The 56472-nt window shown below is 60.9% G+C and carries 53 protein-coding genes and 2 pseudogenes (1 of these 55 only partly in view); 20 read left to right on the top strand and 35 right to left on the bottom strand.

Annotated elements, in window-relative coordinates; genetic code table 11:
• The 5 genes from rodA to AC07WS_RS25515 all read right to left on the bottom strand — a co-directional run.
• Window positions 1-876: the 5' portion of a rod shape-determining protein RodA gene (rodA, locus tag AC07WS_RS25535; protein WP_494731763.1), read on the bottom strand. It extends 237 nt beyond the left edge of the window; only the first 876 of its 1113 coding nucleotides appear in the window; its start codon is at window positions 874-876; its stop codon lies beyond the left edge, outside the window.
• A 9-nt stretch (window positions 877-885) separates the two neighbouring features.
• Window positions 886-2868, bottom strand: coding sequence for a penicillin-binding protein 2 (gene mrdA / locus AC07WS_RS25530; RefSeq protein WP_494731762.1), 1983 nt, complete (start codon window positions 2866-2868; stop codon window positions 886-888).
• Between the two features lie 28 nt (window positions 2869-2896).
• Window positions 2897-3409 carry a rod shape-determining protein MreD gene (mreD, locus tag AC07WS_RS25525; protein WP_008445012.1) on the bottom strand — a complete coding sequence of 171 codons (513 nt, stop codon included), beginning with the start codon at window positions 3407-3409 and terminating at the stop codon, window positions 2897-2899.
• Window positions 3406-4530, bottom strand: coding sequence for a rod shape-determining protein MreC (mreC, locus tag AC07WS_RS25520; RefSeq protein ID WP_494731761.1), 1125 nt, complete (start codon window positions 4528-4530; stop codon window positions 3406-3408). Before mreC ends, mreD begins: the two co-directional genes overlap by 4 nt.
• Window positions 4531-4622: 92 nt before the next feature.
• Window positions 4623-5666 carry a rod shape-determining protein gene (locus AC07WS_RS25515; protein WP_008445008.1) on the bottom strand — a complete coding sequence of 348 codons (1044 nt, stop codon included), beginning with the start codon at window positions 5664-5666 and terminating at the stop codon, window positions 4623-4625.
• A gap of 274 nt (window positions 5667-5940) precedes the next feature.
• On the opposite strand from AC07WS_RS25515, the gene gatC reads away from it, so the two are divergent.
• The 7 genes from gatC (at window position 5941) to AC07WS_RS25480 (ending at window position 11989) form a co-directional block, all read left to right on the top strand.
• The gene (gene gatC / locus AC07WS_RS25510) at window positions 5941-6243 is read left to right on the top strand and encodes an Asp-tRNA(Asn)/Glu-tRNA(Gln) amidotransferase subunit GatC (RefSeq protein ID WP_117013317.1); all 303 of its coding nucleotides are present in this window, start codon (window positions 5941-5943) and stop codon (window positions 6241-6243) included.
• Between the two features lie 55 nt (window positions 6244-6298).
• On the top strand, window positions 6299-7771 hold the full coding sequence (gene gatA / locus AC07WS_RS25505) for an Asp-tRNA(Asn)/Glu-tRNA(Gln) amidotransferase subunit GatA (protein ID WP_117012827.1): 1473 nt from the start codon (window positions 6299-6301) through the stop codon (window positions 7769-7771).
• A gap of 24 nt (window positions 7772-7795) precedes the next feature.
• Window positions 7796-9256, top strand: a complete 1461-nt coding sequence (gene gatB, locus AC07WS_RS25500; protein WP_117012826.1) for an Asp-tRNA(Asn)/Glu-tRNA(Gln) amidotransferase subunit GatB — start codon at window positions 7796-7798, stop codon at window positions 9254-9256.
• A gap of 157 nt (window positions 9257-9413) precedes the next feature.
• Window positions 9414-9899, top strand: a complete 486-nt coding sequence (locus tag AC07WS_RS25495) for a GNAT family N-acetyltransferase (RefSeq protein WP_494731760.1) — start codon at window positions 9414-9416, stop codon at window positions 9897-9899.
• Entirely contained in the window at window positions 9896-10696 is an 801-nt protein-coding gene (locus AC07WS_RS25490; RefSeq protein ID WP_494731759.1) for a lysozyme inhibitor LprI family protein, read from the top strand. Before AC07WS_RS25495 ends, AC07WS_RS25490 begins: the two co-directional genes overlap by 4 nt.
• 364 nt (window positions 10697-11060) lie before the next feature.
• On the top strand, window positions 11061-11360 hold the full coding sequence (locus AC07WS_RS25485) for a sensor histidine kinase (protein ID WP_494731758.1): 300 nt from the start codon (window positions 11061-11063) through the stop codon (window positions 11358-11360).
• 44 nt (window positions 11361-11404) lie between these two features.
• On the top strand, window positions 11405-11989 hold the full coding sequence (locus tag AC07WS_RS25480; RefSeq protein ID WP_494731757.1) for a nucleotidyltransferase family protein: 585 nt from the start codon (window positions 11405-11407) through the stop codon (window positions 11987-11989).
• Here AC07WS_RS25480 and AC07WS_RS25475 read toward each other — a convergent pair.
• The 3 genes from AC07WS_RS25475 to AC07WS_RS25465 are packed head-to-tail and all read right to left on the bottom strand — an operon-like array spanning window position 11978 to window position 14014.
• Window positions 11978-12658, bottom strand: a complete 681-nt coding sequence (locus AC07WS_RS25475; protein WP_494731756.1) for a hypothetical protein — start codon at window positions 12656-12658, stop codon at window positions 11978-11980. The genes AC07WS_RS25480 and AC07WS_RS25475 overlap by 12 nt on opposite strands.
• A 5-nt stretch (window positions 12659-12663) precedes the next feature.
• A complete protein-coding gene (locus AC07WS_RS25470) occupies window positions 12664-13428 on the bottom strand; it encodes a MipA/OmpV family protein (protein ID WP_494731755.1) in 765 nt (254 codons plus the stop codon).
• Window positions 13429-13435: 7 nt separating this feature from the next.
• Window positions 13436-14014: a porin family protein gene (locus AC07WS_RS25465; RefSeq protein ID WP_494731754.1), complete on the bottom strand. Its 579-nt coding sequence runs from the start codon at window positions 14012-14014 to the stop codon at window positions 13436-13438.
• A gap of 194 nt (window positions 14015-14208) precedes the next feature.
• Here AC07WS_RS25465 and AC07WS_RS25460 point away from each other — a divergent pair, with 194 nt between their 5' ends.
• The 4 genes from AC07WS_RS25460 (at window position 14209) to AC07WS_RS25445 (ending at window position 17932) form a co-directional block, all read left to right on the top strand.
• On the top strand, window positions 14209-14886 hold the full coding sequence (locus tag AC07WS_RS25460; protein WP_494731753.1) for a response regulator: 678 nt from the start codon (window positions 14209-14211) through the stop codon (window positions 14884-14886).
• Entirely contained in the window at window positions 14883-16181 is a 1299-nt protein-coding gene (locus AC07WS_RS25455; RefSeq protein ID WP_494731752.1) for an ATP-binding protein, read from the top strand. Before AC07WS_RS25460 ends, AC07WS_RS25455 begins: the two co-directional genes overlap by 4 nt.
• Before the next feature lie 114 nt (window positions 16182-16295).
• Window positions 16296-16667: a BlaI/MecI/CopY family transcriptional regulator gene (locus tag AC07WS_RS25450; RefSeq protein WP_494731751.1), complete on the top strand. Its 372-nt coding sequence runs from the start codon at window positions 16296-16298 to the stop codon at window positions 16665-16667.
• Window positions 16664-17932 carry a TonB family protein gene (locus tag AC07WS_RS25445; protein WP_494731750.1) on the top strand — a complete coding sequence of 423 codons (1269 nt, stop codon included), beginning with the start codon at window positions 16664-16666 and terminating at the stop codon, window positions 17930-17932. The genes AC07WS_RS25450 and AC07WS_RS25445 overlap by 4 nt, the downstream gene beginning before the upstream one ends.
• Window positions 17933-17934: 2 nt before the next feature.
• On the opposite strand, the gene AC07WS_RS25440 is transcribed toward AC07WS_RS25445, so the two are convergent.
• The 3 genes from AC07WS_RS25440 to pyrE all read right to left on the bottom strand — a co-directional run bounded on the left by AC07WS_RS25440 (window position 17935) and on the right by pyrE (window position 19911).
• Window positions 17935-18798: an alpha/beta fold hydrolase gene (locus AC07WS_RS25440; protein WP_494731749.1), complete on the bottom strand. Its 864-nt coding sequence runs from the start codon at window positions 18796-18798 to the stop codon at window positions 17935-17937.
• Window positions 18798-19169, bottom strand: coding sequence for a hypothetical protein (locus AC07WS_RS25435; RefSeq protein ID WP_494731748.1), 372 nt, complete (start codon window positions 19167-19169; stop codon window positions 18798-18800). The genes AC07WS_RS25440 and AC07WS_RS25435 overlap by 1 nt, the downstream gene beginning before the upstream one ends.
• A 76-nt stretch (window positions 19170-19245) precedes the next feature.
• The gene (gene pyrE / locus AC07WS_RS25430; RefSeq protein ID WP_494731747.1) at window positions 19246-19911 is read right to left on the bottom strand and encodes an orotate phosphoribosyltransferase; all 666 of its coding nucleotides are present in this window, start codon (window positions 19909-19911) and stop codon (window positions 19246-19248) included.
• A gap of 76 nt (window positions 19912-19987) precedes the next feature.
• Between pyrE and AC07WS_RS25425 the strand changes: the two genes are divergently transcribed.
• A complete protein-coding gene (locus AC07WS_RS25425; RefSeq protein ID WP_117012813.1) occupies window positions 19988-20755 on the top strand; it encodes an exodeoxyribonuclease III in 768 nt (255 codons plus the stop codon).
• Between the two features lie 109 nt (window positions 20756-20864).
• On the opposite strand, the gene AC07WS_RS25420 is transcribed toward AC07WS_RS25425, so the two are convergent.
• From AC07WS_RS25420 to AC07WS_RS25360, 13 genes are all read right to left on the bottom strand, one after another.
• The gene (locus tag AC07WS_RS25420) at window positions 20865-21752 is read right to left on the bottom strand and encodes a pseudouridine synthase (RefSeq protein WP_494731746.1); all 888 of its coding nucleotides are present in this window, start codon (window positions 21750-21752) and stop codon (window positions 20865-20867) included.
• A complete protein-coding gene (locus AC07WS_RS25415) occupies window positions 21752-22642 on the bottom strand; it encodes a M48 family metallopeptidase (RefSeq protein WP_494731745.1) in 891 nt (296 codons plus the stop codon). The genes AC07WS_RS25420 and AC07WS_RS25415 overlap by 1 nt, the downstream gene beginning before the upstream one ends.
• Window positions 22629-23885: an AmpG family muropeptide MFS transporter gene (locus tag AC07WS_RS25410; RefSeq protein ID WP_494731744.1), complete on the bottom strand. Its 1257-nt coding sequence runs from the start codon at window positions 23883-23885 to the stop codon at window positions 22629-22631. The genes AC07WS_RS25415 and AC07WS_RS25410 overlap by 14 nt, the downstream gene beginning before the upstream one ends.
• Window positions 23885-24496, bottom strand: a complete 612-nt coding sequence (gene metW, locus AC07WS_RS25405; protein ID WP_494731743.1) for a methionine biosynthesis protein MetW — start codon at window positions 24494-24496, stop codon at window positions 23885-23887. The genes AC07WS_RS25410 and metW overlap by 1 nt, the downstream gene beginning before the upstream one ends.
• Window positions 24493-25647, bottom strand: a complete 1155-nt coding sequence (gene metX / locus AC07WS_RS25400; protein ID WP_494731742.1) for a homoserine O-succinyltransferase MetX — start codon at window positions 25645-25647, stop codon at window positions 24493-24495. Before metX ends, metW begins: the two co-directional genes overlap by 4 nt.
• 77 nt (window positions 25648-25724) lie before the next feature.
• The gene (ptsP, locus tag AC07WS_RS25395; protein ID WP_494731741.1) at window positions 25725-27467 is read right to left on the bottom strand and encodes a phosphoenolpyruvate--protein phosphotransferase; all 1743 of its coding nucleotides are present in this window, start codon (window positions 27465-27467) and stop codon (window positions 25725-25727) included.
• 44 nt (window positions 27468-27511) lie between these two features.
• Window positions 27512-27781, bottom strand: coding sequence for an HPr family phosphocarrier protein (locus tag AC07WS_RS25390; protein WP_117012806.1), 270 nt, complete (start codon window positions 27779-27781; stop codon window positions 27512-27514).
• An 81-nt stretch (window positions 27782-27862) separates the two neighbouring features.
• Window positions 27863-28270 carry a PTS sugar transporter subunit IIA gene (locus tag AC07WS_RS25385; protein WP_444844981.1) on the bottom strand — a complete coding sequence of 136 codons (408 nt, stop codon included), beginning with the start codon at window positions 28268-28270 and terminating at the stop codon, window positions 27863-27865.
• Between the two features lie 54 nt (window positions 28271-28324).
• Window positions 28325-29287: a glutathione synthase gene (gshB, locus tag AC07WS_RS25380; protein WP_494731740.1), complete on the bottom strand. Its 963-nt coding sequence runs from the start codon at window positions 29285-29287 to the stop codon at window positions 28325-28327.
• Between the two features lie 85 nt (window positions 29288-29372).
• Window positions 29373-30674, bottom strand: coding sequence for a glutamate--cysteine ligase (gene gshA, locus AC07WS_RS25375; protein ID WP_494731739.1), 1302 nt, complete (start codon window positions 30672-30674; stop codon window positions 29373-29375).
• A gap of 192 nt (window positions 30675-30866) precedes the next feature.
• Window positions 30867-32420, bottom strand: a complete 1554-nt coding sequence (locus AC07WS_RS25370) for an ammonium transporter (protein ID WP_494731738.1) — start codon at window positions 32418-32420, stop codon at window positions 30867-30869.
• 11 nt (window positions 32421-32431) lie between these two features.
• Complete coding sequence (locus AC07WS_RS25365) at window positions 32432-32770, bottom strand: P-II family nitrogen regulator (protein ID WP_173594552.1); 339 nt, start codon at window positions 32768-32770, stop codon at window positions 32432-32434.
• 11 nt (window positions 32771-32781) lie between these two features.
• Window positions 32782-33546, bottom strand: coding sequence for a TorF family putative porin (locus AC07WS_RS25360; protein ID WP_494731737.1), 765 nt, complete (start codon window positions 33544-33546; stop codon window positions 32782-32784).
• Between the two features lie 277 nt (window positions 33547-33823).
• On the opposite strand from AC07WS_RS25360, the gene AC07WS_RS25355 reads away from it, so the two are divergent.
• The 3 genes and pseudogenes from AC07WS_RS25355 (at window position 33824) to AC07WS_RS25345 (ending at window position 36871) form a co-directional block, all read left to right on the top strand.
• Window positions 33824-34063, top strand: a complete 240-nt coding sequence (locus AC07WS_RS25355) for an accessory factor UbiK family protein (RefSeq protein ID WP_494731736.1) — start codon at window positions 33824-33826, stop codon at window positions 34061-34063.
• 97 nt (window positions 34064-34160) lie between these two features.
• Window positions 34161-35081: pseudogene (locus AC07WS_RS25350) on the top strand (YifB family Mg chelatase-like AAA ATPase); the annotation flags it as partial.
• Window positions 35082-35569: 488 nt separating this feature from the next.
• The gene (locus AC07WS_RS25345; protein ID WP_494731735.1) at window positions 35570-36871 is read left to right on the top strand and encodes an SAM-dependent methyltransferase; all 1302 of its coding nucleotides are present in this window, start codon (window positions 35570-35572) and stop codon (window positions 36869-36871) included.
• On the opposite strand, the gene AC07WS_RS25340 is transcribed toward AC07WS_RS25345, so the two are convergent.
• The 5 genes from AC07WS_RS25340 to AC07WS_RS25320 form a co-directional block, all read right to left on the bottom strand.
• On the bottom strand, window positions 36855-37976 hold the full coding sequence (locus AC07WS_RS25340; RefSeq protein ID WP_494731734.1) for a hypothetical protein: 1122 nt from the start codon (window positions 37974-37976) through the stop codon (window positions 36855-36857). The genes AC07WS_RS25345 and AC07WS_RS25340 overlap by 17 nt on opposite strands.
• A gap of 2 nt (window positions 37977-37978) precedes the next feature.
• Window positions 37979-38746: a hypothetical protein gene (locus AC07WS_RS25335; RefSeq protein WP_494731733.1), complete on the bottom strand. Its 768-nt coding sequence runs from the start codon at window positions 38744-38746 to the stop codon at window positions 37979-37981.
• The gene (locus tag AC07WS_RS25330) at window positions 38743-40818 is read right to left on the bottom strand and encodes a hypothetical protein (protein ID WP_494731732.1); all 2076 of its coding nucleotides are present in this window, start codon (window positions 40816-40818) and stop codon (window positions 38743-38745) included. The genes AC07WS_RS25335 and AC07WS_RS25330 overlap by 4 nt, the downstream gene beginning before the upstream one ends.
• 136 nt (window positions 40819-40954) lie before the next feature.
• Entirely contained in the window at window positions 40955-41425 is a 471-nt protein-coding gene (locus AC07WS_RS25325) for a hypothetical protein (protein WP_494731731.1), read from the bottom strand.
• A 30-nt stretch (window positions 41426-41455) separates the two neighbouring features.
• Window positions 41456-41860, bottom strand: coding sequence for a hypothetical protein (locus AC07WS_RS25320; RefSeq protein ID WP_494731876.1), 405 nt, complete (start codon window positions 41858-41860; stop codon window positions 41456-41458).
• Here AC07WS_RS25320 and AC07WS_RS25315 point away from each other — a divergent pair.
• Window positions 41753-41995 (top strand): helix-turn-helix domain-containing protein, encoded by a 243-nt coding sequence (locus tag AC07WS_RS25315; RefSeq protein ID WP_494731873.1) that lies wholly within the window; start codon window positions 41753-41755, stop codon window positions 41993-41995. The two genes, AC07WS_RS25320 and AC07WS_RS25315, sit on opposite strands and share 108 nt — an antisense overlap.
• 26 nt (window positions 41996-42021) lie before the next feature.
• On the opposite strand, the gene AC07WS_RS25310 is transcribed toward AC07WS_RS25315, so the two are convergent.
• The 5 genes from AC07WS_RS25310 to AC07WS_RS25290 form a co-directional block, all read right to left on the bottom strand.
• Entirely contained in the window at window positions 42022-43746 is a 1725-nt protein-coding gene (locus AC07WS_RS25310) for a hypothetical protein (RefSeq protein WP_494731730.1), read from the bottom strand.
• A 196-nt stretch (window positions 43747-43942) separates the two neighbouring features.
• Window positions 43943-44302 carry a hypothetical protein gene (locus AC07WS_RS25305; protein ID WP_494731729.1) on the bottom strand — a complete coding sequence of 120 codons (360 nt, stop codon included), beginning with the start codon at window positions 44300-44302 and terminating at the stop codon, window positions 43943-43945.
• Window positions 44303-46093, bottom strand: a complete 1791-nt coding sequence (locus tag AC07WS_RS25300; protein ID WP_494731728.1) for a tyrosine-type recombinase/integrase — start codon at window positions 46091-46093, stop codon at window positions 44303-44305.
• Between the two features lie 3 nt (window positions 46094-46096).
• Complete coding sequence (locus tag AC07WS_RS25295) at window positions 46097-47692, bottom strand: site-specific integrase (RefSeq protein WP_494731727.1); 1596 nt, start codon at window positions 47690-47692, stop codon at window positions 46097-46099.
• Complete coding sequence (locus AC07WS_RS25290) at window positions 47692-48279, bottom strand: tyrosine-type recombinase/integrase (RefSeq protein ID WP_494731872.1); 588 nt, start codon at window positions 48277-48279, stop codon at window positions 47692-47694. Before AC07WS_RS25290 ends, AC07WS_RS25295 begins: the two co-directional genes overlap by 1 nt.
• A gap of 669 nt (window positions 48280-48948) precedes the next feature.
• Here AC07WS_RS25290 and AC07WS_RS25285 point away from each other — a divergent pair.
• The 4 genes and pseudogenes from AC07WS_RS25285 to AC07WS_RS25270 form a co-directional block, all read left to right on the top strand.
• Window positions 48949-49542: pseudogene (locus AC07WS_RS25285) on the top strand (ATP-binding protein); the annotation flags it as partial.
• Between the two features lie 111 nt (window positions 49543-49653).
• The gene (locus tag AC07WS_RS25280) at window positions 49654-51360 is read left to right on the top strand and encodes a M1 family metallopeptidase (protein WP_494731726.1); all 1707 of its coding nucleotides are present in this window, start codon (window positions 49654-49656) and stop codon (window positions 51358-51360) included.
• Window positions 51360-51866, top strand: a complete 507-nt coding sequence (locus tag AC07WS_RS25275) for a hypothetical protein (protein WP_494731725.1) — start codon at window positions 51360-51362, stop codon at window positions 51864-51866. Before AC07WS_RS25280 ends, AC07WS_RS25275 begins: the two co-directional genes overlap by 1 nt.
• 171 nt (window positions 51867-52037) lie before the next feature.
• Window positions 52038-52379: a DUF1840 domain-containing protein gene (locus AC07WS_RS25270; RefSeq protein WP_494731724.1), complete on the top strand. Its 342-nt coding sequence runs from the start codon at window positions 52038-52040 to the stop codon at window positions 52377-52379.
• 9 nt (window positions 52380-52388) lie between these two features.
• Here AC07WS_RS25270 and AC07WS_RS25265 read toward each other — a convergent pair whose 3' ends face one another.
• Entirely contained in the window at window positions 52389-56243 is a 3855-nt protein-coding gene (locus AC07WS_RS25265; RefSeq protein WP_494731723.1) for a sensor histidine kinase, read from the bottom strand.
• Between the last annotated feature and the right edge of the window lie 229 nt (window positions 56244-56472).

Raw genomic sequence — 56472 nt, 5'->3', positions numbered from 1 at the left:
GCGGCCGATCAGCAGCAGGTACAGGAACATCAGCACCAGGTTGCCGGTCAGGCCGAACTCCTCGGAGAACACGGCGAAGATAAAGTCGGTGGTGCGTTCGGGGATGAACTCCAGGTGCGCCTGTGTGCCATGGGTCCAGCCCTTGCCGGTCATGCCGCCCGAGCCCACCGCGATGGTGGACTGGATGATGTGGAAGCCCTTGCCCAGCGGGTCGGAGGTGGGATCGATCAGCGTCATCACGCGCTCGCGCTGGTAGTCGTGCAGCACCGACCAGATCACCGGCAGGCTGGCGGCGCCCGCCACGAACAGCGCGATCAGCGCCTTCCACGCCAGGCCGGCCAGGAAGATCACGCAGAAGCCGGCGGCCACCACCAGCAAGGCGGTACCCAGGTCCGGCTGCTTGACGATCAGCCCGACCGGGATCGCCAGCAGCACGGCGGCGATGCCGTAGTCCTGCCAGCGCAAATGGCCGGCGCGCTGCTGGAAGAACCAGGCCAGCATCAGCGGCATGGCGATCTTCATGAATTCGGACGGCTGGATGTCGACGCCCACGTGCAGCCAGCGCCGCGCGCCCAGCTTGATGGTGCCGAACAGCGCCACGCCGATCAGCAGCGCCACCGCGATCACATAGGCCGGCACGGCGATGCGCATCATCATCTGCGGCGTGACGTTGGCCACGAACCACATCACCACGAAGGCCAAGAAGATGTTGCGCAGCTGGTCCTCCACCTTGCCGGGAATGCCAATGCCGGCCGAGTACAGCGTCACCAGGCCCACCGACAGCAGCGCGCAGATGATCAGCATCAGCGGCAGGTCGAACACGGTGAAGTAAGGGCGAAGGCGGCGCCCCAGGGAACGCCTTTCGTTGATGCGCATGCGGATCCTTTATTCCTTGTTGCCGGGAGTTTCGGCGCCCGGCTTTTTGTCGTCGCTGACGCCCTGTTCGGCCTGGACGTCCTGCACGGAGCGCAGCTCGGCATCCTCCTTCGGCACGCGGGTGGTTTCCTTTTCGTTCGGGCGTTTGCCCAGCAGGTAGTAGTCCAGCGCCTTGCGCACGATGGGCGCGGCCACGCCGGCGCCGAAGCCGCCGTTCTCCACCACCACGGCGATGGCGATGCGCGGCTTGTCGGCCGGGGCGAAGGCGGTGTAGAGCGCGTTGTCGCGCAGGCGTTCGGCGATCAGGTTGGCGTTGTACTTCTCGTTCTTCTTGATCGCCACCAGCTGCGCGGTGCCGGTCTTGCCGCCCGAGGTGTAGCCGGCGCCGGCGAAGGCGCGCGCCGCCGTGCCGCCGGTGGTCACGCCCACCATGGCGTTCTTGACGATGTCGATGTGCTCCTGCTTGAGCGCGATGCGGTAGCTTTCCTTGGGCACCGTCAGCTTGCGCGCGCGGGTGACGCTGTCCTCGATGATCTTGACCAGGTGCGGCTTCATCACGATGCCGTTATTGGCCAGGTTCGATACCGCGTGCGCCATCTGCAAGGGCGTGTAGCTGTTAAAGCCGTTGCCGATGGCGATGGAGATGGTGTCGCCGCCCACCCACTTCTGCGCCGCCGGATTCTTCTTGAAACGGTTGCGCTTCCATTCCCTGGACGGCAGCACGCCCTGCTTCTCGTGTTCCAGGTCGATGCCGGTGATCTGGCCGAAGCCGAACGGTTTCATGAAGTCGGTGATGGCGTCGATGCCCATGTCGTTACCGAGCATGTAGTAGTAGGTGTCGCAGGATTCCACGATGGATTTGTACATGTCCACCGTGCCGTGGCCGCCCGGTTTATCGTCGCGGAACTTGTGGCCGCCCAGCGTGAACGAACCCGGATCGAAGATGGTCTGGCCCGGCGTGCGCTTGCCCAGCTCCAGCGCGGCCAGCGCCATGAAGGGCTTGAAGGTGGAACCCGGCGGATAGGTGCCCGACAGCGGCCGGTTCACCATCGGCTTGTCCAGCGAGGTATTGAGGTCGTTCCAGCTTTGCGAGTCGATGCCGTCAACGAACAGGTTGGGGTCGTAGCCGGGGCGCGAGACGTAGGCCAGGATGTCGCCCGTCTCAGGCTCGATGGCGACCAGCGCGCCGCGCCATTCGCCGAAGGCTTCCTCGATCACCTTCTGCAGCTCGATGTCGATCGACAGTATCAGGTTGCTGCCCGGCGTGGCGGCCGTGCGCGACAAGGTGCGGATGGCGCGGCCGCCGGCCGACTTCTCCACCTCCTCGTAGCCGGTGATGCCGTGCAGCTGCTTCTCGTAGCTTTTCTCCAGGCCTTCCTTGCCGATATGGTCGGTGCCGTTGTAGTTGGCGGCGTCCTCGGTGTCGGCGATGGCCTTGGCCTCGGTGGTGTTGATGCGGCCGATGTAGCCGATCACGTGCGAGGCGATCTCGCCCAGCGGGTACTGGCGGAACAGGCGGGCCTGCACCTCCACGCCGGGGAAGCGGAAGCGCTGCGCCGAGAAGCGCGCCACTTCCTCATCGGTCAGGCGGGTGCGCAGCGGCACGCTCTCGAAACCCTTGGATTCCTCCAGCAGCTTCTTGAAGCGCTTGCGGTCCTTGGTCTCCACCGTGATCAATTTGGACAGCTCGTCGATCGTCTCGTCCAGCGTGGCGCTCAGTTTGGACGGCGTGATCTCCAGCGTGAAGGCCGAGTAGTTGCGCGCCAGGACCACGCCGTTGCGGTCCAAAATCAGGCCGCGATTCGGCTCGATCGGGACGATGGCGATGCGGTTCTCTTCGGCCTGGGCGACGTAGTCGCTATGCTTGTATATCTGCAGCCAGATGAAGCGCGCCAGCAGCGCGGCGAAGCAGAAGAACACCATCGCGCCCAGCACCGTCAGGCGCAGGCGGAACTGGTGCAGCTCGCGTTGGTTGTCCTTGAGTTCAGTCATGGTGCTCAGTCACTGCCCGACCGGGGCATCAGATCGGGCGGGTGTGGTCGCGGTCGACCGCGCGGCGCTGGGGCGCCAGCAGCAGCCAGGTCGCCAGCGGCCACAGGGCCACGGCGATCACGCTTTCGACAAAGTAGAACCAGCCGGGGAATTTGCCGGACACGAAGAAGCGCACGATCAGCTGCACCGATTGCGCCATCAGCAGCAGCGGGAACACGTGCATGGCCTGCGTCAGCAGCGGGAACCACAGCACCCGGCGGTGCAGCATGATCGCGAAGTAGGACAGCAGCGTGTAGGCCAGCGCGTTCTCGCCCAGCAGCGTGGAGTCATGCACGTCCATCAGCAGGCCAAGGAAGAAGGCGGTGCCGATGCCGACCTTGCGCGGCTGGTGCACGCCCCAGAACACCAGCACCAGCGCCACGAAGTCCGGCACGCCGATGAAGTTCCCCCAGGGGAGCAGGTTCAGTAGAAACGCGCAGAACAGGCTGAAGGCGATGAACAGTGGGCTGACCGGCAGCAGAATATAGTGGGGACGGTTCATCGTGCCGGTTCCTTCGGTGTGGTGGCTGCCGGCGCAGGCTGGGCGGCTGCGGCGGCCGGTGCTGCATTGGGCGCGGCGCCCGGCGTGGCGGCGGCGGCCGGCGCAGGCTTGGGCGCGGGCGGCGGCATCACCGGCATCAGGCCGGGCGGGCCGGCCGGTGCAGGCGCGGGCGCGGCGCCGGCGGGCGCCGGATCGACGCCCTCTTTCGGCGCCTCCTTGATCGGCGCCATCTTGTTGTTGTGCTTCTTGGGCGTGCGCGCCTCTTCATCCGGCGGACGCGGAGGCATCTCCGGCGTCGACATCAGGATCAGCAGCTGCGTGTTGTTGGAGATGCCGCCCAGCGGCTGGCACACCACGCCGCCGAACGATCCGGCCGCGCTGTTTTCCACCTGGCTCACGCGCGCCACCGCCAGGCCGGCCGGGTAGACGCCGTCCAGGCCCGAGGTGACGACGATGTCGCCCACCTGGATGTCCGCGTTCGGCGCCGTGAAGCGCAGCTCCAGCGCGCCGGACTTGCCGCGGCCGTAGGCCACGCTGCGCAAGCCGTTGCGCAGCAGCTGCACGGGAATGGCCTGCTCCTTGTCGGTCAGCAGCGTCACTTCGGAGGTAAAGGGGAACACGCGCGTGACCTGGCCGACCACGCCCTGGTTGTCGATCACCGGCAGGCCGAGGGCCACGCCCTGCTGGGTGCCTCGGTCGAGGATCACCTTGCGGCTGTTGACGTCGCGCGCGTCGTACAGTATCTCGGCCAGCATGGATTTGACCGGCAGATGCTCGCGCGCGTCCATCAGGCGGCGCAGCTGGTTGTTCTCGGCAGTCTGGAGCTGGGCCTGTTGCAGCACCAGCGCGCCGGCGATCTGCTGGCGTTTGAGCTCGCGCACCTGCTTTTCCAGCGACGACAAGGTGGAGAAATAATCGCCGACACCGTAGATGGCGTCGCGCGGCAGCAGGGCCGCCATTTGCAGCGGATACAGCACGGTGCCCGCTACCTTGCGCACCGTGGCCAGCGTGTGCATGCGTGAATCGACCAGCAGCAGTGCAATCGAAATGCACGCGAACACCGTCATCTTGACGCGGGCGGAGGCGCCTTGCTTGAAAAGTGGCGGAGGACTATATTCCATGACTTCCAATAATCCGGCGCTCGCGCGCCAACGAGACTGTCAACTCATCCCAATGCATCGGGGCCGCTGTTTCGCGGCCCCGTCTTGTCAGATCATTCGTAGGAGAAGATCGAGCCCAGTTGGTCCATCCGCTCCAGCGCCATGCCGGAGCCGCGCACCACGCAGGTCAGCGGGTCTTCCGCCACCAGCACCGGCAGGCCGGTTTCCTCCATCAGCAGGCGATCCAGGTCGCGCAGCAGCGCGCCGCCGCCGGTCAGCATCATGCCTTTTTCCGCGATGTCGGCGCCCAGTTCCGGCGGCGTCTGTTCCAGCGCGTTCTTCACGGCCGAGACGATGTTGTTCAGCGGGTCGGTCAGCGCTTCCAGGATCTCGTTGGACGAAATCGTGAACGAGCGCGGGATGCCTTCGGACAGGTTGCGGCCCTTGACTTCCATCTCCTTCACTTCCGAACCAGGGAAGGCCGAACCGATGGCCTTCTTGATCGCTTCCGCGGTCTGTTCGCCGATCAGCATGCCGTAGTTACGGCGGATGTAGTTGACGATGGCTTCGTCGAACTTGTCGCCGCCCACGCGCACCGAACCCTTGTACACCATGCCGCCCAGCGAGATGATGCCCACCTCGGTGGTGCCGCCGCCGATGTCGACCACCATCGAACCGGTGGCGTCCGACACCGGCAGGCCGGCGCCGATTGCCGCCGCCATCGGCTCTTCGATCAGGTAGACCTGCGAGGCGCCGGCGCCCAGCGCCGATTCGCGGATCGCGCGGCGCTCGACCTGGGTCGAGCCGCACGGCACGCAGATGATGATGCGCGGCGAGGGACGGAAGAATTTGGAGTCGTGCACCATGCGGATGAACTGCTTGAGCATCTGCTCGGTGACGGTGAAGTCGGCGATCACGCCGTCTTTCATCGGGCGGATCGCCTCGATGTTGCCCGGGACCTTGCCCAGCATCTGTTTTGCTTCTTTACCGACCGCCTGGATCGTCTTCTTGCCGTTGGGGCCGCCTTCCTGGCGGATCGCGACTACCGAAGGTTCATCCAGGACGATGCCCTGGCCGCGAACGTAGATCAGAGTGTTGGCCGTGCCCAAGTCGATGGCCAGATCGGTGGAAATATACCTGCGTAAAAAACCAAACATGTGTGTCCTGTGGCGCTACTGGTGTGCGCGTAAGCCGTTAGAAAGAAATCCTGTGGTGAGGCGGCGGCTGCAATGATTCGGCGCCGGCAACGCATCAACCCGCCATTCTACCTTATAATTTGAATGCGATTTGCCGAAAATCCCGCCAAAAGTGTATCGGTTGAGTCCGCGAATTAAGCGGTAATCCTTTGCTTTTGCCAGCGAAAAGGCAGAATTTCCAGTTTTTTATCAATATTACAATTAAACCTCGCGCGGCCCGTCCGCGCCATTCGCCATGTCCCTGACCCTATCCGACGTAACCCGCATTGCCAAACTGGCACAACTTGAGATGAGCGAGCAGCAGACCGCCACGGCGCTGGATCAATTGAATGGCATTTTCGCGCTGGCCGAGCAGATGCAGGCGGTCGATACCGAAGGCGTCGCTCCGCTGAGCCATCCGCTGGCGGCGCACATGAACAACATCGCCCTGCGCCTGCGCGAAGACGTGGCCACCGAGGCCAATCGCCGCGAGGACTACCAGGCCGTCGCGCCCAAGACCCAGGACGGCCTGTACCTGGTGCCGAAAGTGATCGAATAAGAACGCCGCCGACCTCCCGACGCCTTCCCGATCACCGAATCTGAATTGAAACGCCATGCACACCAAAACCATTAAAGAGCTGTCCGCTCTGCTGCAAAGCAAAGCCATCACCGCCACCGAACTGGCCACGCACTTCCTCGACCGCATCGAAAAGAGCGACCTGAACGCCTTCCTGCACGTGGACCGCGCGCTGACCCTGGCGCAGGCCGCCGAGGCGGACGCCCGCATCGCCGCCGGCACCGCCACGCCGCTGACCGGCGTGCCGATCGCTCACAAGGACATCTTCGTCACCCGCGACTGGCGCTCGACCGCCGGCTCGAAAATGCTGGCCAACTACGTCAGCCCGTTCGACGCCACCGTGGTGGAGAAGTTCCGCGCGGCCGGCATGGTCACGCTGGGCAAATTGAACTGCGACGAATTCGCCATGGGCTCGGCCAACGAGAACTCGGCCTTCGGCGCGGTGAAGAACCCGTGGGACAAGAACGCCGTGCCAGGCGGCTCGTCGGGCGGTTCCGCCGCCGCCGTGGCCGCGCGCCTGGCGCCTGCCGTCACCGGCACCGACACCGGCGGCTCGATCCGCCAGCCGGCCGCCTTCTGCGGCATCACCGGCATCAAGCCGACCTACGGCCGCGTGTCGCGCTTCGGCATGATCGCCTTCGCCTCGTCGCTGGACCAGGGCGGCCCGATGGCGCAAACCGCCGAGGACTGCGCGCTGCTGCTCAACGCCATGGCCGGCTTCGACGAACGCGACTCGACCTCGCTCACGCCTGAAATGGGCGGCATCGACGAGGACTACACCCGCGAACTGGGCCAGCCGCTGGCGGGCCTGCGCATCGGCGTGCCGAAGGAGTACTTCGGCGAAGGCCTGGCCAAGGACGTGGAGGACGCCGTGCGCGCCGCGCTGGCCAAGTACGTCGAAATGGGCGCGACCCTGGTCGACATCTCGCTGCCGAACACCGCGCTGTCGATCCCGGCCTACTACATGATCGCGCCGGCCGAAGCCTCGTCCAACCTGTCGCGCTTCGACGGCGTGCGCTACGGCCACCGCGCCGCCGAGTACAAGGACCTGTCGGACATGTACCGCAAGACCCGCGCCGAAGGCTTCGGCGCGGAGGTCAAGCGCCGCATCATGGTCGGCACCTATGTGCTGTGCCACGGCTACTACGACGCCTACTACCTCAAGGCGCAGAAGATCCGCCGCCTGATCGCGCAGGATTTCGAAGCGGTGCTCAACGGCCCGAACGCCGTCTGCGACGTCATCATGGGACCGGTCGCGCCGACCGTGGCCTGGGACCTGGGCGACAAGTCCGACGACCCGGTGGCCGCCTACCTGGCCGACATCTACACGCTGTCCACCAGCCTGGCCGGCCTGCCCGGCATGTCGATCCCGGTCGGCTTCGGCGCCAAGAACCGTCCCGTGGGCCTGCAGATCATCGGCAAGCATTTCGGCGAAGCGAAGCTGCTGAACGTCGCCCACCAGTACCAGCTGGCGACCGACTGGCACACCCGCGCACCTGCCGGCATCTAACACACCAAATACAGCGAGAACAATATGGAATGGGAAGTCGTCATCGGTCTTGAGAACCACGTGCAGCTCACGACCGAATCTAAAATTTTCAGCGGATCGCCGATCAAGTTCGGCGCTGAACCCAACACGCAGGCCAGCCCCGTGGACCTGGCGCTGCCAGGCGTGCTGCCGGTGATGAACAAGCAGGCGGTGGACCGCGCGATCCGCTTCGGCCTGGCCGTGGGCGCGAAGATCGCGCCGGCGTCCATCTTCGCCCGCAAGAACTACTTCTATCCCGACCTGCCGAAGGGCTACCAGATCAGCCAATTCGAAGACCCGGTGGTCATCGGCGGCGCGCTGACCTTCGGCTACGAGAAGGACGGCGAATTCGTCACCAAGACCGTCAACCTGACGCGCGCCCACCTGGAAGAAGACGCCGGCAAATCGCTGCACGAAGACTACGCAGGCATGAGCGGCATCGACTTGAACCGCGCCGGCACGCCGCTGCTGGAAATCGTCTCCGAGCCTGAGATCCGCAGCGCGGCGGAAGCCGTGGCCTACGCCAAGGCGCTGCACTCGCTGGTGATGTGGCTGGGCGTCTGCGACGGCAATATGCAGGAAGGCTCGTTCCGCTGCGACGTCAACGTCTCCGTGCGTCCGAAGGGCCAGAAGGAATTCGGCACCCGCTGCGAAATCAAGAACCTGAACTCGTTCCGCTTCATCGAGGAAGCGGTGCACGTCGAAGTGCGCCGCCAGATCGAATTGATCGAAGACGGCGGCAAGGTGGTGCAAGCGACGCGCCTGTACGACCCGGATCGCAAAGAGACGCGCGAAATGCGCAGCAAAGAAGACGCGCAGGACTACCGCTACTTCCCGGACCCGGACCTGCCGCCGCTGGTCATCTCCGACGAGTGGATCGCCAAGGTGAAAGCCTCGATGCCGGAGCTGCCGGGCGCTATGCGCGAACGCTTCGTCAGCGAATACGCCCTGCCGGAATATGACTCGCTGGTGCTGACCGCCTCGAAAGCGATGGCGACCTACTTCGTCGCCGTGGTGGAAAAAGCCGGCAAGGAAAACGCCAAGGCCGCCGCCAACTGGCTGATGGGCGACGTGTCGTCGACCTTGAACCGCGAAGGCGTGGACATCGCCGACGCGCCGGTCTCGCCGGCGCAGCTGGCGCTGATGTTGAAGCGCATCGCCGACGGCACCATCAACAACAAGACCGCGAAAGAACTGTTCGGCGACATGTGGGCGGCCAAGTCGTCCGACGACAACCTGGTCGACGTGCTGATCGACACCAAGGGCCTGAAGCAGATCTCCGACACCGGCGCGCTGGAAGCGATCGTCAACGACGTCATCGCGGCCAACGAGAAATCGGTGGAGCAGTACCGCGCCGGCAAGGAAGCGGCGATCAACTCGCTGATCGGCCAGGCGATGAAAGCCTCGCGCGGCAAAGCCAACCCGGCGCAGCTGACCGAGCTGCTGAAGGCCAAACTGGCCGGCTGACAGCCATATCCCTGAAAAGCCGTCTGCCCGAACGCGCTCAAGACCGCGTTCGGTGCAGACGGTTTTTTTTCGTCCCTTGCCCGTCCGTGAGAATGCGCGAGTATTCACGGATCGCAAACTGCTATCCTGTTCAACCTTACGACTGAAAACAAATTCAATGACCGATACGAGAATACGCCTGGCGGTTCCTGAAGACGCAGCAGCCATCGCCGCGATGGCCGTGGCGCTGACCGAAGAAATATCCCAGCGTCTGGGCGTGAAGACGTTCAACCTGGAGCTGCAAAAGACGGCCAGTTTGTGCCACGCACTGCTGCGCGAGGAAAAATACCTCGCACTGATCGCCATCGCGGAAGGCGAAGCGATAGGTTTCGTCGGCATCTCCGAAGGCCGCGCGCTGTACGCGGAAGGCGCCCTGGCGACCATGCAGGAATTCTTCGTCTCCCCGCCCTTCCGCGCCAACGGCGTCGGCGGCCAGCTGCTGAACGCCGCCGCCGAACTGGCGCGCAAGCGGCGCTGGAACCGCCTGGAAGTGTGCACGCCGCCGTTGCCGGAATTCGACCGCAGCCTGGCCTTCTACGAACGCCATGGCTTCGAAGTCACCGGCGGCCGCAAGATGAAACGCCTTTTCACCGAAGCCCAATGAGAAGACAGATTACCCTGCTGGCGTTGATGGTGTCCGCGCTGGCCCACGCCGACACCATCGATTGGCCGCTGAGTTACGAAGGCCAGTCCACCAATGCCTTCATCTGGGACAAGCGCGCCAAGCCGCTGATCCAGACGCGCGTGCCGTCCAAGTTGTCCAGGGACGTCATGGACGGATTGGGTGGACCGCCGGACCCGGTGTTCGTGGTGGATAAGCGCTACGTCAGCGCATCGGCATGCGTGGCACACGCCTGCCCGGAAAAGGGCTTCTTCTGGATCGACACCCAGACCGGCCAGGGATTGGGCGCGGACATCTACGACGGCGCGCTGCGGCTGGGTTCCAACAGCCTGTCCGCGGCACAGATTCCGACTGCGGCCCGGCGCGCGCTGATCGACTGGACGAGCGCCAACAACATCACCGTGACCAGTGTCGAATTCATCGACCGCAGCGGCGCCAGCACCAGCATCGACGCCGCGCAATTCAAGGCTGCGCCGCATTTCGAGCCGGTGGCCGGAGGACCATCCTACGACTGCAAAGCCGCCGCCACGCGGGTGGAGAAAGCCATCTGCGCCGACGGCGAACTGGCCAAGCAGGACCTGGCGCTGGCCAAGCTGCTCAAGGAAATCCGCCAGGGGAACGACACCATCGCCGCCCGCAACGAGCTGCGCGACTTCCAGCGCAAATGGCTGAAAGAACGCGATGCCACCTGCGGCGCAGCCACCGACATCAACACGTGCCTGGGCAAGCAATACCAGTCCCAGAACGAGCGTCTGATGAACTGGAAACCAACGCATTAAGCATTGCCAACATCGGGGTCAAGTCTGACATTCGGACACGAGCTCTGCCGTTCTCCCCGACCAGTTGCGGCGCGGCGGGCGCCGTTTCCGCCGGCGCCAGCACCAGGCCCTTGTTTCCTGACGCAGCGGATGCAGGAGCGCCTGGCGGAGCTCACCCGCGTCGCGTGCGCCCTGCACGACACTCTACTGCAAAGCACACAGGCGCCGCTCATGTCATTCGATATGCACAGCCGCCACCTGAAGGAAGGCACGCAGGAACGCGCTGGAGCTAACGCTGGAGCACTTCGGCAAGGGACTGGCCGAACATCGCTCGCACGCCTTCGATATGAAGATCAACGGCACACCGAGGCAATTACGCCCCCATGTGCACGAAGATATCTACGCCATCGGCCGCGAGGCGCTGTTCAACGCCTCGCGCTACGCGGGCGCCGGCCGGATCGAACTTGAGCTGGAATACGGCGCCGGTGCCTTCGTCACCCGCATCCGCGACAACGACTGCGGCTTGGACGAATCGGTCGCCGCAACCGGCCACCGGCCCGGCCACCGGGGCCTGACGGGCATGCGCGAGCGCGCCCACGGCATCGGCGCCAACCTGAAAATCGACAGCAAACCAGGTGCCGGCACGCAAATTACAGTGACGGTTCCCGGCAAGACGGCTCACTGAGCAGCCGCCACCCATGCCGGGCGGCTGGCTAGTATGATGTGGACATGAGCACTCCTCCCTCCCCGCCGACGCAGCGCCTGATCGACATGGTTCGCACCTCCGCGGAGCTGATGGTCGCGCTGTCGGCCGCCCGCAGCCTGGGCCTGGGCAGCTGGTGCATCGGCGCTGGCGCGGTGCGCACGCTGGTGTGGGATGCGCTGCACGGCCACGAAAGCCCCACGCCGCTGGCCGACGTCGACCTGGTCTACTTCGCCCCGGAGGCGCCGCCGCAGCGCGACGCCGAACTGGAAGCGCAGCTGCGCCTGGCCATGCCGGGGCTGGAATGGGAGGTGACCAACCAGGCCCACGTCCACACATGGTTCAAGCGCGAATTCGGACGTGAGGTCGCGCCGCTGTTGTCGCTGGAAGAAGGCGTGGCGACGTGGCCGGAGTATGCGACCTGCGTCGGCGTTTCGCTGAACGCGGACGACACCATCCTCGTAGTGGCGCCGCATGGGCTGGAAGATCTGTTCGGGCTGCGCGTGCGCCACAATCCCGCGCGCGCCGACGCCGACACCTACCGGCGCCGCATCGCCTCCAAGCGCTTTGCGCAACGCTGGCCGCTGCTGGCTATCGAGTCACTCCAGTAGCGCGGCGATCGCCAGCGGCGTGCTGCCGGTGACGATCTGCCCCGCTTCGGGCAACGCGGCGAAGCGATAGACGAACACCCTGAAGCCGGCGGCCACGTCGCCCGTGAAGGCTGGCCCCTCTTTCGCGGCCAGCGCAGTGACTGCGCCGCCGGCCGGATGGAACTGCACCTGCGACGTGTCGCTCTTCGGATACGAGAACTGCACGCCGGCGCAGCTCTTCCCTGCGGCCTCGCCCGAGTAGCGCAGATAGGCCAGCAGCTGGTCGCAGGCGGTGCGCAGGTCGGCGGCCGCGTAGACGCCATCCGGCCGCGTCACGATGGAGACCCAGGCGCCGGACTTGAGCTGCCCCGCCTTGCGGTTCACGGTCAGCTCAGCGTTGTCGTCATACGCCGCCTTGGAGAACGGGAACACGGCGCGCCCCAGCGCATCGAGCGGCAGCGCCACATGCGTCGTCTTGCTGTTGAGCGTCAGCCGCAGGCCGTCCATCGACACGCTCTTGTCGCGCGGACGTATCCGGAAGTGATTCTGCAAAAACTGTTTGGGCTTGCCGTACTTCTCAAACCAGATCATCTGGCGGTAGGCGTCGCGATACTCGATCCAGTCGGTGTCCTCCTGCGCGCAGGCGAACGCCGGCAGCAGGGCAAGACAGAGTAGGAGGAGTTTGAACATGCCGCTTAAAACCGGTAAGCCAGTCCGCTGGACCACGTGATGAAATTACGGCGTTCGACAAAGGGCGCTTCGGCCGGCCCGCTGCCCAGCCGCGACACCGTCACCGAGCTGTTGATGAGCCACTTGCTGCTCAAAGCCCAGTTCCAGTTGACGCCAGCGCTCACCGACATCACGCCGGCGGAGGGACGGTAGTCGCGCACGCCGCCGGTGGCGGTGCGCACTTCATACAACTCGCGCATCACGGGATCGCTGGCCAGCGATACGCCGGCCGACAGCGTCACCGTATGATGCGGCGCCGGCGAAGGCAGCGTTTTCTGCAGGCCGACCTGGCCACGGAAGCCACGCGCGCTGGTGTCGTACATCAGGTTCGACGTCACGCGCGCCTCTTCGCCAAGGTAGTAGTTGAAGAATCCGCCCGCATCCAGCGAGCCCCTGACCGGATGCGTGCCGCGCAGGCGCCTGCTGTCGCCAGGGTTGCGTGTATCGCTGCCGAAGATCAGCGGCCCATATTCCACGCCAGCCGTTTCGGACAAGTGCATGCCGGCCACGCCGTTGGCCGACACAAAAATACCGTTGCTCCACTGGACCTGGAACAGCGGCCGCAGGATCACCGGGCGCGTCTCGCCCTCCGCCGCCGCCGTCCTGGTGGTGAAGGCCAGCCCCGCGTACATATCCTTGCTCCCATCGGGCATCATCAACTCGGTGGTGTTTTCGGCCAGCGCCGGAGCGCACGCGGCCAGCAGCAAAAGTAGCGGGGATAGCTTATTCATGTATTCCTTAAAAATCGAAACGCACGCCCAGGGCGCAACGATCCGTTTTGGCGGTGAAGCCGTCGTGTTCAAGTTTATTGGTGTGCTCCAGTTCCAGCTGCAGCGCCACGTCCTTGGTGATCAGGTAGGACGCGCCCACGCTCAAGTACAAGCCGGTCTTGTTCACCGATTCGCCGGCCGGAGCATCCTTGCCGCTGACATCCAGCTTCAGGCGGCCCTGCCCGATTCCCGCCTTGCCGAACAAGGACCAGTCCTCGCTCAGCTTCCACGTGCCACGCGCCGCCAGATAGGCGGTGCTGACGCGTGCCTTGAGCTGGTAGCCGGGACTCAGATCGAAGGCAGTCGAGCCGCCGTCGGCGCGGTAGCCGGCTTCCAGCGCCCACACCGGCGACAGATCATATCCCGCAAATAGACCGAATGGCGTCGCCTTCCTGGCCGCACTGCGCTCGGTCGTCACGCCCTTCTCGCTGAATCTGATATTGCCGTTGGTCTGGGGGCTGACATTGGCGCCGACATACAGCCCTTCGGCATGGGCCATCGAGCTTGCAGCAAGAGCGACAAAAACAGTACAAATAATTTTATTCATATTCGGATTCCAGGTTGAAGTAGGAGCCTCCAATGTTAGGCACCCACGGCCGCGGAATCCGCCTCGATCTGTCGTTCAATTGTCCTCAATTTGTAGGCGCCATTTGTATAGAAAGTGTACGAATGTGTACCTGATTGTCGAAAATGCCACTTCGGCGCCGCGCTCCACTACAATACCCACGAAATGGAGGTGCGATGCAGCGTGTAATGCTGGTGGAGGACGATGCGCGGCTTGCCGCGCTGGTCAAGGAATACCTGGACGAATACGATTACGCGGTCGACGTAGTGACACGCGGAGATCGCGCGCTTGAGCATTTCCGCGATACCCGGCCGGACCTGGTGATACTCGACCTGACGCTGCCCGGCGTCGACGGCCTGGTGGTGTGCCGTCAGTTGCGCCAGCTCAGCGCCGTGCCTATCCTGATCCTGACCGCGCGCGAGGACAGCTTCGACGAAGTCTCCGGCCTCGAACAGGGCGCCGACGACTACGTCAACAAGCCGGTGCAACCGCGTGTGCTGCTGGCCCGCCTGCGCGCATTGCAGCGGCGCGGCAACGGCGCCGCCAGCAGCGACATCGTCATCGGCCAACTGCGCATCTCGCGCGAGAACCGCGCGGTCCACTGGCGCGGAAATGAAGTGGCGATGAACAGCGCCGAGTTCAAACTGTTCGTCATCCTGGCCGGCGCCTCCGGCAAGGTCATGTCGCGCAACGACATCCTGGTCAAGATGCGCGGCATCGAATTCGACGGCCTCGATCGCAGCATCGACAACTGCATCTCCCGCCTGCGCCGCAAGTTCGGCGACGGCGGCGCGGAGCGCATCAAGACTGTCTGGGGCGAAGGCTATCTGCTCAGCCCCTCGGCCTGGGAATGAACCGGCTCTTCTGGCGCTTCGCGTTGCTGATCGTGCTGGCCGTCACGCTGGCCACCTGCGCGATCTATTTCACCTTCGGCCGCCTGTTCGGCGATCCGCTGGAGGAGATCGCACGCCGCCAGGCGGCCGGCCAGATATTCCTGCTGGAGCAGTACATCGACAAGGCGCCCGCCGACGAATGGCTGCCGCGCCTGAACAAGGTGCGCGAGGTATCCGAGGCCACGCTGGAACTGCAGCCGCTGAAAACTGCGCTGGCGACGCTGCCCTCCTCCAAACGCGACCAGCTCCTGCAAGGCGCGGTGGTGATCGACGTCGGCGGCAAGGCCTTCTACCGCCGCGTCGACACGGCCGGCGCGCGCTACATCGGCAGCGACGACGACGTGATCCACGCCCAGCGCCTTCCCATCGACATCGGCCAGGCGCTGGGCATGGAGGCCATCCGCTTCGGCGTGATCGCGCTGTTCCTGCTGGTGCCGATAGGCTGGTGGTCGCGCCGGCACTGGCGCGGTTTGCTGGAGCTGTCGAAGGTGGCCGACGATTTCGGCCGGGGCGACCTGGCGGCGCGGGCCGAGGTGCGGCCGGCGTCCAGCATCGCGCCGCTGGCCGGCCGCATCAACGACATGGCCGGGCGTATCGGCTCGCTGATGGAGGCGCGCAAGAACCTGCTGCATTCGGTGTCGCATGAACTGCGCACGCCGATCGCGCGGCTGGAGTTCGGCCTGGAGCTGCTGCGCGATCGCCACGCGGCCGACGATCCAGCGCTGCAAAAGCGCATCGCGGCGATGGAGACCGATGTCGAGGAATTGAAAACGCTGGTCAACGAGCTGCTTAGCCTGACGCAGCTCGACCAGGCGCAGTCCATGCCGCGCCAGTCGTTCGCGCTGGCGCCTCTGCTGCTGGAGTGCGCGCCGCCCGCCCCCTTGCGCCAGCAGTTCAGCGCCGGCATCCCCATCGACCTGGGAGAACTGCAAGGCGACGCCCGCCTGCTGGCGCGCGCGGTCAACAACCTGCTGGGGAACGCGGCCAAGTACGCGGCCGAGCAAATCGTGCTGTCCGCCGCGCGCGACGGCGGTGCGGTGCGCATCACTGTGGAGGACGACGGCCCCGGCATCCCGCCCGAGGCGCGCGAGCGCGTGTTCGAACCGTTCTACCGGCTGCAACGCGAACACGATTACGCCGCCAGCGGCTACGGCCTGGGTCTGGCCATCACCGCCAAAGCCGTCCAACTGCACGGCGGCGCCATCGCCATCGACGATTCCCCACTGGGCGGTGCGCGCTTCATCATCACTTTATAGACAGCTCTGTCTACGCAATGCAACACGCTGCGGCGGCCTTGAAATTTAAAGTATACATTTTTGTCTAGACAAACTAATCTACAAACACTTTAGCAAGCCGACAAGAGACGCACCATGAGCATACCCAAACCAACCGCCGCCGAACTCGATCTGCTGCAGGCACTGTGGCCACTCGGCTCGGCCACCGCCAAACAGGTGCACGAGGCCATGCTGGCAGAGAAGCCGGAGCTGGCCTACGGCACCGTGCTGCGCCTGATGCAGATCATGCACACCAAGGGCATCCTGATCCGCGACGAGAGCCAGCGTTCGCACGTCTACGCGCCGGCGCAGGCGCAGGACGCGCTGCAAACCAATCTGCTGAAGGACTTGATGCAGAAAGCCTTCGCCGGCTCGGCCAAGGCGCTGGTGCTGGCGGCGCTGCGCTCCGGCATCTCGAAGAAGGAGCGCGAAGAGATCGAGAAAATCCTCAAGGATGAAAAGAAATGAGCGCCTTCATTTTCGCCCTCGGCCTGACGCTGATGCACTTCCTGTGGCAAGGCCTGCTGCTCGGTTGCGCCACCGCCGTCGCCCTCACGCTGCTGCGCAACAGCCGCGCCGAATACCGCTACCTGGTGGCCTGCTCCGCGCTGATGGCCTGCCTGTGCTGGCCGGCGGTCGAGCTGTTCCAGCGCCTGACCGGCCATGCCGACAGCGCCGCCATCATCGGCGCCGGCATGCTGCACAACGCCGCGCAGAGCATGGTCGGCGGCGGCGAACCGTTCGACCTGCGCGGCTCGATGCGCGGCATCGTCAGCCTGTGGGCCTTGTGCGCCGTGCTGCTCTCGCTGCGGATGATCCTCGGCCTGCTGTGGATAGACCGCGCCGCCAAGCAATGCGACTGCGCCCACCGCCGGGACCAGCTGCGCTGGGAAGCGCAATTGCGGCACCTCGCGGCGCGCTTCGGCGTGACGCGCGCGGTGCGGCTGCGCATCGTCGACACGATCGCCAGCCCGATCACCGCCGGCTGGTGGCGCCCGGTGGTGCTGCTGCCGGCCGCGCTGGTGGCCGGCATGCCGCCCGATTTGCTGGAGGCGCTGCTGGCGCACGAAATGGCGCACATCCAGCGCCACGATTACCTGGTCAACCTGCTGCAGAACGTGATCGAAACGCTGCTGTTCTACCACCCTGCCGTCTGGTGGATCTCGAACCGCATCCGCGTAGAGCGCGAGCTGATCGCGGATGATTGCGCAGCAAGGCAGCTCGGCGAACCGCGGCGTTTGGCCCTTGCGCTTTCGGAGCTGGAGCGTCTCCAGTTCTCAACTCACCATCTGGCCCAAGCGGCCAACGGAGGAAATTTGATGGATCGCATTCAACGTTTGTGCCGCCCTGCACCGCAGGCCTTGAACTGGAAAGCCGCCGTGCCGATGCTGGGACTGGCGCTGGCCTGCATGTCGATCTACGCGGAGGCCGTGGCCGCCGACAAGGCCGCCGCGCAGACGGTGCACGCCCTGGCCGACTTCAGCACCTGCGACAAGCCGAAATGGCCGGAAGGCGCGATAGAGCGCAAGGAAGCCGGCACCGTCACGCTGAAGTTCCTGGTCGGCGCCGACGGCAAGTTCAAGAAATCGCTGGTGCAGAAATCCAGCGGCCACCCGGACCTGGACGAAGCGGCCCGCGCCGGCATCGAGAAGTGCGGCTTCAAGCCCGCACTCAAGGCAGGCAAGCCGGTGGAGTCGTGGATGCGGATGCAGTACGTTTGGGTGCTGGAGTAAGCTCAGTGTGTGGGGCTTGACGCCATCCAGGCCAGGATGTCGGCGAAGATCTGCTCGCGATTGAGTTCGTTGAAATTCTCGTGATAGTTTTGCGGATGCCGCTGGTAGGTCAGCAGCGCCGGCGGCACCGATTTCAGCATCCGCTCGGCGGCGTCGGCGTCGGCCAGCTTGTCGTCGCCGGCCACCACCGCGAACAGTCGATGCGACCAGGCCGGCATGCGTGCCGCCAGTCCCTGCTGCGCATGCGTCAGCGCGTTGGCGAAGCGTACCGTGATTTCCGTGGCGCGCACGCCGTCGCGCTCATCGTCGTGATGGCGGGCGGTGATGGTGGGGTCGTGGGTCAGCAGATCGGTCAGCGGCGCCAGCGGCACCTTCATGCGCGGCGCCAGCGCGCCCAGCACGCCGGCCATCGCCTGCAGCAGCGGCGAGACCTTGATCGCGTTCACGTAGTACGGCGACGACAGGATGAAGCCCTTGATGGCGGCGTCGCCGGCAAAGTGGCCCAGGCCCAGGTGGGTGGCGATCAGCGCGCCCATCGAATGGCCCATCACGTAGACCGGCACGCCGGGATACTGCTGCTTGACCCACTGCAGGAAGACCACGCTGTCGTCCAGGAAGACATGGAAGCCGGGGATGTCGACGCGGCGCGCGTCCTGGTGGCCGCACAGGTCGTAGGCCACGGTGGCGATGCCGTGCCGGCGGAAGTACAGCGCCGGCGTGACGTAGTCGCCCGCGTGCGCCATGCCGCCGTGGATGGCCAGGATCACCGCGCGCGGCGCGGCGCCGGCCGGCTCCCAGATGTGGACGCGGCGCTCGGCCTGCGGGCCGGCGCGGAAGCTGGCCAGGCGGTCTTCGGCAAACCCCATCAGGCGGTGATGCTCAGATTGATGCCCATCTCGACCAGCAACTTCAGGTCGGCCAGCGAGAAGTCCAGGCTGGGGGTGGCTTCGCCGCGTTCGGTGGTGAAGGAGATGCGCAGTTCGGCCGCCACGTCGGAGCGCTCGAAGTGGATGCCGCGCGCCTGGCATTCGGCCAGGTAGTGGCGGATCTGCTTGAGCAGCGCGTCCGGGTTCATGTCGGTGCCGACCGCGACGTAGAAGCCGGAGTCCAGGCGCACCCGGCCGTCGGGCTTGAGATCGCCCTTTTGCCAGTCGCTGTCCGGCTCGGTCGGCAGGCCGTCGCGGACGTCGATCAAACCGTCTTCGTCGCCGTGCACCTTCAGGGTTGCGATGTTCATGGATTAGCCTTTATCGTCTCCGGGATACCGAATTAGGTTACACCAAAGAAATTTCAAAGTCTAGCAATATGGCTTGTTAGACAATACCGTAGCGGGTGCGGTAGGCGGCCACGGCGTCCTTGTATTGCAACAGCTGCGGATCGGCGCCGGCGCCGTTCAGGTAGCTGAACAGGTCGTCCAGGTTGCCGATCGAAATCACCGGGATATTGTAGGCCTTGGCCACTTCCTGCACCGCCGAGTTGGGCGACAGCTGGCCGTCCTGGCCCGAGCGCTCCATGCGGTCGAGCGCGATGAGCACGGCGCACGGTTCGGCGCCGGCGGCGCGTATCATGTCCACCGACTCGCGCACCGAGGTGCCGGCCGAGATCACGTCGTCGATGATGACGACCTTGCCCTGCAGCTTGGCGCCGACGATGGTGCCGCCCTCGCCGTGGTCCTTGGCTTCCTTGCGGTTGAAGGCGAACGAGGTGTTGCGGCCCTTGCCGGCCAGCGCCACCGCGGTGGCCGAGGCCAGCGTGATGCCCTTGTAGGCGGGGCCGAACAGCATGTCGAACTCGACGCCGGAATCGAGCAGGGTCTGCGCGTAGAACTGGGCCAGCTGGGCCAGCGTGGCGCCGTCGTGGAACAGGCCGGCGTTGAAGAAGTACGGCGACTGGCGCCCGGCCTTGGTGGTGAACTCGCCGAAGCGCAACACACCGGTCTTGACCGAAAATTCGATAAATTGCTGACGTAAGCTGTCCATACTGCCTCATTTCTGTAAAGTGCCTGTATTTTACCGCTACACTAGCGCATTCCAAAATTTACGCATTGAATCGACCATGCCAAAAATCATCTCCGCCAATCTGAACGGCATCCGTTCCGCCTCCAGCAAGGGCTTCTTCAAATGGATGGCCACGCAGGACGCCGATTTCGTCTGTGTCCAGGAATTGAAGGCGCAGGCGCCGGACATGACGCCGGAATTCCTCAACCCGGGCGGCTACCACGGCCACTTCCACTATGCCGAGAAAAAAGGCTATTCCGGCACCGGCGTCTACAGCAAGATCGAGCCGGATCGCGTGGTGATCGGCTTCGGCTCGCCGGAATTCGATGCCGAGGGCCGCTACGTCCGTTGCGATTTCGGCAATCTGACGGTGATTTCGGTGTACTGCCCGTCCGGTTCGTCCGGGCCGGAGCGCCAGGAGGCCAAGTTCCGCTTCATGGACCTGTTCCTGCCGCACCTGCAGTCGCTGCACGCCGAGGGGCGCGAGGTGGTCATCTGCGGCGACTGGAACATCGCTCATAAAGAGATCGACCTGAAGAACTGGAAGGGCAACAAGAAGAACTCCGGTTTCCTGCCGGAGGAGCGCGAGTGGATGACCCGCATCTTCGACGAGGTGGGCTTTGTCGACGTGCACCGGGGGCTCGATCCGCGCGAAGAGCAGTACACATGGTGGAGCAACCGCGGCCAGGCCTACGCCAAGAACGTCGGCTGGCGCATCGACTACCACGTCGCCACCCCGGGCATCGCCGCCAAGGCCACCACGGTGGCGATCTACAAGGAAGAAAAGTTCTCCGACCACGCGCCGTTGACCATCACTTACGCCTGAACTGTTGCAAAACCATTGGGGTCAAGTCTGACATTCGGACACGAGCTCAACCGTATGCGCCACATACGGTTGAGCTCGTGTCCGAATGTCAGACTTGACCCCACCGCTTTTAAAGGCTGCGGAGGCTGCGGAATTCGCGGCGTTCGCCGGTCAGCGGGTCGGTGAAGGCGATGCGGCGGGCCAGCAGTTTCAGCGGTTGCGAGACGTCGTCCTGCTTGCACGGCAGCGCTACCGGGTAGAACGCGTCGTTGATGATGGGGATGCCCAGCGATGACAGATGCACCCGCAGCTGGTGCTTGCGCCCGGTGTGCGGATGCAGCCGGTACAGCGTGCAGTCGGCGCGGTGCTCGATGACGTCGATCAGCGTCTCCGAATTCGGCTCGCCCGCCTCCTCCTTCATGATGAAGAATTTGTCGCCGTCGACCATGCGGCTGCGATACGTAAAGGGGAACTCGCGGCCGTGCAGGCGCGGCGCCAGCGCTTCATACTCTTTCTCGATCACCCGCTTCTGGAACATCGACTGATACGCGCCCCGGCTGTCCTGCCGGCGCGAGAAGATCACCACGCCCGCCGTCTCGCGGTCCAGCCGGTGGATGGGCGTTAAATCCTGCTCGCCCAGCTTTTTCTTCAGGCGCACCAGCAGCGTCTCGTGCAGGAAGCGCCCGGTCGGTATCATCGGCAGGAAGTGCGGCTTGTCCACCACCACCAGATGCTCGTCCATGAACAGCACCTCTTCCTTGAACGGAATCGGCGTCTCGGCATCCAGCTCGCGGTAGTAGAATATCCGCATGCCGCGCCGGTAGGCGCTGTGCGGCGTGAGCGCGTTGCCGTCGCTGTCCACCACCTCGCGCCGCACCATGCGGTCGCGCCACGACGCTTCCGTCACGTCCGGATAACGCGCCACCAGGAAGGTCAGCATGTCCGGCCACTGCCCCTCCGGCAGCCACAGGTAGCTCGGCGCGACACCGTCGCGCATCGGCAGCGGTGCGCCCGGCATTATGAGCGAGGCAGCGCCAGCGAGTGATACGGCGGCAGCGCGTTCGGGTCCAGGCCCTTGGCGCGCGCGTACACCGGCAGCACCAGGTACATATTCTTATCCATGTCCTCGATGCGCTTGCTGCCGCTGGGGTGCGTGGACAGGAAGGGCAAGGGCTGGTTCTTGTTCACCGCGCTCATTTTCTGCCACAGCGCGATGCCGGCGCGCGGATCGAAGCCGGCACGCGCCGCCAGATCCAGGCCGACCAGATCGGCCTCGCTCTCGTCGCCGCGCGAGAAGCTCAGCGCCGCGCCCTGCGCCACCATGCCGGCCGCCGCGTCGCCCAGGCGCGGATCGACGCCGAAATAGGCCGAACCCAACGCGCCGGCGATGCGCGCGCCAACCGAGGTGATGGTGTTCTTGCCGGCCTGCTCGCGCGCGTGCTCGCGCAGCGCGTGGGCGATCTCGTGGCCCATGACCATCGCCACTTCGTCGTCGGTCAGGTTCAGCTTGACCAGGATGCCGTTGTAGAAGGCGATGCGGCCGCCCGGCATGCAGAAGGCGTTCACCGTCGGCGAATTGAGCAGGTTGACTTCCCACTTCCAGTTGGCGGCGTCCGGGTTCCAGCGCGCGGTGAACGGGATCAGCCGCTTGGCGATGGCGCGCAGCCGTATCAGCTGCGGATTGCGCTCGGTGGCGACGGCGTCCTTCTGGTGCGCCTGGGCCAGCATCTGGTCGTACTGCAGCTTCGATTGCTGGTCGAACTGGCGGGCGTCGCCGCCGATGCCGCGCAGGCGCGACATGCTGGTCACGGGGATGCCGTCGTCCTGGGCGTGGACGGCCACGGGCGCAACGGCGCCGGCGCAGCAGACCAGCGCCAGCAAGGCGGCGTTGAATTTAAGCTTGTTCATTCCTAGTATTCCATGGTGCGATTTTCGGCAGCATCATCATGGCAGGAAACGCCAGGATGAAGCACACAATAAAGAACCAGAACCAGCCGGTTTCCGCCACTATATACCCGACCGAGGAATTGATAAACGTGCGCGGCACGGCGGCCAGACTGGAAAACAATGCGTACTGGGTGGCAGTGTAGCGCGGATCGGTGGCGCGCGACATGAACGCCACCAGCGCCGCCGCGCCCAGCCCCAGGCTGGCGAAGGCTTCGAAGCCGAACACTGCGCTCAGCAGCAGCGGATCGGGCCCGGTGCGCGCCAGCCAGGCGAAGCCCAGGATGGCCAGGGCCTGCAGCACGCCGAACACCCACAAGGCGCGGTTGATGCCCAGCTTGATCATCCAGATGCCGCCGACGGCGCCGCCGGCCAGCGCCGCCCACCAGCCGGTGGCGTTGGCCGCCAGGCCGATCTGCTTGGTGCTGAAGCCGATATCGAGGAAGAACTTGGTCGACAGCGCGGTGGCCATGCTGTCGCCGATTTTATACAGCAGCACGAAGGCGATGATCAGCAAGGCCTGCTTCCAGCCGTCGCGCTGCACGAATTCGCGGAACGGCAGCACCACGGCCTCCTGCAGGTTCTTCGGCGGCGCGCCATACACGGCGGGCTCCTTGGCCAGCAGCGTGCAGATCAAACCCGGCAGCATGAAGGCGGCGACGATCCAGAACACGGCCTGCCACGACATGCTGTCGGCCAGCACCAGCCCCAGCGCGCTCGGTATCAGGCTGGCGGCCTTGTAGGCGTTGACGATGATGGCCGCGCCCAGCCCCTGCTCGTTCTCGGCCAGGATCTCGCGGCGGTAGGCGTCGATCACCACGTCCTGGCTGGCCGACAGGAAGGCGATCAGGAACACCGTGCCGGCGATCAGGGTCAGCTCCAGTTTCGGGTCCAGCATCCCCAGGCCGCCGATCACCAGGAACAGCGCCAGCTGCGTGAGCGCCATCCAGCCGCGCCGGCGGCCCAGCGAGCCGATGGCGTAGCGGTCCATGAACGGCGCCCACAGGAACTTGAAGGTGTACGGGAAGGTCACCAGCGCGAACAGGCCCAGCGCCTTCACGTCCAGCCCGGACTTGGCCAGCCACGCCTGCATCAGGTAGATCAGCGTGTACAGCGGGAGGCCCGAGCTGAAGCCCAGGAACAGGATGGAGACGGTGCGGCCGTTCAGGTAGGTGCGCAAGCCGGTTGGCTGTTCCTGGATCGTCATCAGTGGCTGGCCTTTTTACGCAAGCGGAACACGGCAAGGTCGCCGCGCAGATTGGGCAGGAAGGAGACGCGGTGCCCTTCGGCCAGCGCCACACAGTCGACCACTTCCAGCCCGCACTCCTGCGCCAGGTCGCGGAAATCGGTGATGGTGGCGCAGCGCACGTTGGGCGTGTCGTACCACTCGTAGGGCAGCGATTCCGACACCGGCATGCGGCCCTTGAGCAGGGCCACGCGGTGCGGCCAGTAGGCGAAGTTGGGGAAGGAGACGATGGCCTCCTTGCCGACGCGGACAATGTCGCGCAACAGCGGCTCCACATGCTTCATCATCTGCAGCGACGACAGGCACAGCACCGTGTCGAAGCTGTCGTCGCCGAACAGGGCCAGGCCCTTCTCCATGTCCTGCTGGATCACGCGCACGCCGCGTTTGGTGCTGTCCAAGACCTTGTCGTCGGCGATCTCGATGCCGTAGCCGCTGCACTGCTTGTCGCTCTGCAGATAGTCCATCATCACGCCGTCGCCGCAGCCCACGTCGAGCACGTGGGCGTTCTTGGGCACCCAGTGGGCGATGAAGGCCAGGTCGGGCCTGGCGCTGCTTAAATCGTTGAAGTTCATGCTGCCGCTTTCTCGTTAATGTCGTTCCACACCTGGTCGTAGTAGGCGCGCACCAGCTTCATGTAGCGCGGGTCTTCCAGCAGGAAGGCGTCGTGGCCGTGCGGCGCGTCGATCTCCGCGTAGGTGACCTGGCGGCGGTTGCAGATCAGCGCCTGCACGATCTCCTGGCTGCGCTCCGGCGAGAAGCGCCAGTCGGTGGTGAACGAGGCCAGGAAGAACTTGGCCTTGGTGCGCGAGAGCGTCCTGGCCAGATCGCCGCCGTGCGCGCGCGCCGGGTCGAAGTAGTCGAGCGCCTTGGTGATCAGCAGGTAGGTGTTGGCGTCGAAGTATTCGCTGAACTTGTCGCCCTGGTAGCGCAGGTAGGATTCGATTTCGAAATCGACGCCGAAGCCGAATTTGTAGTCGCCCGCCTCGGCGGCGTCCCTGAGCTTGCGGCCGAACTTCTCCGCCATGTCGTCGTCGGACAAATAGGTGATGTGGCCCACCATGCGCGCCACGCGCAGGCCGTTCTTCGGCACCACGCCGTGTTCATAGAAGTCGCCGCCGTGGTAATCGGGGTCCGACAGGATGGCCTGGCGGGCGACGTCGTTGAAGGCGATGTTCTGCGCCGACAGCTTGGCGGTGGACGCGATCACCACGCAATGGCGCAGGCGATCCGGGTACATGATGGACCAGGCCAGCGCCTGCATGCCGCCCAGCGATCCGCCCATGACGGCGGCGAACTGTGTGATGCCCAGTTCATCGGCCAGGCGCGCCTGGGCGTTGACCCAGTCCTCCACCGTGACCACCGGGAAGGCCGCGCCATATGGCTTGCCGGTGGCGGGATTGACGTGCATAGGCCCGGTCGAGCCGAAGCACGAGCCGAGGTTGTTGATGCCGATGACGAAGAACTTGTCGGTGTCGAGCGATTTGCCCGGGCCGACCATATTGTCCCACCAGCCCTGGCTTTTCGGCTGGCCTTCATATTCGCCGGCCACGTGGTGCGAGGCGTTGAGCGCGTGGCAGACCAGCACCGCGTTCGATTTGTCGGCGTTGAGGGTGCCGTAGGTTTCATACATCAGCATGTAGTCGCGCAGCGAGGCGCCGCTTTGCAGCGCCAGCGGCTGCGCAAAATGCATGGTTTGCGGAGTAACGTATCCTAAGGATGGCATGTGGTTGTGTTGTTATAGGGGTCGGCCCCGCGGGCCATCTATCAAGGTGGGACCGCGAGGATGGGTCCCACCACTTACTACATCAACTGCAATTGTTCGACCGCGTCTGCAATTACGTTGGGTTCCATCGAGCGCATGATCTTGCGGGTTTGCGGCGTGATGAGCGCAAGGTTGCTGTTCAGGATTTCCTGCTTGACCGACAGCAGCTGCGCGGGATGCATCGAGAATTCGCGCAAGCCCATGCCCAGCAGCAGGCGGGTGAGCTTGACGTCGCCCGCCATCTCGCCGCATACGGCCACGTCGATCCCGGCTTTATGCCCGGCCGCAATCGTCATCGAGATCAATTGCAGCACAGCCGGATGCAGCGGATTGTAAAGGTGCGCGACCTCATAATCAACCCGGTCGATCGCCAGCGTGTACTGGATCAGGTCATTGGTGCCGATGGACAGGAAGTCCATCCGCTTGACGAACATCGGCAGCGCCAGCGCGGCGGCCGGGATTTCGATCATGGCGCCGACGTCGACGTCGTCGTCGAACTTGACGTTCTGCTCGCGCAGCTCGGCCTTGGCCTGGGCGATCATCGCCAGCGACTGGTCGATCTCGAACGCGTGCGCCAGCATCGGGATCAGGATGCGCACCTTGCCGAACGCCGACGCGCGCAGGATGGCGCGCAGCTGCGTCAGGAATATCTGCGGCTCGGCCAGACAGTAGCGGATCGCCCGCAGGCCCAGCGCCGGATTGAGCGCCGTGTGCTCGGTCTGGTCGAGCGGCTTGTCGGCGCCGATGTCGAGCGTGCGGATGGTCACCGGCCGGCCCTTCATCGCCACCACGGCCTTCTTGTACTGCTCGAACTGCTCGTCCTCGGACGGGATGCGGCTGTTGCGGCCCATGAACAGGAACTCGGAGCGGAACAGGCCGACGCCGTTGGCGCCCGCCTCCATCGCGGCCGGGCAGTCGTCGGGCAGCTCGATGTTGGCCATCAGCTGGATCTCGACGCCGTCCTTGGTGATGGCAGGGGTCTTCTTCAGCTTGTTGAGCTTCTTGCGCGCGCGGGCGGCGGCGCCCTGGCGGTCGCGGTACTGCTCCAGCACCAGCGCGCTCGGGTTGGCGATCACCACGCCGGCGTCGCCGTCGATGATCAGCCAGTCGTCCTGCTCGATCAGGGTCGAGGCGCCGGACATGCCGACCGCCGCCGGGATGTCCAGGCTGCGGGCGACGATGGCCGTGTGCGAGTTCTGGCCGCCGACGTCGGTGACGAAGCCGATGAAGGAGCGGTCGCGGAACTGCAGCATGTCGGCCGGCGAGATGTCGTGCGCGACGATGATCATCTGCGCCTGGAAGCCGTCCTCGCCGGTGGTGGCGGGCAGGATCTGCGCGGTGCCCATCAACACCTTCAGCACGCGCTCGGCGACCTGCTGGATGTCGGCCTTGCGCTCGCGCAGGTAGGGGTCTTCGATTTCGTCGAACTGCGCCGAGAGCTCGTCGATCTGGGTCAGCAGCGCCCATTCGGCGTTGTAGTGGCGGGTGCGGATGATGTCGAGCGGCGCCTCCGAGATCATCGGGTCGGACAGGATCAGCGCATGGACGTCGATGAAGGCGCCCAGTTCGGTCGGCGCATCCTTCGGCAGTTCGTTCCACAGCGTCTGCAGCTCCTTGTGCACCTGCACCAGCGCCTGCTGCAGGCGCGACACCTCGGCCTCCAGATGCTCTTCCGCCACCAGGTAGTGCTTGACGTCCAGCGCCGCCGGCGCCAGCTTGTGCGCGCGGCCAATGGCGATGCCGCGCGAAACCGGGATGCCATGCAGGGTGAAGGAAGCCATAGGCGGACCTGTGGGGGTACGGGGACGGCTGCGTTCCGCCGGCATTACTCGCCTTCGCCGAACTTGTCGTTGACCAGCGCCGTCAGCGCGGCGATGCAATCGCCCTCGTCGGCGCCGTCCGCTTCCAGCATGACCTTGGCGCCCTTGCCGGCGGCCAGCATCATCACGCCCATGATGGACTTGGCGTTGATGCGGCGCGCGTTGCGGGTCAGCCAGACGTCGCTCTGGAACTTAGCTGCCAACTGGGTAAATTTGGCGGAGGCACGCGCATGCAAACCAAGCTTGTTGATAATCTCAAGTTCTTGTTGAATCATTTTTCTTTTGTCTCAATCAGAAATGCGCACTGCAAAAAACCGCCGCCATGCGATGCACGCGGCGGCCACATAAATCCGGCCTCAGGGCTGCCCGACCCTGATCCGGTTGTCGACGCGCACCGCTCCGCTCTGCGCGCCGGCCAAGGCCATCTCGACCACCACGTCCAGCGTGTCGCGGCGGTAGGTGATGGCGCGCAGCAGCATCGGCAAACTGATGCCCGCGATGACCTCCACCCGGCCGGCGTCCGCCAGACGGTTACAGCAATTGGCGGGCGTGCCGCCTTTGACGTCGGTGATGACCAGCACCCCGTCGCCGTCGTCGAGACGCTTGATCGCCGCCGATGCCAGCGCCTGGACTTCGGCGAGATCCTGGTCGGCGACCACGTCGATCGCCTCCAGCCGCTCGGTCGGACCACGGAACACATGGGCGCAGGCGGCAATAAAAGCCTGTCCCAGTGGAGCGTGCGTCATAAGCAGTATGCCAACCATATTCTTAAACCGCCAGTGAGCGCGGACGTTTTTTGACGGCGTCCGGCATTATTGTTAATTTTTAAGTTGTTTGCCCAGCGCCACGGCCGCTTCGACGGCGTCGAGGAACATCGCCGCCACCTGGAAGCCCGTTTGCTGGGTGATTTCCTGGAAGCAGGTTGGACTGGTGACGTTCACTTCCGTGAGGCAATCACCGATAACATCTAATCCTACCAGCAACAGGCCACGGGCGGCCAGTATCGGGCCCAGCGCGTTGGCGATTTCCGCGTCGCGCTCGGTCAGTGGCTGGGCCACGCCCATGCCGCCGGCCGCCAGGTTGCCGCGCACCTCGCCGTTCTGCGGGATGCGCGCCAGCGAAAACGGCACCGGCTTGCCGCCGATGACCAGGATGCGCTTGTCGCCCTGCACGATTTCGGGGATGTAGCGCTGCACCATGATGGTGCGGGCGCCGTTGTCGGTCAGCGTTTCGATGATGGAGCCCAGGTTCATGCCGTCGGCCGTCACGCGGAACACGCCGGCGCCGCCCATGCCGTCCAGCGGCTTGAGGATGATGTCGCCGTGGTGCTTCTGGAAGGCGCGGATGCGGGCTTCGTCGGAGGTCACCAGGGTCGGCGAGGTGTACTGACTGAACTGGGAGATCGACAGCTTTTCGTTGTGGTCGCGGATCGCCGACGGTTTGTTGAACACCTGCGCGCCCTGCTTTTCGGCCAGCTCCAGCAGGTAGGTGCCGTAGATGTACTCCATGTCGAACGGCGGGTCCTTGCGCTGGATGATGGCGTCGAAGTCACCCAGATTGGTTTCGTGGGACGGCGCCGCGCGGAACCAGTCGTGGCTGTCGCCGGTCAGGGTGATGACCGCCGCGTTGGCGAACACCACGCCGCAGTCCAGCGCCATGTCGTTTTGCTCGAAGGCGTAGACGGTGTGGCCGCGCTTGGCCGCCTCCACCATCATGGCGTAGGTCGAGTCCTTGTAGGTCTTGAAGCTGGCCAAGGGATCGGCGAGGAAAGCTATTTTCATGGGCGCATCCATTCGGGGTAATGCCTGATTTTAGCCGAGATTCGCCGGCGGCACCGGGGAGCGGACCAGTCCGCTCCCGGGGTGCTTAGTAGACTTCGGGGTTGGGATCGGTGCGCTCCATTTCCAGCGACGCCGCCAGCAGCGCCAGCCGCGCCACCACGCCGTACACGTAGAAACGGTTCGGCGCGGCCGTGCCCGGCTTAGCCTTCAGATCCGGCACCGCGTGCTGCTGGGCGAACGCCAGCGGCACGTACTGCGAGCCGGGCGCGTTGAGGTTCTGGTCGATGCCCTTCTCCGCGTGCACGCGGTAGAAGCCGCCCACCACGTAGCGGTCGATCATGTAGACCACCGGCTCGGCCACCGCGTCCTTGATGCTCTCGAAGGTCGGCACGCCTTCCTGGATGATGAAGTCGGTCACTTCCTTGCCATCCTTGATGACGATCATCTTGTCGCGCTGCGACTGGCTCAAGTCCTTGATTTCATTGGAATCCTTGATCGTCAGGATGCTGGTGCCGTAGGTGCCGGCGTCCGGCTTGACGATCACGAACGGCTTCTGGTCCTTGATGCCGTATTCCTTGTACTTCTTCTTGATCTTGGACAGCAGCGCGTCGACATTGGCGGCCAGGCAGTCGTAGCCCTCGCCGGTGCGGAAGTTGACGGCGTCGCACTTGGCGTGGAAGGGGTTGAGCATCCACGGATCGACGCCGATCAGCTTGCCGAACTTCTTGACCACCTCATCGTAGGCGTTCATGTGGTTGCTCTTGCGGCGCAGGGCCCAGCCGGCGTGCAGCGGCGGCAGCAGGCTTTGCTCGTGGATGTTCTGCAAGATGTCAGGAATGCCGGCCGACAGGTCGTTGTTCAGCAGGATGGTGCACGGGTCGAAATCCTTCAGCCCCAGGCGGCGGCCGTTGGCCGAACGCACCAGCGGCTCGACCACCAGCATGTTGCCGTCCGGCAGGGGCAGCGGGGTCGGCTGGGTGATTTCCGGCGACAGCGAGCCCAGGCGCACATGCAGGCCGGTCTGGCGGAATATCTGCATCAGCCGGGCCACGTTCTGCCAGTAGGTCGGGTGGCGCTCGTGCACTTCCGGTATCAACAGCAGGTTGCGGGCGTCCGGGCAATATTTGTCGATGGCGGCCATGGCGGCCTGCACCGACAGCGGCAGCATTTCCGTGGCCAGATGGTTGAAGCCGCCGGGGAACAGATTGGTGTCGACCGGCGCCAGCTTGTAGCCGGCGTTGCGCATGTCGACCGAGCAATAGAACGGCGGCGTGTGTTCCTGCCACTCCAGGCGGAACCAGCGCTCAATGGCCGGCGTCGCGGCCAGGATTTTTTCTTCGAGGTCGAGCAGCGGTCCTGTCAGGGCCGTGGCGAGATGGGGAACCATGATTACTTCCTTAAATGATGCGGGAGGACGACCCTCCAGGCACGCAGAACATCAGATATTACCGTGCAGATAGCCCAAATCGGGGCGAAAACCCTATTTTAAAGGCGGGAAATAAAAAAAGCGCCCACAAAGAGGCGCTTTCGAGGGGCCCGCCGTGGCGGGCCTGTGCAACGTTGTCAATCAGGCATAGGTTTAAGCGTGATATGCGGACTCGCCATGGCTGGTGATATCCAGGCCTTCGCGTTCCTCTTCTTCCGGCACGCGCAGGCCGATGACGACGTCGACCAGTTTGTAGGCGATCACCGAAACGACGGCCGACCACAGGATGGTGGTGCCGATCGCGGTGGCCTGGATGGTGACCTGGCTGACGATCGAGTACGGATCGGCCGACATCTTGTTGGTGACGTAGTCGAAGATGCCCTGGCCGCCCAGCGATGGCGAAGCGAACACGCCGGTCAGCAGCGCGCCCAGGATACCGCCGACGCCGTGCACGCCGAACACGTCCAGCGAGTCGTCCGCGCCCAGCAGGCGTTTCAGGCCGTTCACGCCCCACAGGCAGACCACGCCGGCCAGCAGGCCGATGATCAGCGCGCCCATCGGGCCGACGTAACCGCAGGCCGGGGTGATGGCCACCAGGCCGGCAACGGCGCCCGAAGCGGCACCCAGCATCGAAGGCTTGCCCTTGACGATCCACTCGCCCAGCAGCCACGCCATGGTGGCGGCGGCGGTGGCCAGCAGCGTGTTGACGAAGGCCAGCGCGGCGACGTCGCCCGCTTCCAGTGCCGAGCCGGCGTTGAAACCGAACCAGCCCACCCACAGCAGCGAGGCGCCGATCATGGTCATGGTCAGCGAGTGCGGCGCCATGGATTCGCGGCCGTAGCCGACGCGTTTGCCCATCATGTAGGCGCCCACCAGGCCGGCGACTGCGGCGTTGATGTGCACCACGGTGCCGCCGGCAAAGTCCAGCGCGCCTTTTTGCCACAGGAAGCCGGCCTTGGCGGTTTCGGTCGCCAGCGTTGCCGCGTCCTTGATCGCGTCAGGACCGGTCCAGAACCAGACCATGTGGGCGATCGGCAGGTAGGCGAAGGTGAACCACAGCACGACAAAAGCGAGCACGGCGGTGAACTTGGCGCGTTCGGCGAAGGAACCGACGATCAGGCCGCAGGTGATGGCGGCGAAGGTCGCCTGGAACACCACGTACACAAACTCGGGAATGACGACGCCTTTGCTGAAAGTGGCGGCGGTCGAGAACGTGGCCTTGGCCGGATCCCAGATGCCGTTCAGGAAGGCGCGGTCGAATTTGCCGATGACGGCATTGCCCTCGGTGAAGGCCAGCGAGTAGCCGTACACGCACCACAGCACGATGATCAGCGCGAAGATGGTGAACACTTGCAACAGGATGGACAGCATGTTCTTGGAACGGACCAGGCCGCCGTAGAACAGCGCCAGGCCGGGAATCGACATCATGATGACCAGCAAGGTCGACACCATCATCCAGGCGGTGTCGCCTTTGTTCGGTACCGGTGCCGGCGCTGCGGCAGGCGCCGCGGGGGCGGCCGCGGCGGCAGGGGCGGCGGCGGGTGCCGCTTCAGGCGCAGCCGGAGCAGCCGCTGCCGGAGCGGAGGCAGCCGGCGCGGAGGCGACCGGCGCCGAAGCTGCCGGCTTGGCGTCCTCGGCATGCACCGGCGCGGCCAGCGCGAACAGAACTGCAACCCCAGCCAGCAACGTTGTTATAGTTTTTTTCATCAATCTTCCCCTTAAAGAGCTTCGTTGCCGGTTTCGCCGGTACGAATACGTATGACTTGTTCCAGGTTGTACACGAAAATCTTGCCGTCGCCGATTTTGCCGGTGCGGGCAGCGCCTTCGATCGCTTCGATCGCCTGTTCGACGATGGCGTCGTCCACCGCCGCCTCGATCTTGGTCTTGGGCAGGAAGTCCACCACATATTCCGCACCGCGGTACAGCTCGGTGTGGCCTTTCTGGCGACCGAAGCCTTTGACCTCGGTCACGGTGATGCCTTGCACGTTGATCGCCGAGAGGGCCTCGCGGACCTCATCGAGCTTGAACGGCTTGATAATGGCGGTAATCAGTTTCATACGGGCCTCGCTTAGAAGGTTTTGGAAATGGTCAGGACTGCTCCGGTTTTGGCCAGGTTCTTCCCGTCCGGCGATGGGTAGGCTTTCGTGTCGGCATAGACCGCCGCCAAGGCCACCGTCACGACGCCGAAATCTTTGGTCACGCCCAGCTTGTAGTCGGTATAGCTGAAGGCGCCTTTATGTTTCACGTTCTGGTGGCCCGCGTGCACGTTCAGCACATAGCCGTCGGTCAGCTCGAAGTTGCCGGAGGCGTCGACGTAGCCGCTGTTCTTGCTGTCGTCGAAGCCGAACAGGTTGGTCGTCGATTGCGAGTATTTCAGCGTGACCGGGCCGTAGCCGATCTGGCCGTACAATTCGAAGGTGTTGGCGTTCGGGTGCAGGCCGTTGGACGGATAGTAGTAATACAGGCCGCCGACGTCGTAGCTGACGTCCTTGACGATCTCGCCGCGTTTGCCGGCATACAGATCCCATTCGACATTGCCGTCGCCGCCCGCATCCTTGGTCCATTTGATGGTGGACAGCCAGGTACCGGCATAGAGGCCGGTCGGATTATGGGTGTAATCCGCGCCGCCCTGCAGTGCAGGCTTCAGGCGGCTCTGCGATATGCCGCGGTAGCGGTAGTCGCTGACAACGGCAGCGTTGAAGCTGACTTCGTTGTCGGGTTTCGCTTCCGGCGCGGGTGTCGCGTCTTCGGCGCGCGCCAGACCGGCGCTCATGGAGGCGAATGCTAATGTCAACGCTGCGATCAGGGTAAAGTTCTTGCTCAAGCTTTTCATAGTTGTTTTCCTTGTGTAGTTGAACTTGTTTAGCAGTTGCGGTTTAAAATCCTGTGTGAAGCGAAGCGATAAGAGCGTTCATGACTTCTTTAGCAGAATGCGTGCCAGCTAATCTTGTCGAGGTGATAGCTGCCGAACGACATCGGCAACGGGACCGCATTTGAAAGAATGTGAGAATGGGATGGGTGCGGCGGTGATTTTTCCGAATTTCGCACCACAATAAGGCTGGAGCGCACTGCAATGGTGCAGTGCTTGGCCGGTTAGATCAAGGAATATTATGGATATGAATACTTTTTTCAATGACTTGCAAAACAAGATCAATCAGGCCATCGAAAACTCCCCAGCAAAGGACATCGAGAAGAACGTCAAGTCGATGATGACCCAGGGATTCGCCAAGCTGGACCTGGTGACCCGCGAGGAGTTCGACGTGCAGGCGCAGGTGCTGGCCAAGACCCGCGCCAAGCTCGAAGCGCTGGAAGCGCGCCTGGCGGAACTGGAAGCCAAAGCCGGCCAATAAAGCCGGTCTGCGCTGCGCCCGTTTGGGCTAGCGCAAAACACGGCGGCGGGCCTGGGCTACGCTGGCGGCTGGTATCCCACTGGTCGTCCGCTAACCCATGAGCCTAGCCGTACTCAAAAGCCGCGCCCTGGCGGGCATGGAGGCGCAGGAGGTCAGCGTCGAAGTGCATCTGGCCAACGGCTTGCCGGCCTTCACCATCGTCGGACTCGCCGACACCGAGGTCAAGGAAGCCAAAGACCGCGTCCGCGCCGCCATCCAGAATGGCGGATTCGAATTTCCCGCACAACGCATCACCGTCAATCTGGCGCCGGCCGATTTGCCGAAGGAATCCGGCCGTTTCGATCTGCCGATCGCGCTGGGCATCCTGGCCGCCTCCAAACAAATTCCCTCCAACCGCCTGCATCAGTACGAGTTCGCCGGCGAGCTGTCCCTGTCCGGCGAGCTGCGGCCGATACGCGGCGCGCTGGCGATGTCGCTGGCCACGCGCCGCGACGGCGGCACCCTGGCCTTCATCCTGCCGCTGGCCAACGCCGACGAGGCGGCGCTGGTCGGCAACGCCGCCATCTACCCGGCGCAATCGCTGCTCCAGGTGTGCAGCCACTTCGCGGCCAGGTCGGTCGAAACGATGCTGTCGCGCCACGATACGGCGCAGCTGGTGACGCAGCAGACGTATCCCGACTTCGCCGACGTCAAGGGGCAGGTGTTCGTCAAGCGGGCGCTGGAGGTGGCGGCCGCGGGCAATCACTCGGTGTTGATGGTGGGCCCGCCGGGCGCCGGCAAGACCATGCTGGCGGCGCGCTTCGCCGGCCTGTTGCCGGAGATGAGCGACGAGGAAGCGCTGGAGGCGGCCGCCGTGCAATCGCTGACGGGCGCCTTCCGCATCGAGCAGTGGAAGCGCCGCCCGTTCCGCTCGCCGCACCACACTTCGTCCGGCCCGGCGCTGGTCGGCGGCGGCAGCGTGCCCAGGCCGGGCGAGATTTCGCTGGCGCACCGGGGCGTGCTTTTTCTTGACGAGCTCGGCCTTATAGGGTTTAGGCCGTTGTCTGTATGCCATATTTGCAGTGTCTCAAGTGGTCTTTGTACCACCCAGCAGTGAATCCGAAGTAATTTTCCGTATCAATGTTTCGGTTGCTTCAATTTCTCGACTACGAGTTGGGCCTGTGAGCGGTGGCCCCTGCCCTGTAAGGACCCAGTGCAAATTTGGGTGAGCCTCGTCGCATATCGCGATCTGCGCAAATGCAGCCAGCCTCTCGGCGTCAAGAAACGCCTCCCCCCGACGCATACGGGCCAAGGTAGCGGAATTTGCATACCCAAGAACTCTACTGATCTCGGCATCCGAGCGCCGGGTCGAATCCAGCATAGCGGATAGTCGCGAACACATTTCGCGCATGAGTATCCTGTTTTTTACTGGCCTTGACATTTTTTTATAATATCATCATTTTCATGATATTATAATTAGATAGGACGCGTTTTTTGCGGAAACCTTTGAAGGATAGTAAAGACCACATGGATCGTAGCAACAACACCCAGCCACAGGACCTCCCCGATGGGGCTGGTGTCAGCTCTTGGTTAGACGGCTGGCTTTCGCCGTCGCCGACCACCAACCAAGGGACTACTGGCCTAGGATTCCAACGATGGTTCCATTTCAAAGAGGCCTTCTCCCCATCATTCGTTCAAGAGGTAATTCAAAGCCAGCCTCAAATGCCGCGCACGATTCTTGACCCGTTTTCGGGTTCAGGAACCACCGCACTAACATCGCAATTCTTTGGCATCGTTCCAACCGTAATAGAGGTCAATCCCTTCTTAGCGGACCTTACTGAGGCAAAGCTTTCAGTCTTGGATGCCGCACGCCTTCTCCACATCAAGCGATCACTGATCCGTCGCGCAAAACAACTTCGCAAGCCAGAATTGATCGAGCGGTATCCGTTGCCACCGACTTTCATCGAGCCAGGCGTGAAAGAACGGTGGATCTTTAACCTTGATATTGCGCAAAAAATTCTGAGCTATCGTGCTGCGATCGAAGAACTCGACGATCTAGGAATTCAGCGCATCGCGCGAGTAGCATTAGGTTCAACACTCATCCCGGCAAGCAATGCGGTAGTGAATGGGAAGGGGCGGCGCTACCGGCGCGGCTGGCAATCCAGGGAAATACCTGACGTCGACAGTCTGTTCGATATCTCGTTCTCAAGAATTATTGAAGACGCACCTCTAACCGCGCGGAAGAAGGTAACTGACTACACGCTCCTACGAGGTGACTCAAGGGAACAGGTCAATCACGTTCAGAGTGGAATTGACCTGGCACTTTTCTCTCCGCCATATCCAAATTCCTTCGACTACACAGATGTATATAACGTCGAACTATGGATGCTAGGGTACCTCACGTCAAACAGCGGAAATCGCTCCCTGCGCGAGCAGACGCTTCGCTCGCATGTCCAGATCAGACGCGACCTGTCTTTTGATCTGAGGTCGGACACGTTGACAAGCGTGTATGAGCAGCTCACCGCGAAACGCGAAGACTTGTGGGATGAGAAAATTCCTGAGATGGTCGGAGCGTACTTCGCAGACCTTATTGGGATTGTCAGCAAAATCGGAGACCGTCTAACGCCCGCAGGACAAATCGAACTGGTCGTAGGTGACTCACAGTACCAAGGGATACATCTTCCTGTCCCAAAGATTCTGGAGGAGCTGGCGCCGCATTATGGACTCCAAGTGATAGCGCAGCACAAAGTCCGTTCGATGCGTTCTAGCGCACAGCAAGGCGGAACACTAAACCTGCCCGAGTCATTGGTAACTATTTCTCGCCGCTGACCTCGCTCAAAGAAGTCAGTGCTTTTTCGACTTTTGCATTTCGCTTGTCCTGCGAAGTAAACTGCACATCACTAATCCATAGGTCGACCGAGAGCTTCGAGGCCAGCGCAAGGGATTTGGTTTTTACCGCCCCATCTACCGGTGGTTTCCGCATGTCGTATAACCTAGCACATGCCCTATGTGCGTTGTAGTGCGAGCGATAGCTCCAGGCCTGCTTTACCACTTCCAATGCGCTTGCTTCATTTGCCGCGTTCGAAACCTTCGACACGCCTTTCGCTCGCTTTGTCGGGTGGCTAAAGGAACGCAGCACCTTTAACTCAAGGATTACTCTGTGAGGACCAGCCGGCGTTTCAGAGTACAGCAACAGATCCGCGCGCCCATCAGGATTAGGCAACTCGTCCATAATCAATGAACCAGAATCCACAAACTTCAGGGCAAACTGAAGTTGGACTTGTATTACTTTCTCTGTGCTTTCTGCCGGCACATGAGAATGCCCTTCTATGTCCGCCCAGACCTTGGAGCGACCTGAAGGAGCGTTGACCCATGTGTCGTCAAATTGGTCGAGTGTCTTCTCAAGCGTATCGCCAATCAACAACTGTGAAACCACGCCGAATGGGCGCTGCTCATGGATTCCACTAGCAATCCCACTTGGGTACAGGGTCACGACTGAGCTGTGAAGCTGAAAAATTATGGTCGCGGTTGTTCCTAGTCCCAACGCAGCGATGGCTTTGGCGTGATCGCTCATCTTAGGATACGTGGATTTAGAACAGCAACCAGCCCCTCCATTCCTACTAATTAGGACAATCCGATTTTCGATATCTCCCAACACGACCGAAGTGTCAGTCGTCCAAACCAAATTGATTTCGTCAAAATCGTTGGCCGCTGCGGTTCGCTCCAGATCGTCACAGAACACATAGGTAACGCAGGTAGGCAACGAATGAGGCAAGGTGATTTCGCGACATGCGTGCCGAACTTGGTCGATCGAGCGGCCGCCTGCTCGCTCAAAACTAAATGCGGAGCCGATGCCGGCGGTCGGTATCGTGCCAATCGAGGCCATAAGGTCAGCAGCACTCGCGGCGCCAAAACTGCTCGTCGAGGAAGCCATCGTTATACTCCGACCGTTGCGCTAGATTGCTGAGCCAGTCGATGGACCAGATAATTTGCGTACAAATGGAACGAACGACCATTTTTCTCGTCCACGACCTTATCCACTTGAAACGGTTCGAATTGCGGTTCGGCGCCAGCATCTTCCGCTATTTCCTCGTTGGATGTAGCTGCGGGTATGCCGGCAGGTTCAACGGGCAAAGCAAACCGAGTAAGCCAGTTATGGAAGAGAAATTTAGCTGCATCCCGCGAATGGTTCTCACCACTCCACTCCCCAAAGTCGATAACCTCGCCTTCTCTGACCGTGTCCTGGCCAAAGTTTGCGTCCAACTTAGCTGCAAGTGTCGTCAGAGCAGCCGGCGTCGACAGGAATGCGCTAACCATTTCTGATATCGCACGTTCAATGTCGGTCAGCCCCCCTGTCCCACAGGCCACCTGCTCAGCCAACGCTTGCCCACGCTGAGTGATTCTATATTTCCCGAAAAATCGCTGATCAGCCGAAATCCATTGCAGGTCTGCGACCTCAACCAATCTCGCACCGACTAACCGATCCAGGTCCCATTGATACTCCGGAAAAAAAGGGCCATAGCTAGCTTTCATTACCCGCGCAGTCTCTGAAGGCAACCCTACGCTCGGTAGCAAGGCATTGACGTAATAGACCAGTTTGTGGAAAAAATCTGATGACACAGTTCCAGAGCCGGCGAGACAGGTAGCACGCAGTACCAGTAAGATCCAGTAACGTCGGAAATGGCTCGGTTGGGCTTGAGTCATTTCCCCACCTCAGATATCGAGTCAAAATTTTCCCAAGATGGGAAGACGGCCCTTTGAAACTCATCCTTGTACTCGCCCTCGTATTTTGTTAGCGCTGCGTTCTTCGCCGCTATCTCAAGAAGGTTCACCATCCTGCTTATTCGCTCACTCGGTGGAACAGCCCTCAAAGCCCTGGCGTTAAAACCTTCGCGGTCGCTCTCACGCGCGAATTGAACTGCCTCAGTCTCTGGAAGCACTCCGAAAAGAGCAGGAATCATTGCTTCCCTGTTGAGATTTGTACTCGCAATCAGGAAGTTGGACGAGTTCTCTGCAATTTGCAAAAACTGACGAATCATTGTTCCGGCGCGCGGAACAAACACGGAGTCGAGACTCGCCTCAGGTGTTTCGACGACCATCATCGCAGAGCTCTGAGTTGTAATTTCAGCGATCAAACTCATGCGGAACGCCATGTCTATGAATTCGCGCTGCGATTCCGAAACATCGTTTGGCGACATGCGATTTGCGGCCTCATCCTTGAAAACGCCGGATGTCAGTCTTACAGAGAACCCTGGGAACCGGAACTTAACAGTCGAAGGCCCTTGACCAATTCGCTTCTCACGCACGTCATATTGGAGAACGCACGTCTCTGCCATAAAGCCCGTAATGTATTCCTTGAACCGCTCAATAATCGCCTCAGCCATTTCAGCGACGCGTGCCTCGCCAGGATCGACAATCGCTGCTAACGATGCTTCTGCTTCAGCCTTTTCTTGCTTTGAGTGTTCGAGCAAGTCCTTGAACCCCATAAGCTTATCTTGCAATGCCAGGATCTGGTCTGCGTCTTTTGGCAGGCCATTTTCGATGATTTTGATCTGAAGTAGTACCTCTTGGTGCTGCTTTCGCTGATCGACGAGCTTGCGCATCAAAGATTGGTATTGGTCAGTGACCGTTGCGATCAGAGCATCAACACTGGCTATTTGCTGGGCATCGTCCTCGGCCTCAATTTCCATTATGTGAGCGGAAGCCAGCAAGTCGCTTTTGTCAGCTAAATCGGCATGCTGCTCTCGCTCACCGGGGCCGGCGTCACACAGCGGACAGTGATGAACGTCGAGCCGCTGTTGAACAGCGGTTCGGGCACGTTCCGTATGCGATCCGCAGAAAATACAGCCGCGTTCGCTAATTACTGATGCGACTGCATAAAGCGCCTCATTTTCAGCAGCGGAAAATTCAGCTCGAAGATATTCCTCGTGGGCTGCACGTGCCTTACTGACTTTCGCCTCGCGATGGATTCGTAATGCTTCTACCTGATCTCGGTAGGCGATACGCGAATTGTTGAGTGTCTCAGTCTTCTCCTCAAGGACAACCATAGAGTCCTTCAGGGAATTAAGTGTCTTGTGCAAAGACTTCAGCTCTTGTCCAGCCCGGTTATCAGCCTGCTTAACCAACTCTTTTTGAAGATTCTTTTCATGCCGGCTAAGGACCGCTTGGGTGTTGCGAATCTCCGAGTCATACTGCGCAATCTTGTTATAGAGCGCACGGTATGCAACCTGAGAAGTCGGGTCATAGTACAAAACTCGCAAGACTTCGGCTTGGGCGTCCTCGTCCCAAACAAGGGCTTGGCGATCCTCAAGGAAGAAGAAGATAAAGTGAACTAGCAGAAGATAGTCATAGTATTGCTGGAGACCGGAAAGTTCTAATACACCCTGTTTAAAGCGATTTTCATAAGCTTCAGCATTAATTTCATTCGCTTCGATATCGCCAATTTTTAAGTAGATAATGTCAAGCGAAGACAGCTTTCTAGTTACTATAATTCGACGCTCACCAAACCCCAAGGTGGCGGTGGCTGTCGCAGAAGCTGCGGCGTCCTTCACCCGTGCTGAGAAGAAGCGCAAATGAGAGCGCCCCTCTTCACGACTCCCCATCCCGAGCCCGGACATCGCCTGAATCTGACTCGGTCCAGCGACCAACTTAAGCAACAAGTTCAGCAAAGTGGTTTTGCCAAGGCCATTGACGCCAACCACAATATTGACACCTGACTTTACATCGTAGCTAAAACCTCGCCCATGATCGCCAGGGTAGAGTTGATAGTCAGACACGCTGAACTGATGGATGACAGGAAATCGAAGGTCGTTCTGTACTGGCGCCACTGTGTATCCCTTTATCTGATCGCTAACATCCTAACCATGCAGGGTGCGGACTAACTGAGTATACACATTTCCACTATGCAAATAATCACACTTTGTCACCGAAAGTTGCACCTGCGACTACACCAATTATGGCGGCTGTAATTTTCCCGGATGCAATGCACAATGCAAGGTCTCTCTCACTGGACGGCGATTTTTGTCCATGCTCGAAGTTACAACGTACTTGATAAATAATCATCGATAACGCCGCCAGCTTTGCTGCCGGGCGGTCGGCAGCTACGTACTCTGCCAGGAAGGGCGCTGTATCGTGCCCGTTTCCCCGCATGTCAATAACTGGCGAGCTGACAAGGATCGAGATCTCCTGCGAGTGGCTGGCGAGTAACCCTGCTGCATCCGCGTCCTGGATTTGTGCTTGGAGGAAGTGGCGAATCTTTCTCCGTTCATCTATCTGCTCAGTCGAAAAATACAGATTGTTGAACCCGCGCCAATAGTCTGAGAATGAATCGAATGGATCGACATTGGAATTTCCACGCCTAAACCACTCCAGCGCCTTCGTCATCATATCTCCCTCATTGACGCGTCGCGTCAGTTAGCTCTGCTGCTGCACCTCGATAATCCGCTCCTGCCGTTTCGTCTCCTCGGCAACAATCTCTGCAATTAACGCAGGAACGGATGTCGTCCGACGACGTTCAATTGTCAGGTCAGCCGACCATAACAGCAAGGCTTCATGTAAAGGGACTGGAAGACGAACTAGAACTGCTTTTTTCACGTTATACCTTAAATAAAGCACGGTAAGGACCAAATGCCTACCGACAAATTTCCGTGCTGGGGTGAATGGGTCGTAAATGCCGTGGCCTATTTTGCCCGAAAACTTAACTATAAGGGGATGAAAAATGCGCCGTCTCCCGAACATGCAGCTGATCTCCAGGCCTTTGGCATGGCGGTCAGGGCAGCGCGGCGCGCGATGAATTTGTCCCAGGAAGAACTCGCTCACAGAGCCGCAATAGATCGCAGCCACATGGGCAGGATTGAACGGGGCGAACGAAACGTCACGTTCTTCAACATAGCTCGCATCGCCAGCGCCCTCGGGACATCTCCGTCAGGTCTACTGGCGAGTGCGGGCTTGTGAAGTAGGATCAATTCCTAGACCCGGGATTACGGTGCTTCCGATGACGCTGGACCATCATCCAGCAAACTGTCCGGCGACAAGTTTAGGTCCTTGCGGGCATTGAGTTCCCCAAAATCCGACCAACGCTTGCTTCCTACACCAATCAAATTTGCACCGTAATAGCTAAAGAACGCCGAATAGTGATTCTGCTTTGTTATCGCATCCATGCAACTTCTGACAATAATTTGCCGCTCCAGCGATACCATATCCTGACCGTATAAGTTGATCATTGGCAGCCAATTGTAGAGAGATCGGCAATTGTCGAAAACAAACATATCTAAATACATTTCCCTGCTTTTTGCTTGATACTTCGCCCGCCAATGCTGATCGGTATTGGCATGATGAGAATTTCCCATGTGATTGACGGCAAGTTCTATCCACAAATGCGCCATCGGCACATCACAAAATATCCCCCCATGTGGATCAGGCAATGCAGAAATTACTTGATCAATAGAATCAGATAACATCCCTGACAATATTTCCTTATACGAATACTTGGCATTCCTCAACAAATCATAAAGTTGCACACTTTCGAGCAAAGAAGCCGATCCATTCTTCTTTGTGAATTGCTCGTACCAATATTTGCAAACAACACTTTTCGATTCCTTCAAGCGCAACATGAAATTCCATATAGGAAATTCCTGATGACTCTCAAACACCTCTCCTCCAGATAACTGAAACTTTTCCTTAAGCTCATCATCCGTAGTATCTTCTTCTGATTCATAATCTTGAATCGTCGTCATCTTTTCAATGCAGGCCTTAATTTTTTGGTCATCGAGCTTAAGAAGCATTCTTTTTAGTGCGGGATTATTGGCAACCCTCCACATCGGCTGCATGTAGCCCGCAATCATAGCGGGGTAATGACTTGAAAACGCACTATATGCAGCTTCAAAATTCGATCGAATCGCATTTTCGTATAAGGGCTGATCCTTTATGTCCTCAAGATATCCCTCAGCGACAGCGTAGTCGTACCCTTTTTGATCGATAAAACCATAGGCATCGACACCTTCGGCAAAGAAGCCAGATTTTTTCGGGCCTAAGATGACTTCTGACTCTAAAAAAGGCTGGCTCCTGAAGTAAGAGGCCAGGAATTCGACATTTTCGTCAGTTGCATCCGGAAGACAACTATTGATAACCAGAATTCCCAGATCACTTAAAGAGTCGTTTTCGAAAACGGAATTAATCGTCAAAAGAGGCTTCGATTGCTTACTAAAAAGCGGAGCCGTGAAATCAAGATAAATTATATCAAATTTAAAAGAGGTAATTTTCAGCAGATCAGAAATAGAACCGTTAAAAACCTTCAGCGTTGGGTATGTTTTCTTTGCCTGCTTCAGCGCAAACTGGTAGTTTTCTTTATCAGATTCAATTGCCCAAACATTCTCAACCTGAATCCCCAACTCAATCATAATCGCAAGATCATTTTCTGGCTCAGGTCCGCAGAAATATGCAACCTTTAGCTGCTGTGGCCGCTTAGTCTCGTAAGAATTATTAGAAAAATCTGTCCAAGCCTCAATGAACTTCTCATCTGGATCACAATTCAATCCATCAGAAAGAATTTCATCAAAAGCATAATCCCATAGCCTACGAATATAGTTTGGATGTAAAATACGTTGATGCTCGCGTTCAATTGTCAGTTTCTTGACGGCGTTTGACCAGATTTCAATTCGACTCTTTTCTTTGACTTCTTGCTTATACGTTGTGTTATCGCTCATTTTTGATAAATTTAAAATTAAATTCTGATCTTCCTGTACCGTTTAGGTATCGCCTACAGGGCCTGTCTTCTGACTATGAACAAAACGTGGAGAAGTTGTCTGCGCACGGGCGGACTTGTTTCTCATAATCAGGATAGCATCTTGCTCACGGGAAAAATGCACACATTCTAACGACGCCGACTCCACGAAGTTGGCGTCAACGTGCCCGCTTCTTGAGCTCCCGCTCTAAACTTTCAATCTTTGCGCGCTCATCTCGCAGCTCCAAACTCAGCTCAACGCAAATACAGCGTAATGCTTGAACCTTCGCATTTAACTTGGCCACCTCGTTCAGCAACGGCTCTCTTGCAGGGGCCGTGCCGCTGGACCTTTCAGTTTTCGCTTTAGGAGGAAACTGAGCAATTAGATCTTGATGATGGGAGTAGAGGTTGGCCCTACTAACGCCGGCTATACGGCACAACTCTGAAATCGAAACGGTGCCTATTCGGTCTTCGGCGTTCAACAGTGCCATTGCAGATGCAATTTTCTGGCGTACCCCGAGCAATTTTTCTTTTTGCATTTATTTCTCTCTGTCGCGGGAGATCACACTGTGCAGTATCCGTTGTGAGGCTTCGAATTGCTGTGACACGATTCTTCGACTTTGCTCAGAGATATCAGGTCGAAGCAGAAACGCTTCTTGCTCCCCAGCGCGCCTTTCCCACCACGGCAGATGACGATCCACTACGGCAAAGTTATTGCAGCTCGCACATACGGACGGCGCGCGCTCCAGGGGATTAGGTCCAATTACACTTCCTCGGCACTTAGATTCTTCCTTTGCATAGACGCAGTACCCCCAATCGCAAGGTGCAAGCACCACACCTTCGGCTATCAGGCGTTCTGCGAGAAGATCAATTGTAAGCTTCCCCCTGAATGCAAGGTCATCTCGCTGGCTCATAAGGCGAAGACCCGCTTTTCCACCAATGGATGCCGAGTTCAGCAAACTGAGAATGCCCATGCGTAACTCAATAAGATCCTCCTCCTTTACTAGTTCACTTAGAGCAAAGTCGTTGCCGACGTAATGGCGATCAAGAACCGCCGCATAAACGTGGCCGTAGTGGTGAGCAAGGGACTCCAACGCTGATTTATCCCTCATCACAACGAACCGAGCGAATGTCTTTCGCGCCCTGTGCGCGTGAAAGACACCATCAACCATCTCCGCTGCATCCAAGTTCGCGTCAGCAAAGCGACGCATTAAGATATTTGCGGTCATTTTGCTCAATGGATCAGGCTTTACTCGGCCAGTCAAAATTTCCATTCGCCAGGCCTTGCTAATGAAAAGACAGCTGAGCTGATAGCGCATCCGAATGGGCCGGAACAATCTCTCCATAAGTTGCACGACGCTCACGATCACATCCGGTATGACCCACATGCGTTCCTTTCCCTTTTTTTTTGCAGCTATGCCCTTCACGTACCAGTAATTAACACCATCAGAGTGAGGACGCTGTTCCAGGCAATCACATGAAAGGGAAAGCGCTTCAGAAATTCGCATACCTGAGAAGAGAAGAATTAAGAGCAAGCTTGCAGCAACGACATCCTCAACCGCGCCAAGAAACGAGGTTTCTTTTAGCGCTTGGCCATGAGAGGCTAATTCCGTAGCACGATGTCTAACGGATATTTGCCTATGTAGAGCTCGGGAAGAAGATCTTCTTTCTGAAACGGTTTTCCCAACCCATGCCTTACTGGTATCCCATACCTCATTCACGAGAGCTTCCAGGTCCGCGCTACTATCAATGCGCTGCAGTGAGGTCTTTACTAGAGACGTGGCAGCTGGAAGTGAGATAGGCCGCCACTGTTCATTAGCGCGTCCCCTAGCGGCTATATTCGCGAATTCAAGATGGGCTCGAACGTCAACATTTAGCGATCCGACGTAGTGGTCGCGATCCGACCACAAGTCATCCAGCAAATTAATGTACTGCTGCATCGTAGCTCGCGATAGGCGCTTCGACACTTGAGCTTCACGAGCTCTTCCCATAAGTTTAACTTCTAAAAACTCGATCAAATCGATCTTCGACAACAACTTGTACCGCCAAATTCCCCTTGATACCATCCAATTTGTAAGAGTGCGCAATTCCTTATATTTTGCTCGAATTGTGCCAGGGCTTAGCTGGCCGTACTTTGACTCAGTACGCTGAATCCACCGCGAAATAAACTGTCTTGCGCTCAACCTCAAATACTCACGTTGATGGCGAGTCTCGTTTTTTTTAGGTGGCAAAAAATTAAGCCAAGTGATTTCGTGTTCGTTTGCAGGATAGAGAGGATGAGCGGATACGCGCCATAGCCTCGCTCCTTGATTTTGCAGAGTCTTTGGCATGGGCTACTCCAAACGAGGAAAGGGACGAGCCGTAGCTAATTGGCTTGCGGCTTCCATCACATGCTCTGCGACATTGGGCAATAAGTTCTTGTTCAGAACCTCAAGCGTTGGAAGGTACAAGACATTGAATCGTTGTATCCATCCTTCCAATGCAGCGCGTCCCTGAGTCTCCTCAAGACTAGCACGGGTTTTCAACAATGCAGCGATGACATTTACACTATCCAGAGGGACTAGCGCGCCTGGACATGTCGCACATCGATAGAAATGATCACATGGTGTATTTCGAGACGGCGCCGCGCCAAAATTTGAGAAGGGATCTCTACAGATGAACCCAAAAACGGTGTCAGCATTGGAAGACTTGTCTGTGGAATGGACCAGGGCATCCACAGGATTCTTCGTTCGCGCATGAAGAGCATTTTGGCTTTCAACGATCACACGATCATGCTGTTGGTCACGATCACTCAAACTGCTGTAGCGCATCGTAGTTGCAACGGAAAGGTGATTTAATTTTTGCCGAGCCGCCAAGATACTGCCGGCCCCTTGATGATGAAGAACCGCAGAAGTCCGCCTCAACTGCGTGAAGGCAAAGGTAGGAATCTCGTGTCGCGCACAAAATTGATGAAGCACGTGATGCCACGTTTGTAGCACCGGTAACGACACTCTTCCTCGGTCGTAACAGAGAAAGAGGGCTTCGCTATCAGGAGGATTGAGCTCGAGCAAGGGCGCGGTTAGACGCAGAAGATTTCGAATCAAGGACGGTGCTGCATTTGATTTATCAGAGGGGAAATCCGCTCGCTGCATTCGGAGACTTCGAGGCTTTTCCCAAGTGACCCATTCTCTATCAGATCGCAAAGAATGAGCTTCTATGCAGCCCCTTCTTAACGCCATGACAGCCAGCGGGTTTCCTGCGAGCTGAAACTGAATTGCAACCAAAAACGGGAGCAAATCGCGGGATGAAGGAAGCACACAATGGTGCAGCGATTTCAATCCAAATTGCTTGGTCTTGCGGGACAGTGCCTCTCCACTTCTTGATATCGTACGTTGAGAAGGGAAGTTTCCGCCGCCAATTTCAAGCAGGCGAACTATCAACCGGGCGCGCTCGGTGTTCTTTTCTAGCACCTCCTGCCGCCCAGCACTCAATCGAACAATGACTTCTTCAATTTCCGATAGCGCGGCCTTCATGATTTTCTTGGAGACATCCTCGCTTAGTGACGGCAAAGGATTGGGTGCTTGTCTGTGAAAAACTCTGGTCTCGTCAATAAGCCGCCCCTCGAATCCGTCAGAGAGATTGCGGTAGCACCACCGAATCATCGTCCGGACGTCGTTCAAATAGGATAGCTTTGTGCCTGGCTGAATATTTAGCGCGACGAGCCAATCGTAAAAATCAAGAAGGACGGTAGGAGGCAACCTTTCCTCAGAAGCCAGTCCCTGGTCGGCAAGAAATCGGGCAAAGCTGCGTAGGCTATTCCAGGCCGTAGTAGCTGTACCAAGACGCGTATGGCCATATAAGGCTTCATGAGCTTCAAAGAGCATCATTGCGACAGAATTACTCAGGCCTAGTGCAAAGGAGCGATCTTCAAACTGTATTTTTTTCTGCATCACCCCTCCGTATAGCCGTATAAAAATTCAAGCGCTTGCTCAACCTGAGGAGATGCGATCTCTAACCCACGAAGGTAAATTTCAGTCGTAGCGACAGAGGAGTGTCCCATTAACACCTGAAGAGTTTTAAGCGGATTTATCGAAGCTCCAGTGGAGGCTAAACGTTCTAGCAGTTCCAACACCGTAAGCGCGAACGTATGCCGTATCGAATGAAATGTCGTATTCAGTCCAGCACTCTGGCAGGCCTGCCCAAAGGTCTTCGTTACACGCTCGGGAGTGATTCGACTGCCATGTTTATTAAGGAACACGTACTCCTCCATTCCACGAGTGGGAGTGGGGCGCGTCGTATTGATATACCAGAGAGTAGCATCCAAAAGTTCTCGGAGAACGTACACGCTCTGCAAGACGCCTCCTTTGCGTAGAATGCGAATTTCACACAGTGATCCCAGGTATCCGGAAGATATTGCTCTCCGTATGTCCTCGATAGTAAGACGGCAAATTTCAGCCCGACGCATACCGGTCGATATGGCCCATTGAACAATCAGCCGATAGGAAGGCGATAGGCAATTACTTATGGATTTAAGCATCTGCGGGCTAAGTGGCCGGGGGGCTCGCTGTACTACTCGCGGCAGCGCAATCACAGGCATACTGGCTGTTCTTGGCGAACCGAAAGCTTGTAAATAACGACGAGTCGGTGGCATCTCAAATAGCTGCTTTCCCAATGGCGATTTGACCCACGAAGTGTGATGAGACCACTTTACAAATCGAAGGACAATTCCGACACGGAGGGCAACCGTAGACGGTGATAGCCGACGGCCATTTGCTGACTGATTATTGGATAGTTTATTGCGAAATTGCTGGAGATCAGGCTCCCGCAGGTTCTCCTGATTTAGTCTCAAGTCAGAAATGTAATTCAACCAATATGCTATCGATTCAGCATACGTCCGCACAGCGTCACCATCTACACTTCGACTTCTCTGTGCGCAGTCGATAAGAAAAGCTGTGGCTGCCATGCTTATGACGCCATTGTTGTCAGCGATTCCATAGGCGTATTTCAACCAAGTCAGCCGACGCGGGAACGCCTCGGGAGAGAGAGGTAGTTGACTTATTTCAACATCGATCTCTTCAATCAAATCGATAGGTGAAATTTTAAAGACAAGAAACTTCCTAAGCATTGCATGCCTCTTCGAAGCGACTATAGCTAATTTACGCGAAGTCCAGCATCTTCGAAACATACAGACAGTTAGGGTAACCTAATGCCCGAATTCGCGCGCCATGTGCTGGACGTGCTGCGTGAGCCGCTGGAGTCGGGCCGCATCACCATTTCGCGGGCCGCCCGCCAGGCCGACTTCCCCGCCCACTTCCAGCTGATCGCCGCGATGAACCCCTGCCCCTGCGGCTACGACGGCCACATCAGCGGCGTCTGCCGCTGTTCGCCGGACCTCATCCAGCGCTACCAGGGGCGCATCTCCGGCCCGCTGCTGGACCGCATCGATATCCAGATCGAAGTCCGCGCGGTCGATCCCGAGATCCTGGCGGCCGACGCCGACGGCGAACCGTCGCGGGTGATCGCCGCCCGCGTGCAGGCGGCTTCCGACGTCCAGCTGCAACGCCAGGGCAAGCGCAACCAGTACCTGAGCACGCGCGAGATCGACCACTACTGCAAGCTCGACCGCCCCGGCAAGGCTTGCCTGAAACAGGGCATGGAGCACTTCCAATGGTCGGGCCGCGCCTACCACCGCCTCCTGCGCGTGGCGCGCACCATCGCCGACCTGGCCGGCAGCGAGCGCATCCTGGCAAACCACATCCTGGAGGCAATCCAGTACCGGCGCGCGTTGCGCGAGCGTTGAGTGCGCGCGGCGCACCCATGCTTAATTCTGCCCATCCCGCCGCTAAGCATTACCTCTTCGCCAAGCTTGCTGCTATATTGCTCGATGCCTCCACAACCCGCCGGGAAATCGATGACACGCCTGCCCCTCTACCTTGCCGCCAGCGCGCTGCTGGCCGGCTGCGCCAGCAGCCAGCTGCCGCTGACCGACTTCACCGCCAACTCCGGCAGCCCGCGCGCGCCGGAACAGCTGGCCGTCACGTTTGAGCGGGCCGACCTGGCGCTGCGCGTCGATCCCGCCAGCCGCAGCATCAACGGCGACGCCGCGCTGACCTTCCTCGCCAGCGCCCCGTTGACCCGCATCGCGGTCGAGCTGGACCGCAACCTGCCCGTCGACTACGCCAGCGCGGACGGCGTGCAGCTGGCGCCGTCGGCGATCAGCAACCCGGACGGCCGCCTCTACCTGACCTTGCCGACGCCGCTGGCGGCCGGCGCCCGCACGACCGTGCGCATCCGCTACCACGGCGTGCCGCACGTGGCCTCCCACGCGCCCTGGGATGGCGCCTTCATGTGGAGCAAGACCGAGGGCGGTCAGCCGTGGATCTCCACCACCGTCGAAGGCGAAGGCTGCGATCTGTTCTGGCCCTGCATCGACCATCCGCAAGGCAAGCCCAAGCTGATCGACCTGCACATCAGCGTGCCGTCGCCGCTGGTGGTGGCGGGCAACGGCGTCGCGCTCGGCATGGACGAGAAGGACGGCTGGCGCACCTATCACTGGCGCGCCAAGAACCCCAGCACCTACGGCGTCGCGCTCAACATCGGCCCCTACGAACTGCTGTCCGGCGAGTACGACAGCCGCTATGGCAACAAGATCCCGCTGCGCATGTGGTACCTGAAGGGCCACGACAAACAAGCCCAGGGCCTGTTCGCCGAGTTCGCGCCCATGCTCGATTTCTTCGAGGCCCGCATCGGCCCCTATCCGTTCGGCGACGAAAAAATGGGCGTGGTCGAAACGCCCCACCTGGGCATGGAACACCAGACCATCAACGCCTACGGCAACGGCTACGCCAAGTCGCCGCTGGGCTACGACTGGCTGCTGCACCACGAACTGTCGCACGAATGGTTCGGCAACCAGATGACCAACGCCGACTGGGACGACATGTGGCTGCACGAAGGCTTCGGCAGCTATATGCAGCCGCTGTACCTGGAGCATCTGCGCGGCGAGCGCGAGTTCCAGGCCGAGCTGTTCACGCAGCGCAAGTCCTTGCGCAACAAGGTGCCCGTGGTCAGCGGCAAGAGCAAGCGCATCGAGGACGTCTACGAGGACAAACGCGGCGGCCCCGGCAACGACATCTACACCAAGGGTTCGCTGATCCTGCACACGCTGCGCAACCTGATCGGCGACGACGCCTTCTTCCGCGCCACCCGCCGCATGGTCTACGGCACCGACACTCCGCAGCCGGGCAACTTCGCGCCGCGCTACAGCAGCACCCGCGAATTCATCGCCATCGCCAACCAGACCAGCGGCCGCGACCTGGGCTGGTTCTTCGACGCCTATCTGTACCACGCCGCGCTGCCGGAGCTGGTCGAGGAACGCCACGGCCAGCAACTCAAGCTGCGCTGGCAGTTGAAGGATGGCGGCGCCTTCCCGATGCCGGTGGAAGTGCGCGTCAACGGCCGCATCGAGACACTGTCCATGGCCGACGGCAGCGGCGAACTGACGCTGCCGCCGCAGGCGCTGTACACCATCGATCCCAACTCGCGCGTGCTGCGCCAGCAAGCCCATATCGACGACTGGCAGCGCCAGGAGGAACAACGCAAAATGAAAGCCAAGTCCTGATGAAAAAAATTTCCCTGGCGCTGATGCTGGCGGCCGCCCTGACGGCCTGCAGCCCGCAATACGATTGGCGCGACTACCGCAGCAGCGACGCGCCCTACGCCGTGCTCTTCCCCGGCAAGCCGGCCAGCCAGACCCGCAGCATCCAGCTCGATACGCTGGCGCTGAACATGACGATGACCGCGACCGAGGTCAACGGTGTGATCTTCGCGGTCGGCAGCGCCCAGGTGCCGGACGCTGCCCAGGGCCCGGCCGCGATCGAAGCGATGAAGACCGCGCTGGTCAACAACATCGGCGCCACCGTCACCAGCCATAAATCGGCGGCCGACGGCAAGCAAGCCACGCTCGATGTCGAGGCCAAAGGCAGCCAGAACGGCGAAGCGATGCGCCTGATCGGCCACTTCATCGCCAGGGACAAGCGGATTTACCAGGTCATCGTCATGGGCCGCGACAAGAATATCGTGCAGGACACGGTCGAGACCTATCTCGGTTCCTTCAAACTGAACTGAAACGATGCCGCGGACTTAGGAAGGACTTAACGATGTGCGCTACCGCTCATACAGACGGGGCCGCCTCTTGTATAGTAATGCCCAGGGCCTAATGTTTCGATTACGGCCACCGCGAAGGCAAGAAACGGTGCACCGTGCTATCGTTCCACTACAAGATTAAGAAAGCACTTTATGTTAATTTCCTTTAAATCGAAGTCCAGTCCGGAAGTTCTGATGTATCAGGAACATGCTCAGCGCATCTTGGACCTGCTCCACAAAAATCCTACGCGCGGCGTCATCACGGCGGAGGAGGCGGCCCAGGCCTTGTCGGTGCTGGAGAGCGAAGTTGCTGCGAGCAAATTGCATCCGGAAACGGACGTCGAGCACGACGCCCACACCCACGAGAAGGAAGATGGCGAGACCGTGGAACATGCCGTCATGCAACGGGTCGGCTTTGCCGCCCGCGCCTTCCCGCTGCTGGAAATGCTGCGCTCGGCCAAGCAGGAAAACGAGAGCATCATCTGGGGCATCTGAGCCCGCAAGCTAGTCCCCCGCCAGCGTCGCCGTCAGCGGGAGGTCGAGCGTAAAGCGCGTGCCCACGTCGAGCGCGCTGTCGACCCGGATGCTGCCGTCCAGCAGCGAGGTGACGATGTTGTAGGTGATGCTCAGGCCCAGGCCGTTGCCGCCCTGCCCCAGCTTGGTGGTGAAGAAGGGGTCGAAGATGCGCGCCTGATGTTCCAGCTGAATGCCCTTGCCGTCGTCCTGGAACACGATGCGCACCCGATCCGGTCCCAGCCGTACCGCCCACATCTTGATGACGCCGCCGCTGCGTCCCTCAAACGCGTGCAGCAGCGCGTTGTTGATCAGGTTGATGATGACCTGGCCGTAGGGGCCGGGGAAGCTGTCCATCTGTATATCGTCCGGCATTTCCAGTTCCACCTGATGGCCGGCCTTGCGGATCTGGTTCTTCATCGTCGTCACGATTTCCTGGCTGGCCTGGTGCAGATTGAAATGGCGCCGCTTGGCGCTGGCCTGGTCCACCGCCACTTGCTTGAAACTATTGACCAGTTCGGCCGCGTTGCGCAGGCTGCGCATCAGCAGCGTCGACGCCTCGCGTGACGCCTCGATGAAGCTGCTCAGGTCGGAACGGCGCAGCGTGTTGCTCGCCTGGCGCTGCTCGATCTCCTGGGTCTTGTCCTCCAGCGTGCTGGCGATCACCAGGCTGTTGCCGATCGGCGTGTTCAACTCGTGCGCGACGCCGGCCACCAGCGAACCGAGCGCGGCCAGCTTTTCGCGCTCCACCAGTTGCTGCTGGGTGTCGCGCAGCTGGCGGTAGGAGTCCGCGTTGGCGAACGCCACCGCCACATAGGAGGCCAGCGTGGTCAGCATGTCGAGATCGATGCGCTGGTAGGCGTGGTTGCGGTAGCTGTGCACCGTGATGACGCCGCGCACCTGGCCGGCCACCGAGATCGGCACGTAGATCAGCGAGCGCGGCTCGGTCGGCAGCGAGCCGTCCTCCAGCGTGCCCATGTCCTCGGCGCCGGAAACCAGCGCCAGGTGGCTGATGTAGCGCGGGTACTCGTGCTCCAGGTCGTTGATGAACACTTCCTGCGCGTGGTTGATGCACCAGACGGCCAGCTGGTTGGGCTCGCGCATGCTGCGCGTGTAGGGCGCGTAGCGCTTGCCCTTCTCCATCGCGAACGGATACTCGATCAGCTCGTCCTTGGGCCGGTAGATGCCGATGCCGAACACGCTGGCGTCCATCAGCGCATGCACCTGCTGGTACAGCATCGACATGATGGCCTCGCTGTCCAGGTTGGCCGTGATGCGGCGGCCTATATCGGACAGCAGCGAGATGTTCCGGTGCGCCAGCTCCACGCTTTCCTTCTGGCGCTCGACTTCGCGCTTCTGGCGCTCGATCGATTCCTTCTGCTGCACCAGTTCGCGCGTGCGGTTGCCCACCTCGGCCTCCAGCGCGTGCTTCTGCCGCACCAGCATGCGCAGGCGGACGCGGAACAGCAGGTACACGCTGCCCAGCACCAGCGTCAGCATCAGCAGGCGGAACCACCAGGTCTTCCACAGCGGCGGCGCGATGATCACTTCCACCGCCACCGGCTCGCGGCTCCACACCCCGTCCTTGTTGGCGGCCTTGACGCGGAACACGTAGCGGCCGGCGTCGAGATTGGTGTAGGTGGCGAAGCGCTTGCCGGCATCGGCCGTCACCCATTGCGGGTCGAAGCCTTCCAGCTGGTAGGCGAAGCGGTTGCGCTGCGGATCGGCGTAGTGCAGGCCGGCGAACTCGAACGAAAACACGGCATCGCGATAGCCCAGCCTGAGCGTTCGCGCCTCGTAGATCGGGCCCTTCTCCAACACGTCGCTGCGCGGCTGGCCGGTCAGGATGGACTGGTTATAGATGGAAAAATCGGTGATCGACACCGGTGGCGCGTGCGGGTTGTCGCGGATGTGCGCCGGTTGGAAGGCCGTCAGGCCGGACAGGCCGCCGAAGAGCAGCATGCCGTCGGCCGCCTTGTAGCCGGAGCCGATGAAGTAGGACCCGTCGATCAGTCCGTCGCGCGAGGTGTATTCCTTGAACGCGCCGGTGGCGGGGTCGAGCATCGTCAGGCCGGCCGTGCTGCTGATCCACAGACGGCCGTGCTCGTCGGCGAGGATGGCGCCGACCGGGTCCGGCGCGCGGCCGCTGCTGGTCGGATAAAAGCGGAAATGCAGTTCGCCGTCGGCCCCCTGTTCGGCGCGGCACAAGCCGGCGGCCGTGCCTATCCAGAGGCGGCCCTTGTCGTCCTCGTAGGTGTAATGCACGCGCTTGTTGCTGAGGCTGTCCGCCTTGCCGGGCTCGTGGCGATAGTGGCGGAATTTTCCGGCGGCGCGGTCGAAGCGGTCCAGGCCGTTTTCGGTGCCGACCCACAGCACGCCATGGCTGTCTTCCATCAGCGAATAGACGCGGCCGTCCAGGCTGTCCGGGTCGGCGGGGTCGTGGCGCCAGGTGCCGATCGCGCCCGTTTGCGGATCGATGCGATGCAGGCCCGCGCGCGACGCCACCCAGATCGCGCCGGCGCGGTCGACCAGAATGCGCTGTATCGTTGCCGCGGCGGGATCGGCGTCGAGCACCACCCGCGTGAACCGGCCGCCGGCCGCGTCGCGCCAGGCCAGGCCGTTCGAACTGCCGACCCACAGGCGGCCGCGCTGGTCGATCTGCAGCGCCTGGATCTGGTCGCCGGGCAGGCTGGCCGGGTCGCGCTCGTTGTGGCGCCAGACTTCGGTTTCGCCTTGGGCGGTATCGAGCAAGGTCAAGCCGCTGCCCGTACCCAGCCAGAACTTGTTGGGCCCCGCGCCGGCGACCACGCGCACCTTGTTGTTGCTGATGCTGGGCATCACGCCCGGATACTCGGTGTAGCGTTCGAAGCCGCCGCTGGTCAGGTCCACCCAGTCCAGGCCGGTGTACCAGCTGCCCACCCACAGCGTTCCGGTACGGTCCTGATAGAGTGCGCTGATCTGGTTGTCGCCGATGCCGTGCCGGTCCTGGCTATTGTGGCGGTAGGTGTAGAAATGCCGCGTCACTGGATCGCGCCGCTTCAAACCATCGGCATAACTGCCCGCCCACAGCACGCCATCGTTGTCATGCAGCAGCGCAGTGATGCGTTGATCATGCAAATCGTCGGCCGGCGCCAGCGGGATGCGCTCGGCGTTGTCACCGAGCGGACGCCAGGCCTGCAAGCCTTGCAAGGTGCCGGCCCATAGCACGCCGTCGGCGCCAATCGACAGCGCCTGAATATTGTTGGACGCCGCAGCGCCGTCCCGCGGCGACAAATGCCGGAACTTGCTGCCACCGGCCACCAGCATTTCCACGCCGCTGGCCGTGCCCACCCACAGGTTGCCGCGCTGATCGCGCACCAGCGCGCCGACGCGGTTGTCGGCGATGCTGTCGGCATCGTCCGCCGCATGGCGCAGCGTCCGCACCGTACCGCTGGGGATATCCAGATGCTGCAAACCATCGCTGGTGGACAGCCACAGCCCTTGCTGGCCATCGCCGACGATGCTCAATATGGTCAGGTTGCCGCCCTTGCTGGGCTGGTGAACGAACGATTGGGTGGCTGGGTCATAACGGTCCAAGCCGCCTTTGCTGCCGATCCAGATGGTGCCATTGCCGTCCTCATACAAGGCGTGGATATAGTTGTCGAGCAGGCTGCGCGAATTGGTCGGATCGTTCTTGAACGCGGTGGTGCGGTAGCCGTCGTAGCGGTTCAGGCCCGCCTGCGTCCCCAGCCACATATAGCCATGCCGGTCCTGCAGGACAGCGGTGACGGATTCCTGGGACAGCCCCTGTTCGATGCCGAGATGCTCAAACCGCAGACTGAGCGGCGCAGCCCCTGCGACAGGCATAAGCGCCGGCAAGAGCAAGCCGCATAGAAAGATAAAACGTATTGCGTAACCTGGCATAGGGCTGCGTCTCCGTGATGCAAGCCATTCTAATGCACAAAGATAAATCGGGACGAAAAAAAGCCCCGACCAAATCATTGGAAGGGGCTTTTTAGTATAACTAGCCTGACGATAACCTACTTTCACACTGGTTGCAGCACTATCATCGGCGCAGAGTTGTTTCACGGTCCTG

It is taken from the genome of Duganella sp. GW821-FHT01E12 (genome assembly GCF_059422325.1).
The sequence above is the reverse complement of the archived record's forward strand: the minus strand, read 5'-3'. Positions and strand labels throughout refer to the sequence as shown.

Excerpts from the sequence above, each read along its gene's own strand:
- AC07WS_RS25515 (WP_008445008.1), bottom strand. The coding sequence starts at position 5,666 with ATGTTTGGTTTTTTACGCAGGTATATTTCCACCGATCTGGCCATCGAC.
- mreD (WP_008445012.1), bottom strand. The coding sequence starts at position 3,409 with ATGAACCGTCCCCACTATATTCTGCTGCCGGTCAGCCCACTGTTCATC.
- AC07WS_RS25455 (WP_494731752.1), top strand. The coding sequence starts at position 14,883 with ATGAACCGGCTCTTCTGGCGCTTCGCGTTGCTGATCGTGCTGGCCGTC.
- AC07WS_RS25440 (WP_494731749.1), bottom strand. The coding sequence starts at position 18,798 with ATGGGGTTTGCCGAAGACCGCCTGGCCAGCTTCCGCGCCGGCCCGCAG.
- AC07WS_RS25300 (WP_494731728.1), bottom strand. The coding sequence starts at position 46,093 with ATGCCAAAGACTCTGCAAAATCAAGGAGCGAGGCTATGGCGCGTATCC.
- AC07WS_RS25420 (WP_494731746.1), bottom strand. The coding sequence starts at position 21,752 with ATGCCGGGCGCACCGCTGCCGATGCGCGACGGTGTCGCGCCGAGCTAC.
- AC07WS_RS25295 (WP_494731727.1), bottom strand. The coding sequence starts at position 47,692 with ATGCAGAAAAAAATACAGTTTGAAGATCGCTCCTTTGCACTAGGCCTG.
- AC07WS_RS25495 (WP_494731760.1), top strand. The coding sequence starts at position 9,414 with ATGACCGATACGAGAATACGCCTGGCGGTTCCTGAAGACGCAGCAGCC.
- AC07WS_RS25450 (WP_494731751.1), top strand. The coding sequence starts at position 16,296 with ATGAGCATACCCAAACCAACCGCCGCCGAACTCGATCTGCTGCAGGCA.
- pyrE (WP_494731747.1), bottom strand. The coding sequence starts at position 19,911 with ATGGACAGCTTACGTCAGCAATTTATCGAATTTTCGGTCAAGACCGGT.
- gatB (WP_117012826.1), top strand. The coding sequence starts at position 7,796 with ATGGAATGGGAAGTCGTCATCGGTCTTGAGAACCACGTGCAGCTCACG.
- metX (WP_494731742.1), bottom strand. The coding sequence starts at position 25,647 with ATGCCATCCTTAGGATACGTTACTCCGCAAACCATGCATTTTGCGCAG.
- gshA (WP_494731739.1), bottom strand. The coding sequence starts at position 30,674 with ATGGTTCCCCATCTCGCCACGGCCCTGACAGGACCGCTGCTCGACCTC.
- AC07WS_RS25310 (WP_494731730.1), bottom strand. The coding sequence starts at position 43,746 with ATGAGCGATAACACAACGTATAAGCAAGAAGTCAAAGAAAAGAGTCGA.
- AC07WS_RS25275 (WP_494731725.1), top strand. The coding sequence starts at position 51,360 with ATGAAAAAAATTTCCCTGGCGCTGATGCTGGCGGCCGCCCTGACGGCC.
- AC07WS_RS25305 (WP_494731729.1), bottom strand. The coding sequence starts at position 44,302 with ATGCAAAAAGAAAAATTGCTCGGGGTACGCCAGAAAATTGCATCTGCA.
- AC07WS_RS25385 (WP_444844981.1), bottom strand. The coding sequence starts at position 28,270 with ATGGTTGGCATACTGCTTATGACGCACGCTCCACTGGGACAGGCTTTT.
- gatC (WP_117013317.1), top strand. The coding sequence starts at position 5,941 with ATGTCCCTGACCCTATCCGACGTAACCCGCATTGCCAAACTGGCACAA.
- AC07WS_RS25435 (WP_494731748.1), bottom strand. The coding sequence starts at position 19,169 with ATGAACATCGCAACCCTGAAGGTGCACGGCGACGAAGACGGTTTGATC.
- AC07WS_RS25265 (WP_494731723.1), bottom strand. The coding sequence starts at position 56,243 with ATGCCTGTCGCAGGGGCTGCGCCGCTCAGTCTGCGGTTTGAGCATCTC.
- AC07WS_RS25335 (WP_494731733.1), bottom strand. The coding sequence starts at position 38,746 with ATGACTCAAGCCCAACCGAGCCATTTCCGACGTTACTGGATCTTACTG.
- AC07WS_RS25365 (WP_173594552.1), bottom strand. The coding sequence starts at position 32,770 with ATGAAACTGATTACCGCCATTATCAAGCCGTTCAAGCTCGATGAGGTC.
- mrdA (WP_494731762.1), bottom strand. The coding sequence starts at position 2,868 with ATGACTGAACTCAAGGACAACCAACGCGAGCTGCACCAGTTCCGCCTG.
- AC07WS_RS25325 (WP_494731731.1), bottom strand. The coding sequence starts at position 41,425 with ATGACGAAGGCGCTGGAGTGGTTTAGGCGTGGAAATTCCAATGTCGAT.
- AC07WS_RS25445 (WP_494731750.1), top strand. The coding sequence starts at position 16,664 with ATGAGCGCCTTCATTTTCGCCCTCGGCCTGACGCTGATGCACTTCCTG.
- AC07WS_RS25360 (WP_494731737.1), bottom strand. The coding sequence starts at position 33,546 with ATGAAAAGCTTGAGCAAGAACTTTACCCTGATCGCAGCGTTGACATTA.
- AC07WS_RS25415 (WP_494731745.1), bottom strand. The coding sequence starts at position 22,642 with ATGAACAAGCTTAAATTCAACGCCGCCTTGCTGGCGCTGGTCTGCTGC.
- ptsP (WP_494731741.1), bottom strand. The coding sequence starts at position 27,467 with ATGGCTTCCTTCACCCTGCATGGCATCCCGGTTTCGCGCGGCATCGCC.
- AC07WS_RS25290 (WP_494731872.1), bottom strand. The coding sequence starts at position 48,279 with ATGCTTAAATCCATAAGTAATTGCCTATCGCCTTCCTATCGGCTGATT.
- mreC (WP_494731761.1), bottom strand. The coding sequence starts at position 4,530 with ATGGAATATAGTCCTCCGCCACTTTTCAAGCAAGGCGCCTCCGCCCGC.
- AC07WS_RS25480 (WP_494731757.1), top strand. The coding sequence starts at position 11,405 with ATGAGCACTCCTCCCTCCCCGCCGACGCAGCGCCTGATCGACATGGTT.
- AC07WS_RS25315 (WP_494731873.1), top strand. The coding sequence starts at position 41,753 with ATGAAAAATGCGCCGTCTCCCGAACATGCAGCTGATCTCCAGGCCTTT.
- AC07WS_RS25410 (WP_494731744.1), bottom strand. The coding sequence starts at position 23,885 with ATGACGATCCAGGAACAGCCAACCGGCTTGCGCACCTACCTGAACGGC.
- AC07WS_RS25270 (WP_494731724.1), top strand. The coding sequence starts at position 52,038 with ATGTTAATTTCCTTTAAATCGAAGTCCAGTCCGGAAGTTCTGATGTAT.
- AC07WS_RS25425 (WP_117012813.1), top strand. The coding sequence starts at position 19,988 with ATGCCAAAAATCATCTCCGCCAATCTGAACGGCATCCGTTCCGCCTCC.
- AC07WS_RS25390 (WP_117012806.1), bottom strand. The coding sequence starts at position 27,781 with ATGATTCAACAAGAACTTGAGATTATCAACAAGCTTGGTTTGCATGCG.
- AC07WS_RS25475 (WP_494731756.1), bottom strand. The coding sequence starts at position 12,658 with ATGTTCAAACTCCTCCTACTCTGTCTTGCCCTGCTGCCGGCGTTCGCC.
- AC07WS_RS25355 (WP_494731736.1), top strand. The coding sequence starts at position 33,824 with ATGGATATGAATACTTTTTTCAATGACTTGCAAAACAAGATCAATCAG.
- AC07WS_RS25370 (WP_494731738.1), bottom strand. The coding sequence starts at position 32,420 with ATGAAAAAAACTATAACAACGTTGCTGGCTGGGGTTGCAGTTCTGTTC.
- gshB (WP_494731740.1), bottom strand. The coding sequence starts at position 29,287 with ATGAAAATAGCTTTCCTCGCCGATCCCTTGGCCAGCTTCAAGACCTAC.
- AC07WS_RS25470 (WP_494731755.1), bottom strand. The coding sequence starts at position 13,428 with ATGAATAAGCTATCCCCGCTACTTTTGCTGCTGGCCGCGTGCGCTCCG.
- AC07WS_RS25340 (WP_494731734.1), bottom strand. The coding sequence starts at position 37,976 with ATGGCTTCCTCGACGAGCAGTTTTGGCGCCGCGAGTGCTGCTGACCTT.
- AC07WS_RS25490 (WP_494731759.1), top strand. The coding sequence starts at position 9,896 with ATGAGAAGACAGATTACCCTGCTGGCGTTGATGGTGTCCGCGCTGGCC.
- AC07WS_RS25280 (WP_494731726.1), top strand. The coding sequence starts at position 49,654 with ATGACACGCCTGCCCCTCTACCTTGCCGCCAGCGCGCTGCTGGCCGGC.
- AC07WS_RS25345 (WP_494731735.1), top strand. The coding sequence starts at position 35,570 with ATGGATCGTAGCAACAACACCCAGCCACAGGACCTCCCCGATGGGGCT.
- gatA (WP_117012827.1), top strand. The coding sequence starts at position 6,299 with ATGCACACCAAAACCATTAAAGAGCTGTCCGCTCTGCTGCAAAGCAAA.
- AC07WS_RS25465 (WP_494731754.1), bottom strand. The coding sequence starts at position 14,014 with ATGAATAAAATTATTTGTACTGTTTTTGTCGCTCTTGCTGCAAGCTCG.
- AC07WS_RS25460 (WP_494731753.1), top strand. The coding sequence starts at position 14,209 with ATGCAGCGTGTAATGCTGGTGGAGGACGATGCGCGGCTTGCCGCGCTG.
- metW (WP_494731743.1), bottom strand. The coding sequence starts at position 24,496 with ATGAACTTCAACGATTTAAGCAGCGCCAGGCCCGACCTGGCCTTCATC.